Raw genomic sequence first — 57,440 nt, forward strand, 5'->3', positions numbered from 1 at the left:
TTTTTTTTTTTTTGTAACCGTAAAGATATATGAAAATCTTATGTTAATTGGGTTAGGTGGTAATTGAGATAGAAAAATGGAAGTAATGGCGGAGATCCATGGTTGAGATACCGGAACAATAAATCCTATCCGTTAAAAATCAATTTGAAATAAAAAGTATTCCGAGCAAATAAAGAAGGTTAGCATCCAAACTATTAAATTTTAATATTGGGACTATGCTAAATTGTAGGAAGGAACCAATTGAACCCTTACTAAGGACTCAAATTTTAACTGGGGTAAAATTACTCAATCGGGGTAAAATTACCCAATATAATGTATTGACTTCATTCTTCGCAGGTAATGTTATTGATTGTATTTCAGGTGTTTATAATCTAGATTTTTAATGTGCCATTGTCCATGGCACAACCTTTGCGCTGGGCAGATAATTAGGCAATAAGCTTTTCACAATATTCTAAAAAAAACAAACGGATATTAGTGGAATTCCGCCGACCGTATACAAAAACAGAAAAATTGACAAACCCCCTTAAAAACACAGTTATGAAAAAAATAATTTTTGCAGTCTTATTCACGGTGGGAATCTTAAGCATTAACGCGCAAAGTGGCGGGCCCGAAGTTCTTAAAGAGGTAAAGGCAGGAGATATGCTTCAGATTGGGAGCCCGGACGCCCCTAGTTTTAGGCATATTGATTTTCCTAGGGCTAATACTATTATTAAAAATGGAGGTATTGCCAACTATAAAAAAATGGAAGGGGTCAAGGTGGTTGTTACAGCTGTAAAGGAAAAAAAGGACGGTACCTTACAGGTCAAGATCAAAAGGACTGATGGTGGACGATTTTTTGGTATCCATAGTGTTGTATCCGCAGATTTAAAGGATGCACTTGAATCAGGTGAACTTAAAGGAATTTAATTTTTAAATGGTTGGTTTTATCCGTCCAGTTCTGTTGTTTTAGTTGCTAAAGTTGGTTAGTTACGGGCTGGACGGAATTTTCTATTCTATTGTATAAATAGACACGTTTTTAATAATTTGATGTAAACCCTAATAAATCAAAAAAATGTATAAAAAATTGACTCTAAAACAGCGTCTTAATACCGGTTTTATCTTGGCAATAGCATTTTTATTGGTGCTTACATCGAATGAATTGAACAGAAGAAACTTCTCTACCGCAGACCATACCGTGAACTCTGTTTTTGAAGATCGGGTGGTCGCCCTTGAATATATCTATAGACTTAACAACCTTTTTCACCAGAAAGAGTTGGAGTGGTCCTCTTCAAAGGGAATCATGGGCCATGACGCCAAAGGTGAAAGCATTAAAGAACTATTGGAGAATTTCTCAAAAACCAAATTAACACCTAATGAATCGGTCCATTTTACACTGTTGAAAGAGAACTATAGGGAATTACAAACCTTGGAAAATAGTTTTTCTAGAACACCAGCATCTACGGAAATCGGAAATACAAAAGAATTCAGTGCCCTATTTAAAAAAATCGGCGACAATCTGGATAAACTTTCCAAAGTGCAGCTTTCTGAAGGGCGTCAGTTGACCTATTTATCCAATAAGGCATTAAGTATGAACCTATTGCTATCTAAACTACAAGTTGCATTTTTGATTATCATTGGTCTTCTTATGGTACTCATTATTTTTCACGGGGAAAAACCGTTTATAAGGATGATTGGGAAAGATGCTTAAATTATTCCGGCTATAGTAATCATTCTATTTCAGTAGACCCTTTGGTGAGGTTATTTCCCAATACAGGAAGTGACGAACCCATGTTTTATAAGGGTTTACGAGCTTTGAGGTACACATGGGGTACAAAACTACAATTTTTACATATTGTATGACTACCTAATTCGTCTCATTATCAGATAGTTGTAAAAAAAAAAGAGATTTAAGTACTAAAAACCTAGCAAATTATTTAATGAGCCGATTAATATGTTTAATCGGCTCATTAAGTAGTTATTGGCTGTTTGTTAAATTCTAATCCCTCAAAAGTTTTTTAAGCTTTGTTTGATACCCTTGAAGGTAATTTTTTTTTGTCTTTTCATCAAGATATGAAAGTTCAATTAGGGATAGTACTTTAGCTTGGTTTGTCGTTAAACTTTTGAATGCCTTTTCATATTGTCTTTTAGAAATGCCAGCAAGTTCCGCTAGTTGAAAAAACTGCTCTGTAACCTTACCTCTTGATTTGTCTAGAGGTGTAAGTCCATCTTCTAAGGCAAAATCCCTATCTTCAATATGAATTCTACTGTTTAATAGGTCATAAGCAGGACTCAATTTAAAATCTCCCAAAGCAGTTTCCATTAAAGAGAAATTTTTGAAATGGGCATCACCGTTAGATATTAAATAATTGAAAAGAAGTAACTTAAATAGTTTGATGGCCTCGATTGGATAGGCAGGAACATACTTTTTTAAAAGTTCAAAAAGTTGTAAATAATTTCCAGAATATTTAAAATCTGTTCCATGGGTTTGTGGTGTTCTGCCGGCTAGAGTAGCAAAGTCTTCAATTGCCAATTTAGTACCGTCTTCTTGCACATCAAAACGTTTGGTAATATATGCGGGGTCTCCATTTTTAAAGAATACTAGGCCATTCTCTGCAGTTTCGATTCCGAATACTTGACGTGCCAACTGCATGCTCAAATGTTCGTTGGCCGGCATTTGGTCTGTACGGGTTCCCACATTGGGAATAGGTTTTAAAATGTACTGACCTTGTTCTCCTGCATTTATCAAACGTAGTTTGTTCTTCTCCAATAATACCGAGAACTTTTCTTGTACACCAGAAATGGATAAACGTATTTTGTTTTCTTTAAAGAGTTCTTCTGTAACTACATTAGTAACGGGCGATTCGTAGGGTAGGATAGGGCTTACCTTCCTACCATTGAATAAACGGTTTAATGCTGTTGTACTATAGGTATTTAATCCTTTCTTTAAAGTACCTGGACAGTTATTTATGTTTATCGGATTACTCATGCTTTTATTTCCTTGACCTGAATGGCTCCAATGGTATCATATTTCGCTGTGGTTAATAACAGACCAAAATAGTCATTGGGATCTATACGTAACTCAAAACAAATATTTTGTTTGTTCGATCCCTCAGGAAGCATATTATAAAAAAAAGGGAATAGATAATCCGAATGATACTCTTGTTGGTTTTTTGGTAATGTAAGGCTGATAGCAGGGGTATCCTTTGATTCAAACCATTTGTCATGATAACGAAAGGTGAAACTTCCATCATCCGATTGGGTCAATATACCCGCTTCTTCCTTTTTGTACAAAATGACTGCTTGCCTCATTCTTCAGCTGTTGTCGTTTTTACTTGGAAAGTGAGTTCCAAACCTAGTGCATTGCCCAGTTTGTTTAATGTTTCTGCAGTAGGGTTGCCTTTACCACTTTCAAATTGTTTAAGGGTACGAAGTCCTACGCCTGATAGGTCTGCCAATGTTTCTTGGGTAACCTGTAGCATTTCTCTTCGCTCCTTTATACTACGTATTAAACTTTTAAAGTGCATTATATGGCTCTTTTGTAGGCTAAAGTAAATATTTATCATGAATAAACATAGCAAAAGTGCGTTTTATTGCACTAATCGACTTTTTTTTAATACATTTAACTCTATTTGATAAAATAGTGCATTATAGCGCACTATTTAAATTAAATTTTTCTTCGGGTTAAATACATCTATGATTTTCCTTACCCGACTGATGCATTTATAAACCTTGGTTTTTTTAGTTTTTTGCCTCCACCCCCAAATCATACCCAAAAACCTTGCGCATGGTTCCTGTCCGATTTTTGTAATATTCAGGCAGTTAAGCGTCAGGCGAAAGTGATAGATTATGACATTGAAGGATTTAAAGTTGGGATGACAGCAAAAAAAAATATATCCATCACCAAAACTGCCAAGGCTACGGCCACCCGTGATTTACAGGATATGGTAGAAAAACAATGCTTACATGCTGTAGGTACTGGACGGGGTGTACATTATAATTTGAATTTAATATTTTGAACAGGAGATTTACTTACCGATTTATAAGTAAAAAATTGTGATAGTTGGTTATTTTGCCAATCCTTTCATTTCGCCGCCAAAGATAAGAAACATTATCATCTCATATTTCTTTCCCAGTTTTTCTCTAAGAATGTGAAAGTCCTGGTTATTTGATTCCCCGCGGTCTTTACAACTATTACCTACCTAAAAACGATAGGTGTAAACCGCCTTCATCGCTGCTCCCTGTTGTGTTGTAAAAAGTCTTCTATTCAATGTTGGGTCGTTTAGCCAATTGTGGTTATACACAAAAAAAATGTCGGTACCAGGGGTAATTATCCATCTAAAACGGGTGTTGGTCCCCAGAACATCGCTTATATCATCAAATTGAAAGTTAGAAGAAAGTGAAATATCGGGTGTAAAATCAAGGCCAAGATCTATCTGGAATAAATTGGTACTAAATCCACTGTTTTCAGCACTTACTTGGGTATGCGTGTACCCACTGCTTAGATTAATACCAAGTGCTGGGCGAATGGTTAGACCCATAACCAGACTTGTAATATTTCCGGTCCAAAATCCTCCGGCTTCATAACCAATTGATCCAGATACCTTACGAAAGGAGGCAGAAGATGCTTGCAATTCATAACCCCAATTCACATATTTCCCTGGAGCTACAATAACTGTACTGTCCCCAAGTATATCAAATTCTTCATTAAGAAATTCAAAGTTCCTAGAGACTTCAACACCTAAATTATCACCAGATTCAAAACTGATGGTTCCCAAGTTAAACCGAAGATTTTCGGTAAGAAGTTTATTTTCCAATGAAGTGAGATACTCATAGTAAATGCCCCATTCTATTTCTCTTATAATGGAGCTCTTTTCAAATAGAGGAGCATAGTTAATTGCTGGTTGCAACCTTTTAAAACCGTTACGTTGGTTAAACCCGATCGCTGGATCATATTCATCTCCAAATTCCCTGTAGGAAACCCAAGCAGACCATGGTTGATTGGGGAAATTAAAACGAAACCCCCGGACTGATCTATCGGATATGGAGGTAGAATTATCAAAGGGTGAAGCGGGGTTGTGCGCAACAAAAAAAGCTGAGAACTGTAGTGTATTATCTCCTAGAAATTCTGAAGTACTTATGTTTAGATCGGTACCCCATGTTTTTCTATCTTGAATTGGGTTACCAAATAATATATCGTCTTCGGTGCTTCTATGGGTATATATTATGCCGATAGAACTCTCCTTCCAGAAATTTCTTGTATATCTGGCCACTGAAAAATTTTCTGGATTCAGCTCTCCTTCGCTTCCTGTACGCACGTGTAATAGTGCAATGTTGCTCTTACCTATATTTCCTATAAGACGACCTCCATACTTAATAGGGATAGGTATCCCGTTCACCAGTCCGATTCTGCGACTAAAATAAGGATCTACATTACTTGACGGTGCAAATTGCAAAATTGACGACCCCTCTAGGAAAAAATCTCTTTTCTCTGGGAAACGCAAAGGAAAACGAGTAAGATTTATTTGTCGATTGTCCACTTCGGTCTGGGCAAAATCAGTATTGTAGGTAATAGAAGCTTTCAATTGAGATGTAATATTGTAATTAATATCAAATCCAAGGTCGGCAGAAGAAGTACTGCTGTACTCGTCCTTCTCGTCATCATATTCTTTGCTGTACTGGGTAATGCCATAAGGGACAATTTCTAAGCCTAATCCCTGCGAATGTCCAACAAGCCCCGTAAGAATACCGGCATTCTGCGGTCGTAATAATCCCTGATTTCGGCGATGACCTGTCCATAATTGTTCTTCGTTTTTACGGCGTATGGTCCTTTGAAAATTAATTCCCCAAACATCGCTTTTAGGATCAAAGTTTATACTGCGAAAGGGGATTTTGATTTCGGCAGACCAACCAAAATCGCCTATATAGGTCCATGCATTCCAAATACCATCCCAGTCTGTGTTCAACGATTGACCTTGGCCAGAAGAAATGAGACCATCTCCCCGCAATCCCAAGGGATTTATTTCGAAAAAATAGGCACTTCGCTTGTCCATAAATGTATCAAAAATCCATCTAAAACGATCATCTGTCTCTAAGGATGCGTCCCTTTTCTTTTGAAAAGTTTTTATATCTGACGGACTACTATCATAACAAATAACTGCGATATAAATATTTTGGCTATCGAAAGCAATTCGTACTTCAGTTTGCTCTGTTGGTTTTGCCCCTTCTATTGGTTCTTGCATTAAGAAATTGCCATTGCCCGGAATAGTTGTCCAAAATTCTTCATCCACAATCCCGTCCATACGAAGCTCTATACCTTCAAGTGAATACCCCATTATTTCCTTTACATCATTTTCATTATCCATGTCCTGTCCAAATCCTAGAACAGCTATAAGATAAATGGGTATCTGATAACTGGCCTTTATCAAAATTTTTGTAAAGTGATTCTGAAAATTCATGTGTTTTAAATGACATTTATTTTATCTCTAATGTCCGTCCTTATCTTCATTATGAATCTATTTTCCCTTTATGTCCGTAAGAATCATAATGATAGTGCCTTTGTGGGTATATCTCCTAAAAGTACATAGTGCCTTAGTTTGATCATTCCCAATTTGTGTGACTATTGCATAAGTTAGTAAAAAATTCGGTCACGGCCGTTATCAGGAGGAGGAGGTCACTTTAATGAAGTTTTAAAAAACATAAACAGTTCTAATTAGGGGAAGACTACAATCATAGATGATAAACCACTTATCTAGCGAAGTTAGTAATACTTTAATAATTTCTTTTACTGCTAATTCCTACTTTTACAAAAACATTAGGCCATGCTCCATTTAAAATTAGCAACAGACCCTCGTTGGGTTAATATAGTTGAAAAAAACATAGAAGAAATTCTAACGGACCATGCATGGTGTGAACAAAAGGCCGCCACTAATGCCATTACTATTATTACACTTAATTCTGAATACCCAGATTTAGTTACCGATTTACTCCTTTTGGCCCAAGAAGAATTGGAGCATTTTCAAATGGTACATGATATCATTAAAAAGCGCGGTTACACCTTAGGGAGAGAGCGTAAAGACAGCTATGTAAACGAGCTTTATAAGTTTATGAACAAAGGTGGCAGTAGACTTGAATCTATGGTAGATCGACTCTTATTTTCCGCTATGATCGAAGCGCGAAGCTGCGAACGTTTTAAACTACTTTCAAGAGAAATAAAAGACCCGGAACTTTCTAAATTCTACCATGATTTAATGATTGGCGAAGCAGGTCATTACACTACTTTTATTGGTTTTGCTCGTAAATATGGCCAGAATGTAGATGTAGACAAACGCTGGCAAGAGCTTGTGGAATTTGAAGCTGAAGTGATAAAAAACTACGGAAAAGAAGAAACGATACACGGGTAAAAATATGCTGTGCTGCGAAGTTTTCAACTCCATAGCGTGTGGTCTATTGTTGTGGGCCACTCGTCAAAGCCGATAACTAGTTGGAGGGACTATTGTTCCTTTTTTTATTTCCCGATACAAAAATTAGCAAATATATTTCCCAACAACTCATCATTGGTTACTTGTCCAGTAATTTCCCCTAAATGATAGAGTGCTTCACGGACATCTATGGCCAAGAGATCGCTGGGAGTATCCTCCTCCATTCCAAATTGCACTTTTTCTATTTCTTCCAAGGCCTTTAAAAGGGAACTGTAATGCCTCGTATTGGTTACAATGGTCTCGCTATTGCGCAGGGCTCCCGTATTGACAAAATCTAATAAGCGCGACTTCAGTGTTTCCACACCTTGTCCAGATTTGGCGGACAGCAAATGCAGTCCTGAAATTTGGGATTGTAGATCTTTGATTTGTTCCTTATCCAACCTGTCTACCTTGTTGGCAATCACCAACAAAGGCTTTTGTGGGTATTTGGTCCTTATTTTTTCCAGTTCCTTTATGCTGGTCTTTAACTTATCTTCATGCGTTGCCATTTGCCAAGCATCTACCAATAGTACAACCACCTGGGCCTGTTCTATTTTCTCAAAAGTCTTTTTTATCCCTATACTTTCCACCACATCCTTGGTATCCCTAATTCCAGCGGTGTCTATAAACCGAAAACCTATGCCTTCTATTACGATCTCATCCTCTATGGTATCCCTGGTAGTTCCCGCTATGTCGCTTACAATGGCCCGTTCCTCATTCAAAAGGGCATTAAGCAAGGTAGATTTGCCTACATTGGGTTCCCCAACAATGGCAATGGGAATCCCGTTCTTGATCACATTGCCCACGGCAAAGGAATCGATTAGGCGTTTAAGAATCCGCTGTATTTTGGTCAAAAGTTTTTTAAACTGTGTACGGTCCGCAAATTCCACATCCTCCTCTGCAAAGTCGAGCTCCAATTCCATAAGGGAAGCGAAGTTCAGAAGCTGATCCCGCAATTTTTTGATCTCGTTACTAAATCCACCCCGCATTTGCTGTATGGCTATCTGATGGCTGGCCTCATTATCGGATGCTATAAGATCGGCCACGGCTTCGGCCTGACTCAAGTCCATTTTACCATTTAAAAAAGCGCGTAGGGTAAATTCCCCCGCAGTAGCCATTCGGCAGCCGTTTCGCAGGAACAACTGAATTATTTGTTGTTGTATATAAGGCGAACCGTGGCAGGAAATTTCCACAACATCTTCACCAGTATAGGAATGTGGACCTTTAAAAAGAGATAATAAGACTTCATCCAACACCTTATCGTTCTCCGTAATATGTCCCAAATGAATGGTATGGCTCTTCTGTTTATTTAAATCCTTTCCTCTTATCGATGTAAAGAAAGGATTGGCCAGGGCAATGGCATCTTTCCCGGAAATACGGATTACAGCTATGGCACCGGCCCCTGAGGGCGTAGCTAAGGCAATGATGTTGTCGTTGGTAATCATTAGTATTATAATTGACCGTAAAAATACGATATAAAATTTTCAAAACGCTTTCACCATTCAATTGACAAATACAATAATCTAATTATTTGAAACAATGTACGTTAACCTTTAACACTTTGTAAAACGATTGAAAAGCGCTGTTACAATAATGATTTGGAACTTTTATTTGGGAATTGCAAAGTTTAACACAATGATTTTAGTCATAATTAATGCAGGATATATTGTGTAATTTTGATAGTGTTCCAATATAACATAAAAGAGTTCAATTAAGCTTTGGAATCTAGGTGTATCGGAACATTCAATTTAAAATTACTATATGAAAATGATTAGAATTATTACTTTATTGGCAGTGGGTTTATTCTGCCAAATCACTTTGGCTCAGGAAACTCCGGATCCAGTTACTCCTTTGGAAAATACGGAACAGATGGAGCAGGAGAGAATTTTGCAGGAAGAAAAGGAAGCTAAGGCAATTCAAAAAAGGATAGACAAAGCGGAAAGGGATACCAAGAAGGCTGAAAAAGCGCAAAAGAAGGCTGAGAAGGAATTGAAAAAGCGCGAAAAACTTTCGTCCGAAATAGATTCCAAAAGAAGGTCTATAGCCAAAGACACAAGAAAGGTAGAAAAGCTACAGGAGAAAATGATCAAGGATCAAAAAAAGGGAAAATTATCCCCTATGGCAATAGAGAAACTGAACCAGAAAATTGACAAACTGGAGAAGGGTATTGAAAAAGATAAGGACAAATTGGAAAAATTGGAACGTAAACAGTAGTGGGCCCGGCAGAATTTGGAAATAAGGTAAACTAATGCATGTAACAAATGGTGAATTTATTCGTCCTATAATTATTACAACTAATTTATAGGACTTAGATCAAGTGTCGGAGCAATACTTTTTCAGCCTATAACAACTTAATAAAAGCAACCGATGAAGGCAGAAAACAGACAACTATTGGTGTTGACCCATTTGAGTCAATTATTGGATATAGTTACAGGGTTTGGAGGGTTTGTAGTTCCTTTGGTCTTGTGGCTAACCCAAAGGGATACCATAATGAATATGGATGAAAACGGAAAATCGATTATTAACTTCCAGATCAGTATGTTCTTATATATCCTAATTTGCATCCCGTTGATCTTACTTCTTGGTGTTGGAATATTAGGGATTATTGCGATAGCAGTGCTCTGTTTCGTATTTCCTATTGTCAATGCCATAAAGGTGTCCAATGGCGAAAAACCTCATTATCCCCTGAGCATAAAGTTTGTGTAGTTAGTAAACATTTTTGTTTAGGACAAAAAAGCCGTATTTCAAATGAGATACGGCTTTTTTTATAATGAAAGAGTGGGGTGTATTTTGAATTCAACCCTTGGGTTGAATTTGTATTTCTAACTGTTCAACATTACCGGCATTACCAACATGGTGACATTTTCGCCTTCGTCCAAACCGTCAATTGGGGTAAGGATACCGGCCCTATTGGGAAGGCTCATTTCCAATTGCACGTCATCCGAAGTAAGGTTGTTCAACATTTCCACCAGGAACCTTGAGTTAAACCCTATCTGCATATCGTCACCTTGGTAAGAACAGGTCAATCTTTCTTCCGCCTTATTGCTGTAATCTATGTCCTCAGCGGATATATTAAGTTCCGCACCTGCAATTTTTAATCGAATTTGGTGGGTGGTCTTATTGGAAAATATGGAAACCCTTCTTACCGAACTTAAAAGTTGTGTTCTGGCAATGGAAAGTTTATTTGGGTTTTCCTTAGGAATTACCGCTTCGTAATTCGGGTATTTACCATCTATCAATCTACAGATCAGGATAGTGTTTTCAAAACTGAATTTGGCGTTGCTTTCATTGTATTCAATGAGTACTTCCGTTTCGCTGCCCGATAAAATCCCCTTTAATAAATTAAGAGGTTTTTTAGGCATTATAAATTCGGCCACCTTGGAAGCAGTAACATCTGTACGTTGATATTTTACCAATTTATGGGCATCGGTAGCTACGAAGGTTAAACTTTCTGGGGAAAATTGAAAGAAGACACCGCTCATTACAGGTCTCAGATCATCATTTCCGGCAGCAAAAATAGTTTTATTGATGGCTGTTGCCAATATATCCCCAAGTACTGTGGTAGAGGATGGATTTGACAATTCAACCGATTTTGGAAATTCAGCTCCATCTGCATAGGCCAAAGCATATTTACCGTGGTTAGAGCTGATTTCTACCGTATTGTTATCCTCTACAACAAAAGTTAATGGCTGTTCAGGAAAGGTTTTTAAAATTTCCAATAACAGTTTTGCAGGAACGGCAATGGTACCCTCATTGTCAGAATCGACCTCTAATACAGAACTCATTGTGGTTTCCAAATCGGAAGCGGAAACAGTGAGTTCCTTTTGATTTAAATCGAAGAGAAAATTGTCTAGAATAGGTAGGGTATTGCTGTTATTGATTACCCCACCTAAAACTTGGAGTTGTTTTAGTAAATAAGTGCTAGATACTATAAATTTCATTGGTTTATTTTTTTTTAAGGAATCTACATTATTGTACAACCAAAAACAGTGTTTAAATATCTGTTTGAATCCGCAATATTCCTTCAATCACGGCCAAAACAAAGATATTTTAAATGTCCTTTTTAAGGAAACAAACTTATCAACACTTATACCCCATATTTTTTCTTTCGAACGGCGTGAATTAGGAATCCAAAAATAAAGGTCAAACACAGGGGTAGGCCAATATTAATCAACTGCCATTTGGTTTTCTGGTCATTAATTTTTTCAGCATCCAAGAAAGGGATAGTTACTTTCTTGTTCCGAATGTTTATAAGTCCGGTATCGTCCAATAGGTAATTAAGGCAATTTATGAGGAATTCCTTGTTGCCAAAAAAGTTGTTTGTCCATTTATCATAACCTAATTCCAAAGGTCTGCCATTTCGGACCTGGTTTCTTATTAGATCCCCGTCCGAAAGCACTATCATTTTGTTTTCAGGGCCTTGATCCACTATTTTGTCCAGCTTAAGTGGTTTTACCCGGTTTAGGAAGGATGATTTGAAGGCACCTTCGACCAATACCCCTAAAATCTTATTTCCGTCGTTATATAGGTCTTTATCTGGTGGTGTATTAATAATGTCCAGCTGAATTGGCTTGGGCACTCCCTCGGTTTTTGATAAGGGCGAGCTACTGAGTAGGATCTGCTTTTTATAATCACTGCCAAGGGTATCCAAACTACCTGTAAACTGGAACCTGACGGCTTCCAAGTTGTTGTTTATGGGATGGTCGTTCTTGGAAAAGACCATAGGGTTGTAGTACCACGGAACAGGGTTGTATTGGGAACTGTTACCCTCTCCTGTCGCCAAAACTATTTGTGTAAAATAAAGGTCGTTCACCAAATCCGTATTTAAACGAACCCCATATTTAAAGAAAAAATCGTTTAGGTTAAGATTGCGTGGCAGGGCCATGGCGGTACCTTCTTCGTTGAAGAGGCTATCCAGTTCCATAGCCACCTGATCTATGAGCCAGAGCGACTTGCCTCCCCCGGTAATATATTGGTCTAAAATAAATTTCTCTTCATCGGTAAAGGCCTCTGTAGGTTTTGCAATGAGGGCAAGATCAAATCCTTTTAATTGTTCCAGGACCTTTGCTGGATTGGTTGACACCGAGTCCAAGGTAATGGCACCAATGTTGTAATAATCTTTTATGGTGGTCAAATAATCTGCCATATAAATATCGCCCAACTCTCCATTGCCCTTAATGATGGCTATTTTTTTCTTTTCCTTGATGTTCAATTTTGTAAAGGCATCTGCAAAGGCATATTCCAAATGTTGAACGGAATTATTTACCCGCTCTTCCGTGGTGGCACCTAGTTTATTTTTTAATAGGGGTACCTTTACCGTACTGTTGTTATAATTTACCATGGCCCATGGAAAAATAATCTCTTGGGAGACTTTTCCATTCTGTTCAACCGTAACGTTGGTGGGCGTAAGGCCCAAGGCCTGTAGATCTGTGATAACGCCTTCAATTTGAGAAGCTCCCTCAAGTGGATTTACGAAATTGAACTTTATATTACTGTTTTCCGATGCAAATTCCTCTAATAGCTGCCTAGTTTCCACCCTCAATTTTATAAATTCGGGAGGAAGATTTCCATCCAGTAGAATATCGATTATTACCGGTGCACTAAACTCCCCAACAGAATTTAATGCCGCCTTGGAAAGTGTATATCTACCGTCTTCGGTAAGATCTATTCTTGCGTAGAAAAAACTGGCCAGAATATTTACGATCAGCAATAGTAGAACAGCCCTGATTATAGATAATAAACTTTTCTTCATTACCTATTTTGATTTTTTAGTTGATTAATGGTCAGGTAGAGAAAGAATAGGGTAAGACTTGTGAAATAAATAATATCCCTAGTATCCAAGACACCCCTGGCAATACTTTCAAAATGGGCCTTCATTCCTATTTGTTCCACAAAAAGTACCATGGGGCCAGTGGGCAATATTGTGGCCAGACTTTCAAATCCGTACAACATAATAAAGCATAGAACCATACCTATTATAAAGGCCACTATTTGGTTTTCGGATAGGGTGGAAGCAAATATACCAATGGCGGTATAGCTTGCAATTAAAAAGAAAAGCCCAAAATAAGAGCCCAGCACCATACCCATATCCAGATTACCTATGGTTACACCCAATTGGGAAATGGTATATACATAAAGTATTGTAGGCAATATGGCGATCAAGGCCAGACAAAAGGTACCCAAAAACTTTCCCATAACCGTTTCCCATAAGGAGATGGGCTTTATAAAAAGAAGCTCCAAAGTGCCTAGTTTTTTTTCCTCCGAAAAACTTTTCATGGTAATGGCAGGAATCAGAAAAAGAAATACCCAAGGTGCAAGAAGAAAGAAATTGCCCAGATCGGCAAAGCCGTATTCAAAAATATTAAATGGTCCCTTAAATACCCACAGAAACAATCCGTTGAGTACTAAAAATAATCCTATGACCAGATAACCTATAGGTGAGGTAAAAAATGATTGTATTTCTCTTTTAAATATGGCAATCATGTATGTTAGTTAATCGTTTCCTTCTTTGTTAGGCTCCAAGCTTCTGGTTTGTCCTCGAATAATAGTTTGGTCTTCTGCCAGACGCTCTTGAAAAATTCCGAATTTTTATAGTTGTCCAAATCGGTAGCGCTATTCCAATAACTGTAGGTGAAAAATATATTTTTATCTTCCTCGCTCTGTAACAGTTCTAAAAAGGTGCAGCCGTCAGCTTGTCGGATTTTCTTTTTATTGTTTTCAAAGATGGCTTCAAAACTAGCAATATTTTCCTTTTTGAAGGTTAATTTTACAATTCTTACCAACATTTGTTCATTGTCTTTAAGTAAAATTAATAATTACAGTGTCCCTATAATCAAGGCCCAATAGGGTAGAGGCTCCCCCTACGGTATTTAGATCGCTCTTATAAATGGCGATTTCTACATAGCCTGAGGAGTTAAATAGGGCCAGTAATTCTCCAGGGGATTTACGCTGACTTTTGTCCAGGTCGTAATTTATGATGTCGCTGTATTTTTTATGTATCTCCCTTATTTTTTTGTTTCGGGCATGTAGTTCAAAAGGTCTGCCCTTGCCAATGGATTTGAAGGTATTTTGTTGAATGTTGGTTACCACATTACCGTAGTTGTCTATATAAATGACACTTCCGGATATGGTCTTGCCGTCATCGGAAATTCTTGGGTTGAACTCCCGAAGGTCCTTAAGGTCTTTAAAGGGCCTGCCTATTACTTCCAATTTTCCACCTCTAGCAATATGGCTTGCCGCTTTTACAAAAACATCCATTTCAGGAAACGAGCTGTCTATGGTATTGGGCAATTGAATTTCTACCACTTTTTCCGGTACTATTTCAGAAATTATGAGCCCTATTACCCCGTTGTTGGCCATTATAAAATAGTGGTTGTCCACCAAAACGGCTATGTGTTGGTTTTCCGGTGTTAATTCAGAATCCACGCCTACGATATGGATACTGCCATCAGGAAAATTTTTGTATGAATTTTTAAGTATATAAGCGCATTCCTGAATATTAAAAGGTGCTATGGAATGAGAAATATCAACAATTTTTGCATCTGACAATTCCTTGTAAATTGTCCCTTTTATGGCGCCTACAAAATGGTCCTTGTGTCCAAAATCAGTAGTTAAAGTAATTATAGCCATATAGGACTGTTGATATGTTTTTGGTTTGGTAAGTTGTTTTTTTACTTAAGTTTGTTAAACAAAATTACACAAAAAATTAGCGAAGCAAAATATATATTTCATATCTAATCCTTTATAACACCTCTCTTCTTTGAACGAACTTATAATAGAACTTACAGACATTAGCCCAAGGGAATTTTTTGGACAGAATAATGAGAACATAGATTTACTGAAAAAACATTTCCCCAAGCTTAAAATTGTTGCACGAGGCAACAAAATTAAGGTCTATGGTGATGAAGACCTATTGGACGAATTCGACAGAAGGTTCGACCTGCTTACCGCCCACTATGCCAAGTACAATAAGTTGGATGAAAACAGTATTGAGCGACTCTTGGCCAGCAATGGACAGGAAGTATTGGAGTCTTCGGAAATAAGTGGTGAAGTTTTGGTCCATGGTGTAAGTGGTAGGCTTATCAAGGCACAAACGGTAAATCAGCGGAGATTGGTCGATGCCGCTAGGAACAATGATATGGTATTTGCCGTAGGACCGGCGGGAACGGGAAAAACATATACGGGAGTGGCATTGGCTGTAAAAGCCTTAAAGGAGAAACAGGTTAAACGAATTATATTGACAAGACCAGCTGTTGAGGCCGGAGAGAATTTGGGCTTTTTGCCAGGAGATCTTAAGGAAAAGCTGGATCCTTATATGCAACCTTTGTACGATGCCTTACGGGACATGATTGCGCCGGAAAAATTGGCCCATTATATTGAGAATGGTACCATACAGATAGCCCCTATGGCTTTCATGCGCGGTAGGACATTGGACAATGCCTTTGTGATTTTGGACGAGGCCCAGAACACAACCCATGCCCAAATGAAAATGTTCCTGACCAGAATGGGGAAAAATGCCAAATTTTTAATCAACGGGGATCCTGGGCAAATTGATTTGCCAAGACGTTTGATTTCGGGATTAAAAGAAGCCTTATTGGTTCTTCAGAACATTGAGGGGATAGAAGTTATTTACTTGGACGATAAGGATGTGATAAGGCATAAATTGGTTAAAAAGGTTATAGAGGCCTACAAAGGAATAGAGCATAACAATTGATAGTTGCAGTATGGGTAATACGATAATTGATACGAATTTTCATTTTCCAGGGCAAAAGAGCCTTTATAAGGGAAAGGTTAGGGAGGTATATCATCTTGAAAATAATATATTGGTAATGGTTGCCACGGATAGGCTTTCAGCCTTTGATGTGGTTATGCCAAAAGGAATTCCGTACAAAGGACAAATACTGAATCAGATCGCCACTAAGATGATGGCGGATACGGCCGATATAGTTCCCAACTGGTTAATGGCCACTCCGGATCCCAATGTTGCCGTAGGGTTTGCCTGCGAGCCATTTAAGGTGGAAATGGTGATTAGGGGTTATTTATCCGGACATGCCGCAAGGGAATACAAGCTGGGAAAAAGAATGCTGTGCGGTCTCGCCATGCCCCAAGGGATGTCGGAAAACGATAAGTTTCCTACTCCCATTATAACCCCTGCTACCAAGGCCGAAATGGGAGACCATGATGAGGATATTTCAAGGGAAGCCATTTTAGAAAGGGGAATAGTAAGCGAGGAAGATTACCTAGTTCTGGAAAAGTATACCAAGGCACTCTTTCAAAGAGGTACCGAAATTGCCGCAAAAAGGGGATTGATCTTGGTAGATACCAAATACGAATTTGGGAAAACCAAGGATGGAAAGATTGTACTTATTGATGAAATCCATACACCTGATTCTTCCCGGTATTTTTATGCCGAAGGCTACGGGGAACGACAAAACAGGGGAGAGGCCCAGAAGCAATTGTCCAAGGAATTTGTTCGCCAATGGTTGATAAGCAATAACTTTCAGGGTCTAAAAGGACAGGTTGTACCAGAAATGACCGATGACTATATACAAACTGTCTCGGAACGATACATAGAGCTCTACGAAAATATTACCGGAGAAAAGTTTATTAAGGCCGACATTTCGGATATACAGTCCAGAATTGAGAAAAATGTTTTGGGGTATCTGTCATCCTTAAAATAGTTATCCCATTTTCAACAGGTCTTTTAACCGTAGTTGTCCCTTGCCCTTCAATCGACTCCTAATTTTAAGGAATGCTATGGCTGTAATATAGGCATCTCCCAATGCGGTGTGCCTATCTTTCTTGGAAATGTCGAACTTTTCGGCCAATTCGTCCAAGGAATAGTGCTCCTTCTTTTTAAAAACATTGGAGTTTAAAAGTGTCTTTTTGTAAAGATGTGAAGTGTCGAGTACTTTATTTTTTAACCTCGGAAGGCCGTTTCTTTCCAAGGCCCTGTTGATCATTGTAATGTCAAAAATGGCATGGTGTGCTACAATTACAGCATTCTTTAGGAACCCCAATAATTCTTCCATGGCGACACTTTCATTTATGCAGGAGGCCCCTCCATTTTTAAGGATTCCATGAATTTTTGCGGTTTCCGCATTGTAGTGATCCTGTTTTAAAAACAGTTCCAGACTTTGGTTTAAGGCGATGTTCTTGTCGACCAAACTTAAGGCACCAATGCAGAGTATCCTGTCGTTTAAATAGTCGAAACCTGTAGTTTCGGTATCCAATACTACAAACCTTACCTGGCTGAGGTCCTCAATTGGTTTTTTATTGAAACTATTCTCGTATTCCAGCCAATAATCCGGATAGTTGTTTACTTTTTTTTTGAAGAAATCTATCATCGCAACAAGTTTGAAACCTTGAATCTAATACTTACCAACTCCTGTATTTCCTTTATGGTCTTAAATGTTCTTTTTAATTTAATTTTTTCCTCCTTGGTCAATTTGTCTATGGCAATATACCTACCCGAATCATTGTGAAGCAGGCCATGTTTGGTCCTGAACTTTAAAAGGGCCCTGGTAGCAAAGGAACAGGCCATAAAGATTTCCTCGTTGTTGGGTTCCAGCTCCGCCAATTTTTCAAATCGCTCAGCGGTACTGTTGATGGACTTAACCGAATGCGATAAAATTAGTACTCTTGCAGCATCGGTCAGGGGCATTAATGCCCGTCTTTTTAGATCGAAGGAATCTTTATGTTCCCCGTCTTCCTCAACCAACAGCTGTCTGAAAAAGCCTGTTGGGGAAGGGTTTTGTAGTGCCCCACTCGCCAAGTGTAAATAGAATATGGGATATTTTTTAGTGGTTTCAAAAATATGTTCCGATAATTCGTTTACCAAATTTACATCCCCATAGGTAATATTGTAATCGAAAAATATGGAGGAAAGCAATACTTCATCTGTTCCTGGATTTATAATCCAATGGGAAATAGTTTTTTTCCATTCATCCAGGCTTAAGCACCAATTGGGATTGGAGGCCATCATTTCTGCAGGGCAATAATCGTAACCAATATCAAACAATCCTTTGTTTATTAGTTTGGACAATTCCAAAAAATAGGCCGTTGTTTCTATTAGTTTGTCCTCAGGAACATTTTCAAAGACCATGGCGTTGTCCTGATCGGTCTGTAGGAGCTGTTCACTTCGTCCTTGGCTGCCAAGTGCCAGCCATGCAAATTTAACGGGAGGCCTTGTTGGCATTTCCGCCAAGGAAAGTTTAATAATTTGCTTTACACAGGCATCGTTAAGTTCGGATATTATTTTGGTAGTCAATTTAATGGGGATATTTTGATCCAAATAGTCCTGAAGAAGATGCGTAATACTCTTTCTTATTTGTTTTATCGATTTTATTTTCTTGGCCCTATTTATAGCCTTGATCAATACTGCCGGGTTATTCCCCAAAGCCACCATAACATCATGTTTGGATAGTATTCCGATAGCCTTGGAGTTGGGTGTGCCGTCCTTAGTAATACATAAATGGCTGATATTGCTTTTCATCATGGCCATCTGTGCCTGGGTTATCGTGAGGTGTTTGTTATAGGTGATTACCGGGGAAACCATTATTTCCTTAGCCTTGGTGGTAATGGGATATTTACCGGTTACAATATTGTTCCGCAGGTCTTTGTCCGTAATGATGCCGATGGGCATCTTATCCTTGACCACTAGCATAGCTCCAACTTTTTTTTCGGTCATTCTCTTGGCTATAGTTTTGGCCGAGGTGGTCGGGGTACAGGTCACTAATTTTTTGGAATACTGCACAGATTGTAAGTCCAATACATGGGTATCGGGCGCCACAGGATTTGTGTCGGGCACTTCGTCATACAATTTACCGCGATGACTTTTTGAATAAGGATTTCTAGTATTGGAGGCGAAACTTTCTATTAAGAAATTTCCAACCGCTATATTTTTTTGGGCGTAGGGTTTAAAAATGTTGATGGGAATGGCGTATAGAATACTTTCTTCATGTGCTTTTGCACTCATTTTATAATTCTCTTGGGCCATTAAGGGTCTAAGTCCAAAGATATCACCTTCATCACACATGTCCATGATACTCTTGTCCGATCCTTTTTTGAGGGCAACAGCACCCTTGTTCACTACATAGAAATAGGGATGCGGTTCGTCGTTTTCCGCAAAAATAACACTATCCTTTTCCTTGTAGACAATGGTAATTTCTTCGGCAAGGGTTTCAAGGTCGGTCTGGCCTAGGACATTGAAGGGTGGAAAATTTTTCAAAAAATCGGCTACTCTATGTGAAATGGTATTTTTCATTGAATATTATATGTTGTCCTTGGCTTTTAAAAAGTCCATTGTTCTCTTCCCATTTGTGGGTAATACGAACAATAGCTATTTCGTTATCTACTTTACTATAAATTAATATGGGTTAAAGTTAATTTTTAAACTGCATCATTAAAAGAAAAGATGATACGATTTGTTTTGCTTGCCCAGATACTTTAATTACCAATAACGTTCACATAATATCCAATTGAGCTATTGGATTAATTTGGGTTGAATTAATTTTAGATGTAACCATAAATAGTAATGCTATGGAATCACCTTATTTGGATTGTATAGAAGCCTGTCGTAAATGTATAGCCGATTGTCAATATTGTCTACTTCAGATGTCAGGAATGGAAAGTAAAAATGACTGCCCCCTGTGTTGTATCCTATGTATTGAATCTTGTTCGGCAGCACTGCAATTTTTAATGGCAGCTAGCCCATATGCCAAGGATTACTGTAACCTCTGCGCTAAAGTATGTCAATGGTGTGCAGAACAGTGCGCGCAACATGATCATAAACACTGTGAGGATTGTGCAAATTCTTGTGTTAAATGTATGGAGGAATGTCAAAAAGTAGTTATGACCTTATCCAATGAAATTTAAATTTCATCAATCTTACACCATCTTGGGAATATCTTTTTTGTAAGAGAACAGAGCTGTTATTTTAGGTATGTATTTATTGTTAAATGTTGTTTACAGTAAGGTTATGGGCATCTGCCAAAAAGAGATGGCAGAATATTTTGAAGTTATTTGCCATTAGATTTTAAGGGGTTCGAAATATAATAGTTGTAGGATGACATTGGAAATGGGATTGGTGTTTTTGGTTTTGTTCATTACAATAATTTTGTTTGCACTGGAGGTTTTTCCGGTAGATAAAATTGCCTTTTTTATAATTGTTTCATTAACCTTGTTGGGGCTTGTGAAACCGGAAGAGGCCGTTAGCGGTTTTTCCAATAGTGCCACTATAGCGGTTTTGGCTTTGATGATTCTGGCCATAGCTATGGAGGAAAATGGGGTTATTACATGGTTGACCTCCGGATTGGGTAAAATTAAAGTCCTCCCGTTGTTTGCAATAGCTCCTATTTTTATGATTGTAACCGCAAGTATTTCTGCTTTCATTAGTACTACGGCTGTAGTCATTGTTTTTATTAAAATTATCAACCAACTCTCAGATCGATTCAATATTTCCAAATCTAAATTATTGTTGCCTATTTCATTTGCAGGCATATTGGGGGGGTCTTGTACATTAATGGGTACCTCCACGAACCTTATTGTAAACTCTGTGGCACAAAATCTGGGGGCACCTGCCCTGAGTTTTTTCGAATTTACTACTATAGGATTAATTTTTCTAGCCGTGGCCATTGTCTACCTCACCATAATGTTAAAATGGCTGCCTTGGGGCGGGAAAAAGGAATTGGGGAACGATTATAGCGTTACGGATTATATTACAAGTGTCCGGATAAAATCCGGCTCGCAATTGGTAAATAAAAGATTGGAGGAAACATTTTTGTACAACAACCCGGAAATATCAATACTGAAATTGATAAGGGACAATAGGATTCACAATTCACCTGGAAAATATATCACCCTAAAGGAAAATGATCAGTTACTATTAATGTGTAACATATTAAACCTCACTAAATTGAACGATTCTCAAAATTTGGGGCTTAACGAACAAATTTATTGGATGGGGGCCGATCATCAATCCACTGGGGAAGACAAGGTTCCTAAATTGGAAGAACGGGTGTTTGTAGAACTATTGATGCTTCCCGGCGCAGCACTCTTGGGCAAGACTTTGGGGAATCTAAGAGGTTATATGCAACAGGATATTGTACCTGTTGCTATTAAGAAGCGCAAGACCTTGACAAATATTAAGGAACGATTGGTGAGGAGCAGTTCGGATAAATTAGTGCTGAAAGCAGGTGATCGTCTACTAGTAGATGTAAGTAGGCAAAACATAAGATCTTTGGAGGCTATTGAAAATATAGTGCTTTTACAGGAGTTTGATTCGCTTAAGACCCATTCGCGATTCGGAAGAATTTTATCCCTGGCTGTTCTTGGTTTAGTGGTCGTTCTAGCTGCTACAGGTGTTCTATCCATCATGGTTAGTGCTCTGGCCGGGGTTTCTGTATTATTACTCACCAATAACTTAAATTTGGACAGTGTATATAAAAAGGTAAATTGGCAAATTTTCTTTTTGTTGGCAGGGATGATACCTTTGGGTATAGCCATGCACAATACGGGAGCAGATATGTGGATTTCGGAAAAATTATTGGGTCTGTTGGTAGGCCAGTCAAAAATAATAATTATTGGGAGTCTATTTTTCGTCACCATGGTTATGAGCGGGGTGGTAAGTAATAATGCCACGGCAATTATTATGACCCCAATAGCAATGGCATTGGCAAGCGGACTAAATATGGATTTTAAGCCATTTGTCCTAGCTGTAATGTTTGCGGCCAATTTTAGCTTTTTTACTCCGGTAGGCTATCAGACCAATACCTTGATTTATGGAATAGGCAACTACAAATTCAAACATTTTTTCATTATAGGGGGCATTTTAAGCCTTGTCCTATGGATTTTGGCAACCTTTCTTTTGGTGCGGATGGCGTAGTTATTATTATTGTACAATGAGTTTCCTTTTTTTAAAGATGCTCTTTTAGTAATCATTGTAAATCGGTTATTTATGGCATACTTGAAAATTCGGCAGTATCTTCGTAGATTAGGCCCTATCAGAAGGAAATTTTTTATCGAATTCCTTTATTTATATAATATTGCATGAAGAATTTTTTTTCGCTGACCCTCCTTTTAGGATTGCTATTCTCCTGTTCCGGAAACAAAAAGGAATTGCAAGAGTCGGAATTCAAGGAAATACCCGCCACTAATCTCTCGGGAAACCAATTGGCAGAAATTCATTGTGCCAGTTGCCATCTCTTTGTTAAACCGGATCTGTTGCCGAAGTCCAGTTGGCAAAACGACGTACTTCCTGCAATGGGGCATCGATTGGGAATTTATAAAGGAAATGTACGACCAGATAGTCTCTTTGACAATGGAAGGAGCGGAGAAGTGGTTAAAAAAGCAAATATATTTCCGGAAAGACCTCTTATCGCCCAAGCGGACTGGAATAAAATAGTGGATTATTACCTTAACAATGCACCGGATACCATTTTGGCCCCCAAACGGGCCAATAAAATTAAAATGGGCCTTAAGCATTTTAAATACAGGGAGTCTGCTTTTTCCCATACTCCGGCCCTAACTTCCATGGTTAAAATTCTTCCCGAAAATAGGGGAGTGGTATTTGCGGATAGTAAACGAAATATAAATAGCTTAACGTTCCTCACCAAAGATCTTGAAAAGGATTTTGTACTTGGTCTAAAAATGGCACCTGTCCATTATTACGAAAGGTACGATACTATTTATTTGACAACTGCAGGGAAAAATATTTTTCCCAATGACGTGTCGGATGGGGCTTTACAAAAAATATTTACCAAGGGAACAACGGATTCATACACTTCCAATGAGGTGATCCCCAATTTGCAAAGGCCGGTTAATATGGCTTATGGGGATTTAAATAACGATGGATTGGAAGATGTAGTTGCCTGTGAATATGGTAATGAAACCGGAAAATTGGTTTGGTATGAGAATAATGGGGGTGATAAATACACGATGAGGATGTTGGACAACAGGTCGGGTGCCATTACCGCGGTGATAAAGGATGCCAATGGGGATGGTCTCCAAGATATTTTTGTGCTTATGGCTCAAGGGGATGAAGGAGTTGTGTACTATCAAAACCAGGGAGATGGCACGTTTTCCTCCAAAAGATTGCTTTCTTTTCTTCCTCTTAATGGTTCCCAATATATAGAGTTGGTAGATTTTAATGGAGATGGCTTCGATGATATTTTATATGTCTGTGGGGATAACGCAGATAAAACCCCCATATTAAAGGACTATCACGGTATTTATGTATTTCTGAACGATGGGAATTTAAATTTTGAGCAATCTTTTTTCTACCATTTAAACGGGGCTTATAAAGCTATGCCAAGAGATTATGATTTGGATGGAGATCTGGATATTGCAGCAATTTCATTTTTTCCTGATTATATGGGTTCTCCGGAGGAGAGTTTTGTCTACCTGGAAAATAAAGGTGATATGAAGTTTGAGGATTACTCCTTTCCGGAGTCGTTCAGAGGACGTTGGATCGTAATGGATGCGGAGGATATGGATGCAGATGGGGATATTGACTTGGCTCTAGGATCTTTTGTGTATTTTCTTCCATTAGGGGATACGACCGGTCTGGGCCAAAAATGGCTATCCAACGGACCGTCAATAATAGTATTGGAAAATACCACGAAATAAATCAATTACCTCAGAACAGAATTGGAATATCCAATTCCATTTATTTTTTTGACTACTGACTACTGACTACTGACTACTGACTACTGACTACTGACTACTGACTACTGACTACTGACTACTGACTACTGACTACTGACTACCCTTTCCTATATTTATCGTGCAGCCCCAAACCTTTTTCCAAAAGGGAAATACATTTCTCTAGGCGGGACTCCTTGGTCTTTTCCTGTTTGGCTTCAGAAATATACTCGCAATATTCCCTTTGTTTATATGGGGTTAGACTTTCATAATTAAGTTTTAAGGCCTGATTATTGTTAAGTGCTTTTTTTAACAAGGGAGGCATCAAAATTGGCTTGTTTTTTTCAGACGCAAGGGTAAGTCCCTTCTTTTGGTTGCTGATGGCTTCATGAAAATAGGATAAAACCGCGGCTTCATCAATATCCTCCTTAGTGCTGAATTTCCAGTGCCTCATGGCCTTTGTTTTGCCCTCTTGTGCATTTTCCAGCACTTTTTTTGGGTCTTTTAAAAAGACACCATTATAGAACCATATTCCGAAATGATGTTTAAAGGCCAAAATACCAAGAACATTCTTATTGTCTATAGTGTATACTGGGATACCCCATTTGTAAGTTTCAATAAATTCAGTTTTAAGGGCCAATTCCCGCAAAAGTCCAATACCATCCTTAAAGGGCTGTTCCTTTGCATAATAGGCTTCGATCTTTTCTTGTGGATCCATTTTTTCCTGCCAAATGAAATGTATATCGTTGCCCTTGAATGGGCTTATAACTTTTAGGGCTATCTTTTAGCTGTAAGTTCGCAAATTTTTACGATAACATCAACCGCTTTCTGCATGCTTTCTACAGGGACATACTCATATTTTCCATGAAAATTATGTCCGCCTGCAAAAATATTGGGACATGGTAAGCCCATATAACTTAATTGCGAACCGTCGGTGCCGCCGCGTATGGGTTTAATTAATGGTTTAATATTTAAGCTCTCCATGGCCTCTTTGGCGATATCAACAATATGCATTACAGGTTCAATTTTTTCGCGCATATTAAAATATTGGTCTTTGATATCAAGCTTTACGAAATCCCCGTATTCCGCATTCAAATTCTCCGTGATATATTGTAAAAGCTCTTTGCGCTGTTCGAATTTTTTCAGGTCATGATCCCTTATGATCAGTTCAATTTCGGCAAGCTCAATTTCCCCTTTAATATGGTGCACGTGAAAGAAACCTTCCCGGCCCGTAGTTTTTTGCGGGACTTCATGTCCTGGTAATTGGGAAATAAAATCGTTGGCAATCAAAATGGCATTTACCATTTTACCTTTGGCATAACCGGGATGTACACTTTTTCCTTTTATCGTTATTTTGGCACCTGCCGCATTAAAGTTTTCATACTCCAATTCCCCAATTTGGCTGCCGTCCATAGTGTAGGCCCAATCAGCACCAAATGCAGCAACATCAAAATGGTGTGCCCCGCGGCCAATTTCTTCATCTGGGGTAAAACCTACCCTAATTTTACCATGTTTAATTTCCGGATGTTGTATTAAATACTCCATGGCCGTAATAATCTCTGTTATTCCGGCCTTATCATCTGCACCTAACAAAGTGGTGCCATCTGTAGTGATAAGGGTATTGCCCTTGTATTGCAATAGGTCATCAAAATAACTGGGAGAGAGAATAATATTTTCCGCTTTGTTCAGGACAATATCCCCACCATCATAATTTTTGATTATTTGGGGCTTTACCTCGGTGGCGGTAAAATCTGGAGAAGTATCAAAATGGGAAATAAATCCAATAGTAGGCACTTCCTTTTCCAAATTACTGGGCAAAGTCGCCATAATGTAAGCTTTGTCATCGATAACTACATCCTGCATTCCTATTTGCTTAAGTTCCTCCACTAATTTATGGGCAAGTGTCCATTGCTTTTCAGTACTGGGGGTAGTGGCGGAGTTAGGGTCGCTTTGGGTATCTACGGTAATATAACTTATAAACCGGTCTATTATGTGTTGCATAAAACTAAATTTTAATCAAAAATACAGTTTATTATTTTTTATTTGGGCCTGTTGTGTCAACTGTATTGTATAGTATTGGCAGCCGTGGCTCTGGAGGTAATGTGAAGTAGCCCGAGAACCTAGTGTATAATGTGAATTTTAATATACTATTGATGGATTAATATGGAAAGATAACTTTTGGTGAGAAGCAAGTGGTTATATTATTACTTTATATTTGTATTTTAAATTAGCACAAAAACCTATGTGTAAAAAAGTTTTTTCCACCTTGATCTTTATTGTCGGATTTGTGATATCCGTACAGGCACAACAAGAATGTAGTTTGGCCATTGGCGCAACGGAATCGGATACTATTATACAAATATTTCAGCTAAAAGAAGAGCAGATAACCAATTTGGAGGAGTTTAAGGCGGCACTGGAAATAGAAACCCGCTTGTTGGATGAAGAGCGGAAAAATCTATTTGAAAATCACCCGCAAAGTACCCCTGAGGATTTAACGGCATTGGGAGCGAAGTATAAGGTTCTGGAGGAGCGAATGAAGCAGGTTTTTAAAAAATACGACCTTAAACTTTTAGCACTTTTTAATGAAAAGCAATACCAAAGGTATGTTACACTTTGTCAGGAAGTATCGCGGCAACCTTTGGTGGTGGTACCGGAATAAGTTGTAGTAAATGTTAATAAAAAGAGCGTGTTTAGGATAGTTTAGCACGGGTAGTTTGTATTTTTGCGGAAAATAGTTTAAATGTATAAGCAGCTAATCCGCCCCATCCTTTTTCAATTCGATCCAGAAAGAGTTCACCATTTTACTTTTAGAACAATTCGTTTTTTATCCAGTATAGGATTTGCTGGGATATTTAGGGCCATGTATTCGGTCAACGACCCTCGTTTGGAACGTGAATTGTTTGGGTTGAAATTTAAAAATCCGGTGGGATTGGCGGCAGGCTTTGACAAGGATGCCAAGTTGTACAATGAATTATCCGATTTTGGATTTGGATTTATTGAAATAGGAACCTTGACTCCCAAATCTCAGGATGGAAATCCGAAAAAGCGCTTGTTTCGCTTAAAGAAAGATCAGGCCATCGTCAATAGAATGGGGTTTAATAATAAGGGGGTGTTCGATGCTGTTGAAAATCTTAAAAAAAGTCATAGGGTATTGGTCGGGGGCAATATAGGGAAGAACAAGGTGACGCCCAACGAACTTGCAGCAAAGGATTATTTAATATGTTTTGATGCGCTTTTCGATCATGTGGATTATTTTGTTGTAAATGTTAGCTCACCAAATACTCCCGGCCTAAGGGAACTTCAGGATAGGCAACCTTTGACGGCCTTGCTGAAGGAATTGAAAAAGGAAAATAGCAAATTGGCAAAAGAAAAGGCTGGGAAGGAAAAACCCATTCTTTTGAAAATTGCCCCAGATCTAACGGATGACCAGTTGCTGGACATTATAGGCATTGTCAAGGATACGAACATAGATGGGGTAATTGCGACCAACACGACTATTGCCCGTGATAATTTGAAATCCGATGTTTTGTTAAAAGAAGAAACAGGTGGTTTAAGCGGTAGACCTCTTACCAAAAGAAGTACGGAAGTAATCCGGTTTTTGGCACAAAAAAGCAATAAGGCGTTTCCTATTATCGGTGTCGGTGGAATCCATTCTGCCGAAGATGCCCTTGAAAAATTGGACGCCGGGGCCGATTTGGTCCAATTATATACCGGGTTTATTTATGAAGGCCCGTCACTTATAAAGAGAATCAACAAGGCTATTGTTAGTAGAATTAAGAACTGAAAGGGATAAACAGTTTTATTTTGCAAAAAAAAAGCAGGCTTGTCCCAATGCTGGGTAAGCCTGCTTTTTCTTAGGCAAGGTTGATAATTCTTATCCCTTAAAACCTTTAATTATTTAGTCCAATAATCCACTACGGTAACATCTTCCAAATGTGGGGTCAATACCGCTCCAAAAGCCTTATGATCCGGATGTGGAAGATATATGGCCCTATCCTCTTCGCTATTGAAAGTGAGGAAAAAACAATGTGTTAATCCTTTGTTCAATCCTTCAGGACTGTTGTTAATTCCCCATTCGTAACCCACTATTTGTGGTATTTTGGAAGGTAAGGCGCTAAAAGCGGCCTCTACTTTTGCAATGTCCTCTTTGGAGGTATTGGCTTTAAACTTAAAAAGTACTACATGGCGCAATACGCTGTCCTGTTTTTTGGAATTTTCCATTGTTAAATCCTTGTTCAAATTATTAGTGTTTGGGATGTTGTAACTCATCAATAGTATTGCGGCCAAAAGGCTTACGGTATAAAAAACTGGTTTCATATATAAATTTTTGTGGAAGATATAAAAAAGATGGATAAGGGTTGTTCGTTGATATAATATTTATCAAGCTTTATTCGTCAAACCTATTTCAGAAGCCTTTGGCCAAATGCAATACAATAGCCCTACGAATGTGCCCTTGGTATCGGTGCCTAGAAGGGAGCTAAGACCTGCACTTTTGTTTAATGCCATTATTTATAGAAAAAGCGACAATTAATTGCTAATTTCCGACCTTTGTTCACCATACAAATTACCGGGATTTGAATTACGATATATTATTGACATTCGTATTGGCCACGGCCGCATTGGCCATTTCTCCAGGGCCGGACAATATTTTTGTGCTTATCCAGAGTATTACCAATGGAAAGAAATACGGCATAGCAACCGTTGCGGGATTAATGACCGGTTGTTTGGTACATGCAACCTTATTGGCATTTGGCGTTTCCGCTATAATTAAGCAAAACCCAAATTTGTTTTTTGTAATAAAATTGTTTGGAGCCATTTATCTTGTCTATTTGGCCTATAAGGTTTTCAGGAGTAGCGATTATCTGGAAATATCGAATAGTGGGGTAAATAAGAAATCATTGGGTGCCCTATATAAGCAAGGATTTATAATGAATGTTCTTAATCCTAAGGTTACTATTTTTTTCTTGGCCTTCTTTCCCGGGTTTTTGTTTAGTAATTATATAAATATTGTTGTTCAATTCTACGTACTTGCAGGGATATTTATATTGGTCTCTTTTACTATTTTTAGTGCTATAGCCGTCCTTTCTGGAACCATTTCGAAATATATAAATGAGCACGGGCAATTGGGAAAAGTCTTGAAATGGCTTCAGATTATTGTTTTTGTTGGTATTGCTGTTTATCTGTTAATATCTGATAAATAATATTAATTTTGATAAAGCTTAAGCAGGGGAATGTCCAATACCATTAAAATAATAGAATGTCCAAGAGATGCCATGCAAGGTATCAAAACCTTTATTCCCACAGAAAATAAGGTAAGGTACATTCAATCCCTTTTGAATTGTGGTTTCGACACCATAGATTTTGGGAGTTTTGTTTCGCCCAGGGCTATTCCACAAATGGTGGATACGGCTGAGGTTCTTTCCCAATTGGACCTGTCCAAGACTACTAGTAAGTTATTGGCTATTGTTGCCAATGTCAGAGGGGCAATGGATGCCTCCCAACATGGTTCCATTGATTATTTGGGATATCCTTTTTCCATATCGGAGAATTTTCAAATGCGGAATACCCATAAAACAATTGCTGAATCAGTAGCTACTTTGGAAGAGATTTTGAGAATAGCGAATGACTCAGGCAAGGAAGTAGTGACCTATATCTCTATGGGGTTCGGTAACCCATATGGGGATCCTTGGAATGTTGAGATAGTAAGTGAATGGACAACAAGACTGGCAGGGATGGGAGTAAAAATATTGTCGCTTTCCGATACCGTGGGTTCTTCCACCCCGGAAGTAATCGACTACTTATTTTCTAACCTGATTCCAAAATTCCCTGAAATTGAATTTGGTGCCCATCTTCATACCACTCCATCTAAATGGCACGAAAAAGTTGATGCTGCCTATAAGGCTGGCTGTCGTAGGTTTGATGGTGCGGTGCAAGGTTTCGGAGGGTGTCCTATGGCAAAGGATGAGCTAACTGGAAATATGCCCACAGAAAAGATGCTATCCTATTTTACCGCTGTAAAGGCCGACACCAATGTTAATTGGATGGCTTTTGAAGCTGCATTCAATAAGGCATCGGATCTGTTTTCTTCATATCATTGAAATAATTAGGCTGGCAGATTTCAAGATTACTTCGCGTTTTGTTAAATTTTTAAGTTTATTTAGATTTAGTTTAAATTAAGTTTGCCGGTTTGGTTCTTGATATTATATTTGCACCCGAAAATTATATTTATCCAATCTAAATAAGAACAATAAAATAATGAAAAGAATTTCGTTACTATTCGGTTTACTCATTGTAACAGGAGCATTCGCGCAGACTGCCAATGATTCCATTACCCTGGATCCACAAAAACAATTGAATGCGGCCCAGCGTTTGCTTTCAGGTAATTATGCGTCCGCCGTTACTGTTGGTGCCTATGGGGAAATGCTTTACAATCAGCCAGAAGGTGACAATGGAGAGATAGACGTTCAAAGGTTGGTATTGCTTTTGGGATATAGATTCAATGATAGGGCCCAGTTTGTTACTGAAATTGAATTTGAGCATGTTGAGGAGGTATACATTGAGCAGGCTTTTGTTAACTACAACCTTGGAAATAGTGTTAATCTAAGAGGTGGATTAATGTTGGTGCCGATGGGAATCGTTAATGAATACCATGAACCCACAACTTTTAATGGAGCAGAGCGTCCGGCCATGGACAATGTTATAGTGCCCACTACCTGGAGGGAACTAGGAGTTGGTGTCTTTGGTAGGGTGAATGATCTATCCTTAGGCTATCAAGCGTATTTATTCAACGGATTTAAATCTACTGAGGCCGATGGCGAAGGTGGAATCAATGGATTTTTGCAAGGTTCCAGTGGATTAAGGGGTGGAAGACAAAAAGGTATCAAATCTACTATTGATAGCCCAACCCTTTCAGCTAAATTGGATTATTACGGAGTCCCTGGTCTGCGTTTGGGACTTTCTGGGTATTTCGGAAAAACACAGGCAGCCGATGATGTAGAGGAGCTTACCGGAGCAAACATTGGAATTTCAATGGTTGGTTTGGATGCAAGATATGCTTATGGGAATTTTACCGCAAGAGGGCAATTTATATATGCTTCCCTTTCCGATACTGAGGATTACAACGCCTTAACCGGTAGTAATTTGGGTAGCGCGCTACAAGGATGGTATGTGGAAGGTGCCTATAATCTTTTGCCAGCTGGTAATGAGCAAAAATTGTTTGCCTTTGCCAGATACGAAAAATATGATACCCATGCCGATACAGCGGGTGCCTTGGTAAGGAACAATGCATACAACAAAACCGATGTAACAACAGGTCTTACCTATCATTTAGCTCCTGGGGTGGTATTGAAAGGAGATTATCAATTTAAGTCGGACGCAGTAGATAATAGTGATCTGCAAAATGTATTGAATTTTGGAATAGGGGTTTGGTTCTAATCCAGAAAAATGGAAATTACTAATTCATGGCCCTAAATATCTTAATTATTATTAAAAATGATTCTAAATTAGTATATTTGGGGCATGAATTTTAGAAAACGGATAACGGTTGTTTTAGTTATATTTTCTATGGTATTTTTTGGGTTTGGAATCCCGAAAAATGTTCAAAAGAAAATGGATAAGGAAGTAGAAAAGGTATTTGATACCACGAATTATTCCTTTGTGCCAATTACTGTTTCAAAAGCAGTAAACGAAAAGCTTCCAACCAAGATTACCACTGATAATTTCTTTCAAATAAAAGAGGGCAATAACCTGTTAGGGTACGCCTTTGTAGATCAGGCAGCCAGTAAAACGGCTCAGTTCGACTATTTGGTCATCTTTAATCCCAATCTGGAAATCATCCACTCCAAGGTCTTGATATATCGTGAGGAATATGGTGGAGAAATTGGAAGTAAAAGGTGGTTGGAACAGTTTATTGGAAAAACGGGAAAAGATAGGGTTAGCCATGAAACCAACATAGATGGTATTTCTGGGGCAACGATTTCGGTAAGATCCATGACTACCTCCATGGACAACCTATTGCAAACGGTTGGAATTCTTCAAGAAAAAAAGATGCTTTAATGGGGTATGATGGTCTATTATTGGCACTACCCAAGGGAATAAAATGGTTTGTTGCCACCTTTGTTCTTGTATTGAGTATTGGCTTTTATACAGGTCTCTTGTTTGTTTCGGAAACCAGTACTTCCTCGCCCGAAGGAATTGTGGAAAATTATATGGGAAATGAGGACGATGAAGAGGCCGAGGTAATGAAGTTTAAAAAAGGGGAACGGGAGATGCTTACCATAATACACACCCATATTCTTTCCATGTCGCTCATTTTTTTTCTACTTGGTGGTCTGGTATGGCTTGCGAAACTTCCTCACAAGCTTAAAATGTTCCTCACTATTGAACCTTTTTTATCCGTGATTTTAACTTTTGGGGGCATTTATTTAATGTGGTCGGGGCTACTTTGGATGAAATATGTGGTTATCCTTTCCGGAATTTTAATGACCTTGACCTATAGTATTGCTGCGCTCTTGGTGATTTATCAATTGTGTAAGAAAACGGTAACGGTCAATTAACACAATAACTATTCATCAGTTCCTTTAAATGTAGTATATTTGCACGCAATTAATCTTTAATTGCTATGCAAGCTCACCTAAATAAAATTGTTGGAGAAGGTCTTACGTACGATGACGTACTTTTGGTTCCAGCCTTTTCAGAAGTACTTCCTAGGGAAGTCAATATTCAAACAAAATTTACTAGAAACATTACGATCAATGTTCCCATCGTTTCTGCAGCTATGGATACCGTAACGGAATCCCGTATGGCCATTGCCATTGCCCAGGAAGGTGGAATAGGAGTTTTGCATAAGAACATGACCATAGAACAGCAAGCGCTGAAGGTACGCAAGGTAAAACGAGCGGAAAGTGGTATGATTATAGACCCTGTTACCCTGCCTTTAAATTCTAAGGTAAGGGATGCAAAAGCGAACATGAAGGAATTTAGCATTGGTGGAATACCCATTGTAGATGATGAAGGTAAATTGATAGGAATCGTGACCAATAGGGATCTTCGTTTTGAAAAAAATAATGATCGTCCCATTTCCGAGGTTATGACCTCCAAAAATCTAGTTACTGTAAGCGAGGGGACTTCCTTGGAGCAGGCGGAGGATATTTTGCAGGAGAATAAAATTGAAAAATTACCAGTTGTCGACAAGGACTACAAGCTTGTTGGGTTGATTACCTTTAGGGATATTACAAAACTAACCCAAAAGCCTATAGCCAATAAGGATCAGTACGGAAGATTACGGGTTGCCGCAGCTTTAGGGGTTACCGGTGATGCTGTGGATAGGGCAGAAGCTTTGGTCAATGCAGGGGTAGATGCTGTGGTAATCGATACTGCACATGGGCATACCAAAGGTGTAGTGACTGTTTTAAAGGAAGTTAAAAAGAGATTCCCAGATTTGGAAGTTATTGTAGGTAATATAGCTACTGCAGAAGCTGCGAAGTATTTGGTAGATGCGGGAGCCGATGCTGTGAAAGTCGGAATAGGTCCCGGTTCAATCTGTACCACCCGTGTGGTTGCAGGGGTTGGTTTTCCTCAATTTTCAGCGGTATTGGAAGTGGCTGCTGCTATTAAGGGCAGTGGGGTACCAGTTATCGCCGATGGTGGAATCCGTTATACGGGGGATATTCCCAAGGCCATTGCCGCAGGGGCCGATACGGTAATGTTGGGCTCTTTGTTAGCTGGAACAAAAGAATCACCAGGCGAAACGATTATCTACGAAGGACGTAAATTTAAATCCTATAGAGGGATGGGTTCTGTAGAGGCCATGAAACAAGGTAGTAAGGATAGATATTTCCAGGATGTTGAAGATGATATCAAAAAATTGGTACCGGAAGGAATCGTAGGTCGTGTACCCTATAAAGGCGATCTTTATGAGAGTATCCATCAGTTTATTGGTGGTCTTCGTGCCGGGATGGGATATTGCGGTGCCAAGGATATAGAAACGCTAAAAGAGACTGGGAAATTTGTTAAGATTACTGCAAGTGGAATCAATGAGAGCCATCCACATGACGTAACCATTACCAAGGAATCACCTAACTATAGTAGATAAGCAGGTATTGTATGATACATTTAGATAAATAAAAAAGCCGGTTTACCGGCTTTTTTTATTCTTCATTATGTCTTAAATATAATGTCAATTCTACTATTTGCTTTCGCTATCGTAGGTATTCCAATCTTTCTCCTTGTGAATGTTGTCACCAAAATATTTGGCTATTTTCAGGAAAGGTTCCGGTTTTTGATACCCCGGAACGGGAGAAAGCATATTCATCTTTTCATCCAAGAATATTGTCGTGGGATAACTCATTTTACCCTGCATCAGTGCTGCCGCAAATTCGTGATAGCCATTTCTGCCTGAAGGAACAAATTTGAAGGTTTTGCCTTTGAAAACAATGGGTTCCTTGCCTTCTCCATCCAACTTCACCATATAATAGTTTTTGGACATGTATTCGGCAACTTCTTCATTCTGAAAGGTATCCTTGTCCATTTTTTTGCACCATCCACACCAATCGGTATAGACATCAATAAAAATTTTCTTTGGATTTTTCTCCGTTTCAGCCAATTTGGCCGCTTCATCCCAACTTAGCCATTTAACTTCCTGTGCCATGCTACCAAAGGGTAAAATGGCTAGACAAAAAAGAACAGCTATTTTGTAAAATGATTTGGAAACTAATTTCACGACCATATTTTAAGGGATTAGTCCTACAACAACATCAAAACTAACGAAAATTCAGCAATTTTATTTTGCTATTGCCTTTTCTTTAACAGTCGTGAATAAGTCCTGGACATCGATCTGGTTTTTGATAAGATCGTCAAAAGTTTCCCTTTCCCTTATTAGAATTGCTTTTCCTTTATGCCATAAAACCTCTGGAGGTCTAAATCTTGAGTTATAATTGCTGGCCATTGTGAAACAGTAGGCACCTGCATTTTTAAAGCATAGAATGTCGCCTTCCGAAATCTCGCTGATGCGCTTGTTGCTTGCAAAAGTATCGGTCTCACAAATATAACCTACCACGGAATAATAGCGTTCACGTCCTTCCGGATTGGAGATATTCTCAATGCTGTGGATGGCGCCATAAAACATGGGGCGTATAAGATGGTTGAATCCAGAATCGACACTGGCAAAAACGGTTGAAGTGGTTTGTTTTACCACATTAACTTTTGCTAGGAAGAAACCGGCTTCACTTACCAAAAATTTGCCTGGCTCAAAAGCCAAGGTCAATTCCCTGCCATATTCTTTGCAAAAAGAGTTGAAACGTTGTCCTAATTTTTTGCCCAATTCCTCAATATTGGTTTCAATGTCCCCTTCTTTGTAAGGAACTTTAAATCCACTTCCGAAGTCTATAAACTCAAGATCTTGGAAATTCTTGGCAGTTTCAAAAAGAATTTCGGAAGCGTAAAGGAATACATCTATATCCAAAATATCACTTCCCGTATGCATGTGTATCCCATTTACCTTCATGTTCGTAAGATTAACGATGCGCAGTAAATGAGGTATTTGGTGTATGCTGATGCCAAACTTTGAATCAATATGACCTACAGAGATTTTAGAATTTCCTCCGGCCATTACGTGTGGATTTATTCTAATACAAACAGGAATATCCGGATGCTTGCTGCCAAACTGTTCCAAAATGGATAGGTTGTCAATGTTGATTCGTACTCCTAATTTCGCTGCCTCTTCAATCTCTTCCAAGGACACCCCATTTGGAGTAAATATAATGGAGCTAGGTTCAAAACCAGCCATGAGCCCCAATTGAACTTCTTGTATGGAAACCGTATCCAGGCCGCTTCCCAAACTGTTCATCAATTTTAATATTGCAATATTCGAAAGTGCCTTTGTGGCGTAATTTAATTGTAATTTCTTTACGTCTTTAAATGCATTGGTCAATCTATGAAACTGGGATATTATTTTTTCAGAATCATATACATAGACTGGGTCACCATAAGTTTTTGCTATCTTTAATAAGTCAGTGTTTCGCATTGTTCAAAATTTTATGCAAATTTAGACTACTTATTGATTTTGAGCAAAAATATATAGCAATAGTTGAAAAATGTAACATATTGTTATTTATGTAACAATAGTAGGATTGTCCGGGTTTGAGTTTTAATGAGTCCGTTGTAATTTTAAACAAGAAATTTATGTTGCTACCCCTGTTTCCTTTACCGTCCGTTTTTTTTCCTGGCGAAATGGTTGCCCTTCATATTTTTGAAGAACGCTACAAACAATTGATAATGGATGTCAGGGAATCAGCTATTAATTTTGGGGTTCCTGCTTATGTTGATGGGGAAATAGCTTATGGAGCAGAATTGGAATTGAAGGAAATAATAAAAACTTATGACTCTGGAGAAATGGATATTGTTTGTGTTGGCCAGCGTACCTTTAAAATAAATACTTTTCAAAAAGTCATGGACGGCAAATTGTACGCGGCGGGCGAGGTGGAGTTTTTGCCCCATTACGATGACAGTGTTACAACCTTAAAAGAAAATGTCCTTAGCCTTATCGTTGAGCTTTATGGTCTAATGGATGTATCCATTCTGGGGCTTACGGCAGAGAATTTTGATATTTATCAACTGATACATAAAATAGGTCTTTCTCTTTCACAGGAATACAAACTCCTGAAAATGACCTATAAAAGTGAGCGCTTATTGTTTGTTAAAGCTCATTTAACAAATACTATCCAAGTATTAAAACAGGTAAACCAATCTAAGGAAATGATAGGGATGAACGGACATTTTAAAAATTTCGACCCTATAGATTTTAAGGATTTCAAAATTTAGAATGAAACCGCAAGGTTTGGCTTACTATATGGTGCTATCTTCCAAAAAACCTAGTTTTGATAGTTTGTTGATTTTGATCTAAAAGCTTATCCAATTTCTTTGTCCATGGCACTAAGTATTTTTCTGTTTTATTTAATTAGGGTAAATCCGCTGTGTTTCCTATTTTTGCAACTGAACAAATAGAACCTTCAATTTATGAACCTTCACGAATATCAAGGAAAAGAGATTTTAGCGAGCTTTGGAGTACGCATTCAACGCGGTTTAGTGGCTTATAATGCCAAGGAAGCAGTAGATGCTGCCAAACAATTGACTCAGGAAACCGGGACCGGTTGGCATGTAATTAAAGCCCAGGTTCACGCAGGTGGACGAGGAAAAGGAGGAGGAGTTAAATTGGCTAAGAATTTGCGCGAGGTAGAAGATATTGCTGGATCTATCATTGGTATGAATTTAGTTACTCCGCAAACTTCAGCGGAAGGTAAAAAAGTACATAAAGTTTTGGTTGCCGAGGATGTTTATTATCCTGGAGACAGTGAAACCAGCGAATTCTATATGTCCGTTTTATTGAACAGGGCAGCTGGAAGAAATATGATCATGTATTCTACCGAAGGTGGAATGGATATAGAGGAGGTTGCGGAGAAAACGCCTCACCTTATTTTTACCGAGGAAATAAACCCGGCCACTGGGCTATTGCCTTTTCAGGCAAGGAAAATAGCTTTTAACCTAGGGTTGTCGGGAACGGCTTTTAAGGAAATGACCAAGTTTGTCATTAGTTTATACAAGGCTTATGTGGAGAGCGATGCAAGTCTATTCGAAATAAATCCAGTTCTTAAGACTTCTGACGATAAGATTATGGCAGTGGATGCCAAGGTGTCCATTGATGACAATGCACTTTATAGAAGAAAGCAATATGCTGAAATGCGAGATTTGCTAGAGGAGAATCCAATAGAGGTAGAAGCAAGGGCAGTAGGTCTTAACTACGTTGATCTGGATGGAAATGTTGGTTGTATGGTGAACGGTGCTGGATTGGCAATGGCTACAATGGATCTTATTAAAATGGCCGGTGGTGAGCCAGCCAACTTTTTGGATGTAGGGGGAACTGCTGATGCCAAAAGGGTAGAAGAAGCCTTCAGGATTATTTTGAAGGATCCTGCTGTTAAATGTATCCTTATAAATATTTTTGGTGGTATTGTTCGTTGCGATCGTGTAGCGCAAGGAGTAGTGGATGCCTATAAAAATATGGGAGATGCCATAAAGGTGCCTATTATTGTAAGATTACAGGGTACCAATGCTGAATTGGCCAAGGAAATTATTGATAATTCTGGTTTGGCCGTACATTCCGCAGTTCAGTTTCAAGAAGCTGCAGATAAGGTGAAGGAAGTATTGGCATAGTGCCAATTAAGTATAAAAAAGGAAAAGGCAGTGCTGTAATAGTACTGCCTTTTTTTGTTGTTGAAGGTGTTTTATATTGTAGGAAATTGAAACAAACCCGAAAGTTATCTTGAAAAGTTCTAAAGGATCAGGACTTTTTTTTGTTTTTGTATTTTACAGGACTAATGTCGTGGTCCATTTTCTTTTTTTGTTGCTCCTTGAATCCTGGTTTTTGATGTCCTTTGAAAATGGGTTCCTTTTTTGGTTTGGGCAACGATAGTTTTGGGTCTTTTGGATTCTCCCTTGTGCCACGATAATGGATTACCAAGCCATTTAAAAAATTACGTAAAATTTGGTCGCCACATTCCACATAGTTGGGGTGATCTTCCTTTCTGAAAAAAGCGCCCAACTCGCTTTTGGTAATTTTAAAATCGACTAATTTTAAAATCTCTACAATTTCATCATCCCGCAATTTTAAGGCAACCCTTAATTTTTTAAGAACATCATTATTGGTCATATAATAAATTTTTTCACAAGATATTACAAAAAATAGGATGTGGTGCTAGTTTGGGATTACTTTCCTGCATCCGAAGACAAGAAATCAATGCTATTTAATGTAACTTAGTGTTAAACTGTAATTTATGAGTACGTATTTGGAGAAGTTGGGTATTCTTGCCCAAATGATTTCATTCGCAAAAGTAGATAATGAAATTAAGGATTCGGAGTATGATTTTTTGCTAGGTGTGGCAAAACAATTGGAGGTCGATAAAGAAACCTTCGATTCTCTTTTTCATAAGAAAGTTGAGAAGGTATTGCTTAAATCCGAGGCGGAGCGCATCCTTCAATTTCATCGCCTGGTACTGCTTATGAATGTGGACCAGGAACAGCGCCTGGTCGAAATTGAACAGCTTCATAATATAGGGCTCGGATTTGGACTTCCCCAGGCGGCTATAGAGCAAGTTCTTACCATTATGCACAATTATCCTGACAAGGTAGTCCCTCCTGCCGTGCTGATAAATATATTTAAAGCTTATAATAATTAATTAAAAATGACATAATGGCTTGCTTTTAATCCAAATAAGCGACATAATGACATAGAAATGCATTCGGTATAACATTTGCCTTTTAGCTCATGAGAATTTAAAGTATAACTTAAAATATAAAAGTCATGAGTCTAGTAAAAAGAAATAATGTTATGTTTCCATCATTAATGAATGAAATTTTAAGACCAGATTGGTTTGGTGGTGTAGATAACTTCAAGCAGAGTGTTCCGGCCGCCAATGTAAAGGAAACTGAAAGTGAATATGTATTGGAATTGGCAATACCTGGTAGGAAAAAAGAAGATTTCAATGTTGAAATCGATAATGATATCCTAACAATTTCCTCAGAAGTAAAAAATGAGGAAAACAAAGAGGATGAAGGATATACCAGAAGGGAATTTACTTTTTCTTCCTTTAAAAGAGTGTTTAGTCTGCCGGAAACAATTTCCTTGGATAAAATTAACGCTACCTACGAAGATGGAATCCTAAAGTTTGTTCTTCCCAAAAAAGAAGAGGCATTACCAAAGCCTAAAAGATTAATTGAAATAGCGTAAGCTTAAAAGTAGTTGTGTATCCTTTAGGATACATTATAGATTGGTTGGTTGATTGGAAAAGCGCTTCGGGAAATCGAAGCGCTTTTTTGTTTTGCTAAATCTCCCTGAAACCATTCTTAATAAAATGTAGTGGGTTTGTATTTTATTCCTGTTCCTGAAGCGATTTAATTTCGTCCCTTAACTTAGCGGCTTGCATAAAATCCAAGTCCTTGGCCGCTTTTTCCATAGCCTTTCTTTTATCCCTTATCATTTTTTCCTTTTGTTCGTTGGTGAGATACAATAGGTCGGGCTCTGCAGCTTTCATTTCTTCTTTCTCAAAATGATAGGTGGAGACAGAATTTTTGGCTAAAACACTGTCCAAACTTTTGTTAAGCGCGGTGGGGGTAATATTATTTTCAAGATTATAAGTGCTTTGTTTTTCGCGTCTATAGTTGGTCTCATCTATTGTTTTTTGCATGCTGTTGGTTATTTTATCCGCATACATAATGGCTTTTCCATTTAGATTCCTGGCTGCACGGCCCACTGTCTGGGTGAGTGACCTTGCACTTCTAAGAAAGCCCTCCTTGTCAGCATCCAGTATGGCCACAAGGGAAACTTCTGGTAGATCCAGACCTTCCCTTAATAAATTCACCCCTATAAGTACGTCAAAAACACCTTTGCGCAGATCCTGCATAATTTCAACGCGTTCCAAGGTATCCACATCACTATGTATATAGCGACAGCGAACATTTATTCTGGTCAAATATTTGGCCAATTCTTCCGCCATTCGTTTGGTTAAAGTAGTGACCAATGTCCGTTCATCCTTTTCCACCCTCACTTGGATTTCCTCGATGAGATCATCAATTTGGTTCAAGCTGGGACGGACTTCAATTATAGGGTCCAATAGCCCTGTTGGCCTGATTACCTGCTCTACATAAACGCCTTGGCTCAATTCCAATTCGTAGTCTGCAGGAGTGGCGCTTACATAAATAACTTGATTTTGAAGCGCTTCAAATTCCTCAAATTTTAACGGTCTGTTGTCCATCGCTGCAGGCAGCCTAAAGCCATATTCCACTAAATTTTCCTTTCTCGATCTATCGCCGCCATACATCGCGTGTACCTGTGGAATGGTAACATGGCTCTCATCAACAACCATTAAATAATCTTTTGGGAAATAGTCCAACAAACAGAATGGACGGGTTCCAGGTTCCCTACCGTCCAAATACCTGGAATAATTTTCTATTCCTGAGCAATATCCAAGTTCCCGTATCATCTCCAAATCAAAATTAGTACGTTCTTCCAGGCGTTTTGCTTCCAGGTGTTTCCCTATTTCCTTGAAATAATTTACCTGCAGCACCATATCCTCCTGAATAAGGTGAATGGCATTCTGCAGTACATCCGGTGAGGTCACGAACATATTGGCAGGGTAAATATTGAGCTGTTGGTACTTTTCCAATATTTTATTCTTGTAGGGGTCAAAGGCCTCTATTTCCTCAATTTCGTCCCCAAAAAAATGAATTCTGAAGGCATGGTCGGCATAACTCGGAAAAACGTCCACTACATCGCCCTTTACCCTAAAATTTCCGTTTCTAAAATCGGCTGTCGTTCTCGAGTACAGGCTTTGTACCAATTGATGAAGGAATTTGGTCCTCGGAATAACTTGGTCTTTCTCTATCCCAATAACATTTTTCTGAAATTCCACTGGATTTCCAATACCGTATAAACAGGAAACCGATGCCACTACCAAAATGTCCCGTCTACCCGATAATAGGGAAGAAGTGGCGCTCAACCGCAGTTTTTCAATATCCTCATTAATGGAAAGGTCCTTTTCTATATAGGTGCCACTTGAAGGTATATAAGCTTCGGGTTGATAGTAATCGTAATAGGATACAAAATATTCTACCGCGTTCTCAGGAAAAAACTGCTTAAACTCCGAGTATAATTGTGCAGCAAGGGTTTTATTATGTGCCAATACCAAAGTTGGTCGCTGAACCTGCTCTATGACATTGGCAACGGTAAAGGTTTTTCCGGACCCTGTTACCCCTAAAAGGGTCTGGTAGCGTTCATCGGCCTCAAGGCCCTCTTTTAATTGTTTAATAGCTTGGGGCTGATCACCAGTAGGTTTAAATTCGGAAACAACTTTAAATTTCATGTGCAATGCATTGAGGAACTCCTATAATTTCGTCTAATCTTTTACTTTAGGACCTATGATAAAAAAAATCATATTCGTTTTATGACCTAAAATTAACAAATAGCGGGCAATACTGCGGTGCTTCGGCCACTATTTATGACCATTTTGGCACTCTACAGTGTATCGTATATGTTGCAGGTGCCAAGGGGTATAAGCTTTTGGAAATTAGCTTTACAAATCCCGTTTTTTCAAAAGGGCGTATGAAAGGTAAATGAAAATTGCAGTCCAACATCCCACTATCAAAATTTCATAAAAATGTACGGTATAGTCCTTATTGAATTGTTCCCCCACTTGTTCTACCATGCTTTGTACTGCTTTAAATCTGGAAGCCGGCTCTTTGATAAGGTTGCTCATAGACTCTAAGGGGAGGAATTTCATAACGTTGGCCGAAGCTTCCTTGCCGGCAAGCCACCATACCAAAAAGCGGATACCCAAATTTTCAATGGCAAACCATATAATTAAAAAGCCCAGGGCAAAGGCCGATCGCTTAACCAATATTCCAAGGAAAAGACAAAAGGAGAAGAAACCCAACAACTTAATGAAATATGCCAATAAATATTCCAAATCCGAAAATATGATAGATGCCTCCGTGAAATCGGAATAGAAGAGCCCTAAGACTAATGAAACAACAAAAACAAAAAGGGTAGAAATGACCGAAAAAGCGAAAACCGTCAAGAATTTTGAGGCGATAAATTCCTTCTTGCTCAGCCCATCTATTAAATTTTGTTTTAGGGTCTTATTACTGTATTCGTTCGCCATCATGGATACAATGACTATAGCAAAAAAGAGCTTCAGGCCACTTGCAATCCAGGTATTCAAGTGCCATATGTAGGGAAAATTGAAAATACCCTGTTCGGCCACATGGAACTGAATGGGGCCAATATCAAATTTTATTGCGGCCAACAATGCCATGCAGAGGATAAGGACGAAATAGGAAATGATAAGGACCTTACTCGCATTGTTGTTCCATAATTTAATAAATTCTATCTGTAATAAACGTAACATATTTTTATGCGTTTAAGGGTAGTATTGCGGTTAATCCTTATGGTTGGTCAAGCTAAGGAATTGTTCCTCAAGACTTTCTTTGCGTTTTACCAAATGCGATAGCACTATGCCATTGTTAAATAAGTCCTGATTTAGGGTGCTCGCCTCCATTTCTTCTTTTAAAATTGCGGTTATTAAACCATTTTCCTGCTTAATAGGGCCAAAACTGGCATGTTTGTTCAGGAACGTTAGCAGGGCCGCATCATCGATTGCCCTAAGTTCAAAGAAACCATAACTGGTCAACATTTCGTCAACTGGGCCCGAATAGAGCATTTCGCCTTTTCTTAGGATAATCACATGGCTACAGACTTTTTCTACCTCGTCCAATAAATGTGAGGCCAGTAGAATGGTGGTACCCTGTGAGGCAATTTTTTTTATGATCTCCCTTATTTGATGAATTCCCTGAGGATCCAAACCATTGGTAGGTTCGTCCAAAATTAATATTTCTGGATCGTTGAGAAGTGCCGAGGCAATGGCCAATCGCTGTTTCATGCCCAAGGAGTAGGTGCTGAACTTACTGTTTTTTCGTTCCAGAAGTCCGACCATTTCCAATTTTTCTTCAATTTTATCTTGGGAAACTTCTTTGATTTTGCAGACCAATTTCAGATTTTGAATGGCCGTCATATAGGGGTAGAAATTGGGGCGTTCAATAATGGCGCCTACTTTTTTAAGGGCGGCGTGGGTGGAAATGGTTCCCCCGAACCATGAAAAATCACCAGCTGTTCTATTCACTACGTTCAATACAATTCCCAGGGTGGTCGATTTTCCGCTACCATTTGGCCCTAAGATGCCATAAACATTGCCTTTTTCAATACTAAAGGAAAGGTCTTTTACCGCAGTTAGATATCCAAATTTCTTGGTAAGGTGGTTTACGGTCAGTATAGTTTCCAAAATGGGATAGATTTTTTGATTCTTTGTACTTACTTGACGAAGAAATCGTTATTTTGTTACAAATTAAAGTTTTTTCCATGTCCGAAAGATTAATGTCCAAGAAAAAGCCTGCATTTCCAGTCAATAGTAAATTGGATGCTTATTTGGAGCACTATAGCAGAAAAATTGAAATTCCAATTTTTTATGAGGATCTGTTGCGTTTTTCTGGGTCTATTGTTGTCTATGACTCCAATGAGGAGGACACTCTTTGGGTGCGTGTGTATTACAGTGAGTTCGATAGGGTCGAAATCGATATTAGTTTAAAGAAAGTATATTCCATTTTGCATTCCGATGGTAGTGATAGCATATTTCCATTTTTAAATGTAGATGCGGTGGACTATTGTACTTTTGGCAACTCCAAGCCCTTTAGGATAAAGGTAAGGAATATACTGAATGACAATTTCACTTATTTCTATGTAAAAAGAACCGATGCCTCCAGAATTTACGGACTGGAACTTGAGCATATGTTATCGCCCTATAACCTTAACTTCTTAGTCTATGGGGATACTTTGATTGAGGAGCATATTGCCGGTATTCCGGGAGATGTGTTTATCAAGGATTTTTTGCCGAAATGTACGGAATCGGAAAAATCGCAGTTGGCCAAAGAATTTGTCAAGTTTAATGAACGTTGTATGATCCGCCTTTTGGGGGATATGCGATCCTATAACTACGTTATTGTTCCTACCCACGATTTTGATCACGTGGTATATAAAATAAGGGCAATAGATTTTGATCAACAGTGTTATGAGGGAAAATTAAAAGTGTACAGGCCCCAGTTTTTTAAGGAAAATTATAAAATGGTCATGTTGGTTAAGGAGAAGTTGCAGCGTAATTCTGTTGATCAATATAAAATAGAGGAACGCTCCATTGTGGCAAAAAGAATTCTGAGTTCTGGGAACCGTATTAAGCGACTCATTTCCATAGTCAAGACAGATGATATATCCAATGACGATAATATTGCGGCCCTTTCACAGCATATTTATGATCTTACAGGTGATATCGACTTTAAAAAATGTAAGACCATGGGGGAAGTGTTGGCGCTTGCGTTGGATTTTGTGAAAAGAAATTATGAGGATGTTAGTATGAAACAGATTATAGAGAACAGGATCAATTTATAAGGTTGTCATATTCGATATTCTGGCGTAAACCCTATAACAATATTAAAATAAACAAGGCCGAAGCATATAACTTCGGCCTTGTTTGTTTTATAACCCTAGGTACTTTTTTAATCTATGTTTCAGGGTAGCTTGTATATATTTCTAACTTTTCTGTTCCTTGTTAAAGTAGACCAGGTAGTAGTACATTTGGCGCTCTTCGTCCCAGCCTTTTTCTACAAATTTTTGGGCTGATTCCGGATTTATAAAATCGAGCTTTATCTGGATATTGGTGTCCAGGTTAATGACGTTTTTTATTTTTTTTCTGGCGTCGGAAACCGCCTTGTTGGCAATGTCGAAAGTAGAGACATCCTCGATACTGTATTTAGGACCTTTTTCTACTTTGTAGTGCTTAAATTCAGGTATCAATTCCGGATTTTCCATAACCTCGTTCAAGAAATTGGTCTCTTCAAAAGCGTCATTTTTGGCAAAATGATTCACCGCCCTGTTCATGAACAACACCTCTTGCTGTTTGTCCTCAGCAGGTAAAACCACATCTTTGGCGAAGTTCTGGCAGAATTTCAAGTAGTTTTTTGTCTTAAAATTGTCATCGGACAAGGCATCCACCCCTAGAAAATTTTCCAACCAGTATTTGGTATCGTAGCGATTGCTGTCAACTGAAAGTACTTTATAGCCTTCTTCCTTATCGGTATTGAAAATAAGGCAGCCCTTGTCCAATTTATTAATGTTGATCCCCTGTTGCACCAAAATATCCAAGCTATTTCCTTTTTCCTGAAATTGCAGGAAATCGTGTTTGAGCTCGCTTTTGAATATACCCACGGCATTCACTTTTACATTATCCAACATTAGATCTGTAAGATAGGCAACATAAACTTCACCGCTTTTGATATGAGGATGGTTCGACTGGTCGAATAATTGGGTCGCTATTCTTTTTGAATTGGCATGGAGGCTACTGGGCTCCTCAAAAATATCGGAAACAATTTTGTAGACTTCATTAAATTCAACGTCGGATTCATGGGAAAAATAATAGTAATTTTCCTCCTTTTCCCTAAAAGGTTTAAAGAAATATTCCTTTAACAGTCCGGTAGTTTCGTCGTTAAGTGAAAATGGTTCCTCAGAGAGAAAGATACCTTCACTCTTATTTTTGTTTCCCACACGGTGTATGGAAATAGTTTCAATTTGGGTAGGGTATAAGTTGATCATGGATAATGGAAAATATTTAAGGGTTATTTTGTGCTTAAAGCCCTTTTGAGGCTTTTTTTTTGGATCACTTTTTGTAATTAGTCGATCCTAATGTGCTACAGCATTAATCTACAGCTACAGGAATTATCAGTTCCAGTTTTCATCAAAATCCAAATCTTCGTAATTGTCAAGGGTATTGTCAAAATCGAATTCACTTTCATCCGCTTCAAACTTTTTTTCAGGTGGTGAGTCGGGCAATTCACCAAAACTGAAAAGAGTATTTGGATAGGTCTTTGCGTCTTCTTTTTCCACAATGTCGGCCAATTCAACGAAGAAGGTCCACATACTTAAAAAGTCATATACGTAGATTAGCTTTGGAGAATGTTCCGTAAGAATGTCCTCTAACAGAATCTCATTCATTAAACGAACATCGGAGCCATTTTCACTCATGTCAAATAAGGCAATTTCCTCATCTTGTCTCCACTCTTCGTCACAGGTATAAAAAGAGGCCATTTCATTTCCCAAAAAGCCAAAAGCCTGGGTAATGGCATTGTGAAGGTCTTCCATAGAATTGCTTTCCTCTATTTCAATATCCCTAAAAATATCTTCCTCTGCATCTAGAATAATCCTTATTTTGTAAATCATCAGGTCCTTTTTTTGTGGTGGCAAAGTTACAAAGTTTTCATGGTTTTAAAAGCATTTATAGCTTCCAATACCAAATAGAATTGAAAACCGAATAAAACTGATGCAAGCACAAGATGTAATGGCTGGGAAGCAAAAGGAAAATCCAGATAGTACATGGCCATTCCGGAAATAACCTCTAGAAGTAAAAGCGCCAATACCCAGTTTATTTTAGAATAACCTAGGTTTAATTTATAGATTCTAATGGCTAGGGCCAAGTTCAAAAGGACTACGATTATGGAAAAGGAACGGTGGATGTAAAATGATAAGGTTGCACTATTCAGCCATAAGTTAGGGGCGTCTTCACCATAAAGGTCGGTTTGCACATCTACAAACTGTCTTACTTGGGTCCCCAATACTACTTGTACCAAGGTGGTGAAAAGAACAAAGATTATTAAGTTTCTTGTTATTTTATCTGGTTGTAAAGACTTAATCTTATTGTTGGTGGCATGAATCAAGTATAGGATAAGAGAAACTATGAACAGGGCCATGACCATATGGATGGTTATTTTGGCCGGAGCTAAAACGGAATACACTACCGTGGCACCAAGCCATGCTTGGAAACCCATGGCGAATACTACGACCCAAGAAAGTATAGTGATGGATTTCTGTTTTTTCCAGTAAGTAAAAGAAGCTATGGCCATTATTAAGGTTCCCAGCCCGGCGAGGGCACCGAATAGCCTGTTAATAAACTCGGTCCATGTATGGAAGGGATTAAAAATAGCGTAGTCATGCTTTGTGTAAGGTGCCCAATTATTGGCATTATATGTAGAGGAGGTACTAAAACTTTCCTTGGCTACCCATAGGGCTTCGTCTACAATAATGACCTGGCCTTTTTTGAATTCCCTTTCCGGTTGCCATTGTAATTCCGCAATATCCGTAGGGGGAATATAATAACCGAAACATTTGGGCCAATCCGGGCATCCCATGCCGCTACCCGTCATTCTTACCACTGCACCGGCCACAATTACCAAGTAGACCAAAACTAGACTGATCTTGGCGATTTTTGTAAAATTTTTTTGCATTTGGATGTTTGAAAGAGTCCTGCAAAATTACCATTCTTTTCTTAAAAAAAGGGCTAAGGTTAAGGGGAATTTATTGGTAGGACCCGTATTCCAAAAGCTGCAGGGGCATTAATTTACAATGCTAGAACGAACCCCTCATTATTTTAGGGATCTCTAGTGGAATACCCCGACCCTTGGTTGGGGAATCTAGGACTTGTCCTGACGTTTATATCCGTATACTTAGGGGAATAGGATTCTTGTTATCGTACCAAAAGCAGATTAGGTTTATTCCAATTTGAGCCCCATTTCCTTTCCTTTTTGTAACATTAGGGTGTAGGCGGCATTGTATTCGTTGGGAATATCACCTTCCAGAATAGCTTCCTTAATGGCTTCTTTGATCATGCCTATTTCCTTGGATGGTTTTAGGTTGAAAGTTTTCATGATTTCTTCCCCACTAATTGGCGGTTGAAAATTTCTTATATGGTCCCTTTCTTCGACCTCTTCAATTTTTTGACGGACAATTTTAAAATTGTTCCTATACCTTTTTTGTTTTTTAGGATTCTTGGTAGTAATATCCGCCTCACATAGGGTCATTAAATCTTCTACATGTTCACCCGCATCAAAAATGAGCCTTCGAACGGCCGAGTCGGTTACAAAATCCTCGGAAAGGACAATGGGCCTAGAGCTCATAAGTACCATTTTTTGTACGAATTTCATTTTTTCGTTCAAAGGAAGCCTAAGTCGCTTAAATAGTTTGTAGACCATTTTGGATCCTACAAATTCGTGTGCATGGAACGTCCACCCAATTTTTTTATCGAATTTTTTGGTAGGGGCCTTGCCAATATCATGCAATAGGGCGGCCCAACGCAGCCATACATTATCCGTATTTTTGGAAATGTTGTCAACTACTTCCAGAGTATGCCAAAAATTGTCCTTGTGCCTTTGTCCTTCTATTTCTTCAATGCCCTCCAGGGCAACCAGTTCCGGCATTATAAAGGGTAAAAGTCCTGTTTCGTGCAGCAAGGAGAATCCGATCGAGGGTTTGCTACTGGCCAAAATTTTATGTAATTCGTCCACGATGCGCTCATTGGAAATAATTTTAATTCTTTCCTTGTTGTCCACAATGGCCTGTAATGATTCAGGATGAATAATAAAGTTCAACTGTGTTGCAAACCTTATGGCTCGCATCATTCGCAAAGGATCATCGGAATAAGTAATATCAGGGTCTAAAGGGGTTCTGATCAATTGTCTGTTTAAATCCCCAATGCCGTCAAAGGGGTCTAGAAGTTGTCCGTAGTCCTTAGGATTAAGTGAAATGGCCAAGGCATTTATGGTGAAATCCCGCCTTTTTTGGTCATCTTCCAAACTCCCATTTTCAACAACAGGTTTTCTACTGTCCCTATGGTAACTTTCTTTTCTTGCTCCTACAAATTCAATTTCAATGTCTTGAAATTTGATCATTGCGGTTCCAAAATTTTTAAAGATACTAACCTCTGAACTCCCCGGTAATTTCTTGGCGACCAATTTGGCCAATTCTATTCCGCTGCCAATAGCAACAATGTCTATGTCTTTTGGGGTCCCCCTTTGTAACAGATAGTCCCTTACAAAGCCTCCAATTACGTAAGAATCTAATGAAAGTTCTTTGGCTGCATCGGAAATGGTAGAAAATACTGGATTGTTTAGGGCCTCTTCGTGCTGTCTATTCGTCATTCTTACTCTCGGATCACTTTTACGGTACCATCATTACCGAGCATAATAATGGAAGATGGGGTACTGTTAATTTTATCGCGGTCCAAATTTACTATATAGTCCACACCTTTTAAAATCTCATCGGATATTTCTTTGAAAGAATTGGGGGTCGGTTGTCCTGCTATATTTGCAGAGGTGGATACGATTGGTTTTTTAAATTTCTTTATCAGGTATTGGCAAAATTGATCAGTAGCTACCCTAATAGCCAAAGTGTTGTCATTGGCGATTAAATTTGCGGCCACCCCTTTTGGGGATTCATATACAATGGTGGTTGGTTTGGTAGCAAGATCTATAATATCATAGGCCAGCTCCGGTACTTTTTCAACATGCTGTTCCAGCATAAAATCGTTGGCCACCAAACAGATCATAGTCTTGGAATTGGATCTTTGCTTTAGGGTGTAGATTTTTTCTACGGCAGCCGCATTTGTGGCATCACAGCCAATACCCCAAACGGTATCCGTAGGGTACAATATTAGACCTCCTTTAGTAAGGATATCATAGCATTGGTTTACCTCGGAAAGCAAATCTTTCATAATTGTTTATGATCTTAAATTTCTTAATCTTTTTAATTCCTTGTATCGGGAATATACTCCCAATGCGTTGAGATAGCATATGATTGCCCCCTTTTTTCCGTCCAGTATTCCAAATCTTAGAATATAATGATTGAAAAATTTGTAAAATGGGCGGAATACAAAGTGGTAATAGTTGGGGTCGTAATCCTTTTTAAGTTCCTCTACCGCCTTCATTTGTCCATACTTTATCATTTTACCCTTGTAGTCTTCATAATTCTTGTAAGAGTAATGAACAAGCCTGTTTTTGAGCACTTCAGACTGTCCGTCCACTACCAATGTTTCGTGTACTATCCTATCCTGAGTAAAGTGTACTTTACTTTTTTTGAAGAGACGGTAATTTTTATCCCTTTGCCAGCCACTAAAGCGTAAAACCTTATTTTTGAACATAAAGGTTCGGTAAAAGTAATAGGCATCTGCAGTTGGTTTGGAGGAATTAACGGTTTCCAAGATTTCATTTCTAAGTCGATCCGGAACCCGTTCATCTGCATCCAGGAAAAGTACCCAATCATTGGTTGCCTGCTCCAAGGCATAGGATTTTTGGTCTGTATAGTTTACAAATGGCCGCTGGATCAATTTTACCTCAGGATGCTCCTTTATTTTTTCAATGGTGCCATCCGTACTAAAGGAATCCACAACGATAATCTCGTCGGCGAACTTTATATTTTCCAAAACAGCATTGATATGGATATCCTCGTTATAGGTAATGAGAATGGCAGAAATTTTATTTGCTTTTTTACCAACAAAGGGGTTCTTTATTGGTTTTCCAAACATGGAATTAATTTTAAACCTTCTTGCTAAGGATAGTTTCCTTTCTACAGGTACTCCATGGATTTCTATATATTCTTTGACCGCCTCTACCATTCGAAGTGCCGACTTTCCATCCTGATAAGGGTGAAATTGCATGTTTATGTATGCTCTTTCAGCAGCGTGGGGGTCCAAGTGAAAATTATCCAAAACTTTCTCTGTTAGACCAGTGTAAGATTTTGAATTGTCCCACAACACCTTCTCGGCAATATTCTTGTAGGATATTACCGGTTTGTTCAAGAGAATGAATTCATAAATTACAGATGAGGTGTCGCTAACCAATATATCTGCCTGTATTAGTGATTTTATAATGTTTTTGTCCTCTTTGAAAAGTACATTGTGTATTTCATTGGACATTCTTTTGTATTCCTTGATCCATTTTTGGTCCATAAGGTCATGGAACTTTATGAGGATTACGTATCCAGTGGTCTCGGCAAGGTTTCTTATTTCCTTCAATAGATATGGGGCAGAGGTAAGGCTAGGGGAGAAGGTAGGGGCATAGAGCACAATTTTATCCGTGTTAAATTGTTGCAATATGGCCTTCTTTTCAAAATCGTATTTGTTTTTTTCCGTGCTGTAAACATCCAATTTTGGCCAGCCTGTCTCAATGACGTCGAAATTTTTGTGTCGTTTTTTTAACTCATTGAATTTATCCGTGAAATACGGGCCTTGGGTAAGATAAAGATCAAAGTAGTGCCGTATCCTGAAATGTCCTTTTTTTTCACCAGCAAGTCCATGAAAAACTTGGACTTTTAGACCCCTGATATAATAAGGTACTTCATTACCGGGCACGAAAATGGCATCACTTTTATAGAGTTGTAAATCTAAAGTGCTAACCGTATAATTTTCATTTTTATACGGAAAATTGTCCAGAAGTTTCCCAGAAATATACCAAAGAAAGTCGTGTCCCTGTTCCTGAAGTACATCACGAATGGGGGCAAGGATGCCAAAGGCATATGCGTTTTGGCAAAATAAAATTACTTTCATTTTCGAAATAGGGTATTGGCATTTTCCAAATCTTCCTTAAAATCAACTTCCATACAATTGTAATCGGAAATGTCCACGGCACTAATTTTAAGGTCGTCTTTTTCTATGGCCAGCTCCAGACCTCTTTCAAAATAATCATTGTCATCACATTCCTCAAGTCTGGTAATAAAACTTTTTATGTCCTTGGCAGCAATGAAATTAATGCCTACAGCTTCACCAAGTCCATTTTTCACCGTCTTGGACAATTTATCAATAAAATTATCCTTTAATGTGTACTTAACCTCTTCATCTGCTACTTTGCTGGTGTTTACGGCTACAAATGATTGATTTTTATTAATATAGGGTATTAGGACGGATAGGAGCATTACGTCAAAAACTACATCGCCATTAAGCCAAAGCACGGATTTGTCCCTGTTTTTTCTTAGGGCTTTTAAAAGGCTTTTGGAGGTATTGGTCTGATCAAAAAATGGGTTGTATATATAGGTGAGTTCCGGAAAGCGTTCCATTATTAGATCTTTTTTAAAACCAACCACAACGTTAATGTCGTCTATGTCGAAGGTTTCTTCCAAATTGTTGACCTGCATCTCCATGATACATTTTCCATTTTTTAAAGGTGTTAGAGGTTTAGGAAATGGGTTTCCAAGTCTTGATCCAATACCCGCTGCTAAAATGACAATTTTCATGTGTTTTGTAATTTATTTAGTGACCAGCCCAGAACTGGACAGGTCCTATATTTTTTTTCCTAACCTAATGCAAAGTTAAGGGAGCGGGCAAAGATATGTAAATAATGGTTTATAATTTTTTAGGAGGAAGAGCAGGAAGTCTTCATTAGCTTTAATACTTGGTACCTATTCTTTGCAAGAATGATAGATTTAGGTACTATCATGATTTCGATAATCCAAACATTTAATATGGAACTAAGGCCTTAACAGGTAATGTATACTAGTGAGTAATGTGAATGTGGACCTAGGGAAAGATTAAAAGGAGGAAAATCAAATACAATTATGATTTGACCAAATAATAAGCCATTTTTTCTTTCTTACCCAAACGCTGTAGTTCCTTGTACCTTTCAAAATCGCCCAAGGCATTCAAATAGCAAATGGTAATCCCTTTTTTGCCATCAAGTATTCCCAATCTAATTATATAGTGGTTAAAAAATTTCCAAAATGGCTTGAATATTAAAAGAAGGTAATTGAACTTCTTTTCTTTTTTATGGGCTTCCTTGGCCTTTAGTCGCCCGTATTTTAGCATTTTGAATTTATAATCCTCATAGTTCTTATAGCAAAAGTGCACTAATTTTTGCTGTAAAATCCCAGAGGTGCCATCGACTATAAGGGTTTCATGAACTATTTTCTCTTTGGCAAATTGAGCTTTACTTTTTCTGAAAAGCCGGTAGTTTTTATCGGTTTGCCATCCACTAAAGCGTAGAGGTCTATTTTGGAACATGAATTTTCTGTAAAACCAGTAAGCACAATGTTCAGACTCTTTCTTTGCCTTACAAATGATCTCTTTCCTTAATTTGTCGGTAACCACTTCATCCGCATCCAAGAATAGGACCCAATCATGTGAAGCCTGTTTTAGGGCAAAGGATTTTTGGGCCGTATAATTTTCAAACTCGTGCTGGATAACCTTAACCTTAGGGTGATTGTTTAGATACTCGAATGTGCCATCCGTGCTATACGAATCCACCACTATAATTTCATCTGTAAACGCTATGGAATCGATACATTTCTCAATATATCCCATTTCATTATAAGTGATTATTAGGGCCGATATTTTTTCTTTTTGATCTAGCATGCAATCGAGATTTTTACCGCTTATTAGATAGTATTAATAGAAATAGTTGCGTCGAAATCACTAAAATCTATATTGATGTTACTTAATACATAACAATTAAAAAACAATAATAGTATATCAAATTACAAGTAGTTTATGCAAGAAGGTACCACAAAAGGTTGATTAAGATTGTATATTTCTTGAGGTTATATGGCTTTTCAAGAAGGGTTTGGGAAAATAAATGGCTGAATGGGTCTAGTGGGGTCAATAATTTATTAAGGCTATTTTTAAGATAACCTCATAAATAAGGGGGCTGGTTAAGGCGATATGTAATAATTGGGTTATAATAAATTTTGTCTGTTACCGTTTACTACCTTTACACATTATATACTCACAATAGGATTATTTACATATGACTGAGGCTTATCTGTATCTTTTATCTTCAAAATATCCAAATTGGAATTTTAACAGCTATCCGGATGAAAACGTAAAATTGTCTATAAGCTGCAAGTCTGAATTTGAGGGTGCTTTGATAGAGATGTTGGAGATCGTTAAAAACATCAGTGTTTTTTACGATAATAAAGATCATGTCATTAAACTAAAAAAAGGAAGTACTCTTGGTATAAAAGTGAAACGTAGTAAAAGTGCCAAAAAGTATAAAAAAATGTATACTTCGGGTTGTTTTGATATATTTCATTACGGGCATCTCAACATTCTGAAAAAGTCTAAAGGCATGTGCGACCATTTGATCGTGGGTGTTTCCACAGATGAACTAATATTAAAGGAAAAAGGCAGGCTACCTGTAATACCATTCGAAGAAAGAATAAAATTGGTAAAGGCTATTAGTTATGTTGATGAGGTTATTCCTCAGGTAGATAAAAATAAGCAGCGTATTGTGGACGAATATAATATAGATGCCATTTCCGTTGGAGACGATTGGAAAGGTAGATTCCCAAAAACGACTTGCCCTGTAGAGTATGTTGCCTATACTGCCAATGTTAGCCGTACTATTTTAAAAGAAACATTGCAATTGCAGGCTGTAGAGTCTTAGGCTATCGCATTATCGTCCTTGGAGGTGTTCCAATCTTTCACCGGGGTTTGCCAATCTCCATACCTATAGGTAAGATACTCATCAGTTAGTGCAGGAATTTTGTACACAAAACCTTTAAATTCAATATTTCCAAAAGTTTGGTAGAACTTGCTGGGTACAAATTTAGTTTTGTTGTCAATTTCCCAATAACTGTTCTCCCCATGTTGATATTTTATAAAAACATCCAGGCAAACGGCCCCTTTGATCAATCCAAAAAATCGTTTTTCCCTTATTTTTATCATTCTAATGGCATCCTTCGCGAAAAACTCATTGGTGCTATCAAAGTGTCTCGTTCTTACTCTATATCCCGCTTTCTTCAATTCGGAATAAAAATCGTCCAACTTTTCCAATTGGTCGTGATTCATAGAAACATCAATGTCGTTATCCCAAGGCAACAGTCGGTTCTCCCTTCTAATACCCAGTAAAGTGCCTCCTTCTATCCAATAATCAATATTACAATGGTCAAATATGGTCGCCACATTTTTGAGCATTCTTTCGGCTATAACTTTATTTTTTCCTTCGAGGGTTATGTTATACGCCATGATGCACGAATGTTTAATCCAAATTATTTTTCAGGAAAATACCGAGTCCATCCAGACCGTCTTCCATTTTGTAAGGAAAGGTTTTTATACCAACGGAGGAGGCAGAATTTACGGCTTCTGCATTATGTTCAAAATAAACAACCTCAGTAGGTTTTAAATTAAAACGGCTCAACATTTTTAGGTAATATGCCTTATTGGTCTTGTTGGGATTATGTTCCAAACTAAAGACCTCATAAGGCATATTTACAATTCCATAGGTAATACATTCTTGTTTACTGGCATTTGTTAGGATGATTTTGGGATTGGGAAAAGTGTCCAATAATTTTTTTAGATCGTAATCCGTTCCCTTTTCAGTAACAAAGGTGTTCCAAGCATCTACAAGAATAGTTTTCATTTTTTAGCTTTTAAACCGCTACGTCGTATTCCCTTAGGGCATCATTTAGGGAAGTTTTTTTGTTGGTACTCTCCTTTCGGGTACCAATGATCAAGGCACAGGGAACCTGATAATCGCCAGCTGGGAATTTTTTGGTATAACTTCCTGGTATAACTACCGATCTTGCAGGTACCAATCCTTTACGCTCTATAGGTTTGTCGCCAGTAACATCTATAATTTTAGTTGAGCCGGTAAGCACCACATTTGCTCCCAAAACAGCCTCTTTTTCAACGCGTACGCCTTCAACAACAATACATCTAGATCCAATAAAGGCATTGTCCTCTATTATAACCGGAGCGGCTTGTAATGGTTCCAACACCCCACCGATTCCAACACCACCACTAAGATGGACATTTTTGCCAATTTGGGCACAACTACCAACGGTGGCCCAGGTATCTACCATTGTCCCTTCGTCAACGTAGGCACCAATATTTACATAACTTGGCATTAAAATAGTACCTGCGGAAATATAAGCTCCATGTCTGGCAACCGCATTGGGAACAACGCGTATTCCTTTTTCGGCATAGCCTCTTTTTAGGGGCATTTTATCGTGATATTCAAAGATACCGGCTTCCAAGGTTTCCATTTTTTGTATCGGAAAATATAGTACCACAGCCTTTTTAACCCATTCATTTATTTGCCATCCATCTGTGGTAGGTTCTGCACAGCGCAATTTACCGTTATCCAAAAGATCAATGACTTCCCTTATTGCGGTTTGAGTAGGAATTTCTTTAAGTAGGTCTCTATTTTCCCAGGCTGTTTCTATTGTTTTTCTTAGTTCTTTCATCTTTAATAGTTCAAATTTTAGCAAATATAAGGGCTAGTAGGTAATTAACCTTTTGTTTTTGCACATATAACAATTTATCCCTTATTTTTGCAAAAAATTTGTGTGGGAAGGATTGTAGCATTGGATTATGGAAAGGTTCGAACGGGAATTGCCGTTACGGACGAGTTGCAAATAATAGCTTCTGGCCTAACTACCGTTGATACAAAAGAACTTTTGAATTTTCTAAGGAAGTATGTTCAGGAGGAGAAGGTAGAAAAATTTGTGATCGGTGAACCAAAGCAAATGAACAACCTTCCATCCGAATCCGAGGAATTGATCAAACCTTTTTTGAGAACTTTGGAAGGTGTTTTTCCAAAGATACCTGTAGAGCGCCAAGATGAGCGTTTTACTTCTAAAATGGCATTTCAGACCATGATAGATAGTGGCCTTAATAAAAAACAAAGAAGGGATAAGGCCTTAGTCGATGAAATTAGCGCCACTATAATCCTTCAGGCGTATTTAAATAGAAAACAGTAGTATGATATTACCTATAGTTGCTTATGGAGACCCGGTACTTAGAAAAGTAGCGGATGATATAGACAAGGATTTTCCAAGATTTGAAGAATTGGTGGCCAATATGTGGGACACTATGTATAATGCCAGTGGAGTTGGTTTGGCCGCACCCCAAATTGGGCTGCCCATTAGGCTGTTCCTTGTGGATACCACGCCATTTGCGG

The 57,440-nt window shown here is 38.3% G+C and carries 58 protein-coding genes (1 of these 58 running past the window's edge); 26 read left to right on the plus strand and 32 right to left on the minus strand.

Annotated elements, in window-relative coordinates; genetic code table 11:
• The first annotated feature begins 537 nt into the window (after positions 1–537).
• Both MWU82_RS17795 and MWU82_RS17800 read left to right on the plus strand, forming a co-directional pair.
• Positions 538–906, plus strand: coding sequence for a hypothetical protein (locus MWU82_RS17795; RefSeq protein WP_247097451.1), 369 nt, complete (start codon positions 538–540; stop codon positions 904–906).
• Between the two features lie 145 nt (positions 907–1,051).
• On the plus strand, positions 1,052–1,687 hold the full coding sequence (locus MWU82_RS17800; protein WP_247097452.1) for a hypothetical protein: 636 nt from the start codon (positions 1,052–1,054) through the stop codon (positions 1,685–1,687).
• A 288-nt stretch (positions 1,688–1,975) separates the two neighbouring features.
• On the opposite strand, the gene MWU82_RS17805 is transcribed toward MWU82_RS17800, so the two are convergent.
• The 3 genes from MWU82_RS17805 to MWU82_RS17815 are packed head-to-tail and all read right to left on the minus strand — an operon-like array spanning position 1,976 to position 3,503.
• Positions 1,976–2,965 carry a HipA domain-containing protein gene (locus tag MWU82_RS17805; RefSeq protein ID WP_247097453.1) on the minus strand — a complete coding sequence of 330 codons (990 nt, stop codon included), beginning with the start codon at positions 2,963–2,965 and terminating at the stop codon, positions 1,976–1,978.
• Positions 2,962–3,288, minus strand: a complete 327-nt coding sequence (locus MWU82_RS17810) for a HipA N-terminal domain-containing protein (RefSeq protein ID WP_215946987.1) — start codon at positions 3,286–3,288, stop codon at positions 2,962–2,964. Before MWU82_RS17810 ends, MWU82_RS17805 begins: the two co-directional genes overlap by 4 nt.
• Positions 3,285–3,503: a helix-turn-helix domain-containing protein gene (locus tag MWU82_RS17815; protein ID WP_215946988.1), complete on the minus strand. Its 219-nt coding sequence runs from the start codon at positions 3,501–3,503 to the stop codon at positions 3,285–3,287. The genes MWU82_RS17810 and MWU82_RS17815 overlap by 4 nt, the downstream gene beginning before the upstream one ends.
• Positions 3,504–3,851: 348 nt before the next feature.
• Between MWU82_RS17815 and MWU82_RS17820 the strand changes: the two genes are divergently transcribed.
• On the plus strand, positions 3,852–3,995 hold the full coding sequence (locus MWU82_RS17820; RefSeq protein WP_247097454.1) for a hypothetical protein: 144 nt from the start codon (positions 3,852–3,854) through the stop codon (positions 3,993–3,995).
• A gap of 183 nt (positions 3,996–4,178) precedes the next feature.
• Here MWU82_RS17820 and MWU82_RS17825 read toward each other — a convergent pair whose 3' ends face one another.
• Positions 4,179–6,434, minus strand: a complete 2,256-nt coding sequence (locus MWU82_RS17825; RefSeq protein ID WP_247097455.1) for a DUF5916 domain-containing protein — start codon at positions 6,432–6,434, stop codon at positions 4,179–4,181.
• A 363-nt stretch (positions 6,435–6,797) separates the two neighbouring features.
• Here MWU82_RS17825 and MWU82_RS17830 point away from each other — a divergent pair, with 363 nt between their 5' ends.
• Entirely contained in the window at positions 6,798–7,379 is a 582-nt protein-coding gene (locus tag MWU82_RS17830) for a tRNA-(ms[2]io[6]A)-hydroxylase (protein WP_247097456.1), read from the plus strand.
• A gap of 104 nt (positions 7,380–7,483) precedes the next feature.
• Here MWU82_RS17830 and mnmE read toward each other — a convergent pair whose 3' ends face one another.
• Positions 7,484–8,881: a tRNA uridine-5-carboxymethylaminomethyl(34) synthesis GTPase MnmE gene (gene mnmE, locus MWU82_RS17835; RefSeq protein WP_247097457.1), complete on the minus strand. Its 1,398-nt coding sequence runs from the start codon at positions 8,879–8,881 to the stop codon at positions 7,484–7,486.
• Between the two features lie 316 nt (positions 8,882–9,197).
• Between mnmE and MWU82_RS17840 the strand changes: the two genes are divergently transcribed.
• Both MWU82_RS17840 and MWU82_RS17845 read left to right on the plus strand, forming a co-directional pair.
• A complete protein-coding gene (locus MWU82_RS17840) occupies positions 9,198–9,650 on the plus strand; it encodes a hypothetical protein (protein WP_247097458.1) in 453 nt (150 codons plus the stop codon).
• 153 nt (positions 9,651–9,803) lie between these two features.
• Positions 9,804–10,142, plus strand: coding sequence for a DUF4870 domain-containing protein (locus tag MWU82_RS17845; protein WP_247097459.1), 339 nt, complete (start codon positions 9,804–9,806; stop codon positions 10,140–10,142).
• A 116-nt stretch (positions 10,143–10,258) separates the two neighbouring features.
• Here the strand turns inward: MWU82_RS17845 and dnaN are convergent, their stop codons facing one another.
• The 5 genes from dnaN to MWU82_RS17870 all read right to left on the minus strand — a co-directional run bounded on the left by dnaN (position 10,259) and on the right by MWU82_RS17870 (position 15,065).
• Positions 10,259–11,377: a DNA polymerase III subunit beta gene (dnaN, locus tag MWU82_RS17850; RefSeq protein ID WP_215947000.1), complete on the minus strand. Its 1,119-nt coding sequence runs from the start codon at positions 11,375–11,377 to the stop codon at positions 10,259–10,261.
• 146 nt (positions 11,378–11,523) lie between these two features.
• On the minus strand, positions 11,524–13,188 hold the full coding sequence (gene gldG / locus MWU82_RS17855; RefSeq protein ID WP_247097460.1) for a gliding motility-associated ABC transporter substrate-binding protein GldG: 1,665 nt from the start codon (positions 13,186–13,188) through the stop codon (positions 11,524–11,526).
• A complete protein-coding gene (gene gldF / locus MWU82_RS17860; protein WP_247097461.1) occupies positions 13,188–13,919 on the minus strand; it encodes a gliding motility-associated ABC transporter permease subunit GldF in 732 nt (243 codons plus the stop codon). The genes gldG and gldF overlap by 1 nt, the downstream gene beginning before the upstream one ends.
• A 5-nt stretch (positions 13,920–13,924) precedes the next feature.
• Positions 13,925–14,221 (minus strand): antibiotic biosynthesis monooxygenase family protein, encoded by a 297-nt coding sequence (locus MWU82_RS17865; RefSeq protein WP_215947003.1) that lies wholly within the window; start codon positions 14,219–14,221, stop codon positions 13,925–13,927.
• 13 nt (positions 14,222–14,234) lie between these two features.
• Positions 14,235–15,065 (minus strand): SAM-dependent chlorinase/fluorinase, encoded by an 831-nt coding sequence (locus tag MWU82_RS17870; protein ID WP_215947004.1) that lies wholly within the window; start codon positions 15,063–15,065, stop codon positions 14,235–14,237.
• Positions 15,066–15,195: 130 nt separating this feature from the next.
• Between MWU82_RS17870 and MWU82_RS17875 the strand changes: the two genes are divergently transcribed.
• Together MWU82_RS17875 and MWU82_RS17880 are read left to right on the plus strand one after the other, a co-directional pair.
• Positions 15,196–16,149 carry a PhoH family protein gene (locus MWU82_RS17875; protein WP_111624797.1) on the plus strand — a complete coding sequence of 318 codons (954 nt, stop codon included), beginning with the start codon at positions 15,196–15,198 and terminating at the stop codon, positions 16,147–16,149.
• A gap of 10 nt (positions 16,150–16,159) precedes the next feature.
• Entirely contained in the window at positions 16,160–17,116 is a 957-nt protein-coding gene (locus tag MWU82_RS17880; protein WP_247097462.1) for a phosphoribosylaminoimidazolesuccinocarboxamide synthase, read from the plus strand.
• Here the strand turns inward: MWU82_RS17880 and MWU82_RS17885 are convergent, their stop codons facing one another.
• Positions 17,117–17,782 carry a 3'-5' exonuclease gene (locus tag MWU82_RS17885; protein ID WP_215947006.1) on the minus strand — a complete coding sequence of 222 codons (666 nt, stop codon included), beginning with the start codon at positions 17,780–17,782 and terminating at the stop codon, positions 17,117–17,119.
• Entirely contained in the window at positions 17,779–19,701 is a 1,923-nt protein-coding gene (locus MWU82_RS17890) for a DUF294 nucleotidyltransferase-like domain-containing protein (protein WP_215947007.1), read from the minus strand. The genes MWU82_RS17885 and MWU82_RS17890 overlap by 4 nt, the downstream gene beginning before the upstream one ends.
• 801 nt (positions 19,702–20,502) lie before the next feature.
• On the opposite strand from MWU82_RS17890, the gene MWU82_RS17895 reads away from it, so the two are divergent.
• Positions 20,503–22,320: an SLC13 family permease gene (locus tag MWU82_RS17895; protein ID WP_247097463.1), complete on the plus strand. Its 1,818-nt coding sequence runs from the start codon at positions 20,503–20,505 to the stop codon at positions 22,318–22,320.
• A 164-nt stretch (positions 22,321–22,484) separates the two neighbouring features.
• Positions 22,485–24,062 carry a VCBS repeat-containing protein gene (locus MWU82_RS17900; RefSeq protein WP_247097464.1) on the plus strand — a complete coding sequence of 526 codons (1,578 nt, stop codon included), beginning with the start codon at positions 22,485–22,487 and terminating at the stop codon, positions 24,060–24,062.
• Positions 24,063–24,198: 136 nt separating this feature from the next.
• Here the strand turns inward: MWU82_RS17900 and MWU82_RS17905 are convergent, their stop codons facing one another.
• Positions 24,199–24,795 carry a YdeI/OmpD-associated family protein gene (locus MWU82_RS17905; protein WP_247097465.1) on the minus strand — a complete coding sequence of 199 codons (597 nt, stop codon included), beginning with the start codon at positions 24,793–24,795 and terminating at the stop codon, positions 24,199–24,201.
• Positions 24,796–24,854: 59 nt separating this feature from the next.
• On the minus strand, positions 24,855–26,078 hold the full coding sequence (gene pepT, locus MWU82_RS17910) for a peptidase T (protein ID WP_247097466.1): 1,224 nt from the start codon (positions 26,076–26,078) through the stop codon (positions 24,855–24,857).
• A 241-nt stretch (positions 26,079–26,319) separates the two neighbouring features.
• On the opposite strand from pepT, the gene MWU82_RS17915 reads away from it, so the two are divergent.
• Both MWU82_RS17915 and MWU82_RS17920 read left to right on the plus strand, forming a co-directional pair.
• On the plus strand, positions 26,320–26,736 hold the full coding sequence (locus MWU82_RS17915; RefSeq protein WP_247097467.1) for a hypothetical protein: 417 nt from the start codon (positions 26,320–26,322) through the stop codon (positions 26,734–26,736).
• An 81-nt stretch (positions 26,737–26,817) separates the two neighbouring features.
• Positions 26,818–27,861, plus strand: coding sequence for a quinone-dependent dihydroorotate dehydrogenase (locus MWU82_RS17920; protein ID WP_247097468.1), 1,044 nt, complete (start codon positions 26,818–26,820; stop codon positions 27,859–27,861).
• 110 nt (positions 27,862–27,971) lie between these two features.
• On the opposite strand, the gene MWU82_RS17925 is transcribed toward MWU82_RS17920, so the two are convergent.
• Positions 27,972–28,298, minus strand: coding sequence for a Dabb family protein (locus tag MWU82_RS17925; RefSeq protein WP_247097507.1), 327 nt, complete (start codon positions 28,296–28,298; stop codon positions 27,972–27,974).
• Positions 28,299–28,651: 353 nt separating this feature from the next.
• Here MWU82_RS17925 and MWU82_RS17930 point away from each other — a divergent pair, with 353 nt between their 5' ends.
• The 6 genes from MWU82_RS17930 to guaB all read left to right on the plus strand — a co-directional run bounded on the left by MWU82_RS17930 (position 28,652) and on the right by guaB (position 34,170).
• Complete coding sequence (locus MWU82_RS17930) at positions 28,652–29,278, plus strand: LysE family translocator (RefSeq protein WP_247097469.1); 627 nt, start codon at positions 28,652–28,654, stop codon at positions 29,276–29,278.
• A 30-nt stretch (positions 29,279–29,308) separates the two neighbouring features.
• On the plus strand, positions 29,309–30,175 hold the full coding sequence (locus MWU82_RS17935) for a hydroxymethylglutaryl-CoA lyase (RefSeq protein WP_247097470.1): 867 nt from the start codon (positions 29,309–29,311) through the stop codon (positions 30,173–30,175).
• Positions 30,176–30,332: 157 nt separating this feature from the next.
• Positions 30,333–31,511 (plus strand): hypothetical protein, encoded by a 1,179-nt coding sequence (locus MWU82_RS17940; RefSeq protein WP_247097471.1) that lies wholly within the window; start codon positions 30,333–30,335, stop codon positions 31,509–31,511.
• A gap of 174 nt (positions 31,512–31,685) precedes the next feature.
• On the plus strand, positions 31,686–32,132 hold the full coding sequence (locus MWU82_RS17945) for an FMN-binding protein (protein ID WP_247097472.1): 447 nt from the start codon (positions 31,686–31,688) through the stop codon (positions 32,130–32,132).
• The gene (locus tag MWU82_RS17950; protein ID WP_215947018.1) at positions 32,132–32,632 is read left to right on the plus strand and encodes a hypothetical protein; all 501 of its coding nucleotides are present in this window, start codon (positions 32,132–32,134) and stop codon (positions 32,630–32,632) included. The genes MWU82_RS17945 and MWU82_RS17950 overlap by 1 nt, the downstream gene beginning before the upstream one ends.
• 65 nt (positions 32,633–32,697) lie before the next feature.
• Positions 32,698–34,170, plus strand: a complete 1,473-nt coding sequence (gene guaB, locus MWU82_RS17955; RefSeq protein WP_215947019.1) for an IMP dehydrogenase — start codon at positions 32,698–32,700, stop codon at positions 34,168–34,170.
• A 93-nt stretch (positions 34,171–34,263) separates the two neighbouring features.
• On the opposite strand, the gene MWU82_RS17960 is transcribed toward guaB, so the two are convergent.
• Together MWU82_RS17960 and lysA are read right to left on the minus strand one after the other, a co-directional pair.
• Positions 34,264–34,797 (minus strand): DUF255 domain-containing protein, encoded by a 534-nt coding sequence (locus MWU82_RS17960; protein WP_247097473.1) that lies wholly within the window; start codon positions 34,795–34,797, stop codon positions 34,264–34,266.
• A gap of 60 nt (positions 34,798–34,857) precedes the next feature.
• Positions 34,858–36,099, minus strand: a complete 1,242-nt coding sequence (lysA, locus tag MWU82_RS17965; RefSeq protein WP_215947021.1) for a diaminopimelate decarboxylase — start codon at positions 36,097–36,099, stop codon at positions 34,858–34,860.
• A 158-nt stretch (positions 36,100–36,257) separates the two neighbouring features.
• On the opposite strand from lysA, the gene MWU82_RS17970 reads away from it, so the two are divergent.
• Both MWU82_RS17970 and sucC read left to right on the plus strand, forming a co-directional pair.
• Positions 36,258–36,896, plus strand: a complete 639-nt coding sequence (locus tag MWU82_RS17970) for an LON peptidase substrate-binding domain-containing protein (RefSeq protein WP_247097474.1) — start codon at positions 36,258–36,260, stop codon at positions 36,894–36,896.
• Positions 36,897–37,091: 195 nt separating this feature from the next.
• Positions 37,092–38,285 (plus strand): ADP-forming succinate--CoA ligase subunit beta, encoded by a 1,194-nt coding sequence (gene sucC / locus MWU82_RS17975; protein WP_247097475.1) that lies wholly within the window; start codon positions 37,092–37,094, stop codon positions 38,283–38,285.
• 127 nt (positions 38,286–38,412) lie between these two features.
• Here the strand turns inward: sucC and MWU82_RS17980 are convergent, their stop codons facing one another.
• Positions 38,413–38,781 (minus strand): DUF1456 family protein, encoded by a 369-nt coding sequence (locus MWU82_RS17980; protein ID WP_247097476.1) that lies wholly within the window; start codon positions 38,779–38,781, stop codon positions 38,413–38,415.
• 124 nt (positions 38,782–38,905) lie between these two features.
• On the opposite strand from MWU82_RS17980, the gene MWU82_RS17985 reads away from it, so the two are divergent.
• Together MWU82_RS17985 and MWU82_RS17990 are read left to right on the plus strand one after the other, a co-directional pair.
• The gene (locus tag MWU82_RS17985; protein ID WP_247097477.1) at positions 38,906–39,307 is read left to right on the plus strand and encodes a TerB family tellurite resistance protein; all 402 of its coding nucleotides are present in this window, start codon (positions 38,906–38,908) and stop codon (positions 39,305–39,307) included.
• Positions 39,308–39,432: 125 nt separating this feature from the next.
• Positions 39,433–39,858 carry an Hsp20/alpha crystallin family protein gene (locus tag MWU82_RS17990; protein ID WP_215947025.1) on the plus strand — a complete coding sequence of 142 codons (426 nt, stop codon included), beginning with the start codon at positions 39,433–39,435 and terminating at the stop codon, positions 39,856–39,858.
• A gap of 142 nt (positions 39,859–40,000) precedes the next feature.
• On the opposite strand, the gene uvrB is transcribed toward MWU82_RS17990, so the two are convergent.
• The 3 genes from uvrB to MWU82_RS18005 all read right to left on the minus strand — a co-directional run bounded on the left by uvrB (position 40,001) and on the right by MWU82_RS18005 (position 43,963).
• Positions 40,001–41,989, minus strand: coding sequence for an excinuclease ABC subunit UvrB (uvrB, locus tag MWU82_RS17995; protein ID WP_215947026.1), 1,989 nt, complete (start codon positions 41,987–41,989; stop codon positions 40,001–40,003).
• Positions 41,990–42,199: 210 nt separating this feature from the next.
• A complete protein-coding gene (locus MWU82_RS18000) occupies positions 42,200–43,033 on the minus strand; it encodes an ABC transporter permease subunit (RefSeq protein WP_247097478.1) in 834 nt (277 codons plus the stop codon).
• A 30-nt stretch (positions 43,034–43,063) separates the two neighbouring features.
• Positions 43,064–43,963: an ABC transporter ATP-binding protein gene (locus MWU82_RS18005; RefSeq protein ID WP_215947028.1), complete on the minus strand. Its 900-nt coding sequence runs from the start codon at positions 43,961–43,963 to the stop codon at positions 43,064–43,066.
• Positions 43,964–44,040: 77 nt separating this feature from the next.
• Between MWU82_RS18005 and MWU82_RS18010 the strand changes: the two genes are divergently transcribed.
• The gene (locus MWU82_RS18010; RefSeq protein ID WP_215947029.1) at positions 44,041–45,120 is read left to right on the plus strand and encodes a hypothetical protein; all 1,080 of its coding nucleotides are present in this window, start codon (positions 44,041–44,043) and stop codon (positions 45,118–45,120) included.
• A gap of 141 nt (positions 45,121–45,261) precedes the next feature.
• On the opposite strand, the gene MWU82_RS18015 is transcribed toward MWU82_RS18010, so the two are convergent.
• The 8 genes from MWU82_RS18015 to MWU82_RS18055 form a co-directional block, all read right to left on the minus strand.
• Positions 45,262–46,320: a nucleoid-associated protein gene (locus MWU82_RS18015; protein ID WP_215947030.1), complete on the minus strand. Its 1,059-nt coding sequence runs from the start codon at positions 46,318–46,320 to the stop codon at positions 45,262–45,264.
• A gap of 126 nt (positions 46,321–46,446) precedes the next feature.
• Entirely contained in the window at positions 46,447–46,944 is a 498-nt protein-coding gene (locus MWU82_RS18020) for a plasmid pRiA4b ORF-3 family protein (protein WP_215947031.1), read from the minus strand.
• Positions 46,945–46,970: 26 nt separating this feature from the next.
• Positions 46,971–48,005, minus strand: a complete 1,035-nt coding sequence (locus tag MWU82_RS18025; protein WP_247097479.1) for a COX15/CtaA family protein — start codon at positions 48,003–48,005, stop codon at positions 46,971–46,973.
• 264 nt (positions 48,006–48,269) lie between these two features.
• Positions 48,270–49,694, minus strand: a complete 1,425-nt coding sequence (locus tag MWU82_RS18030) for an HD domain-containing protein (RefSeq protein WP_247097480.1) — start codon at positions 49,692–49,694, stop codon at positions 48,270–48,272.
• Between the two features lie 2 nt (positions 49,695–49,696).
• A complete protein-coding gene (locus MWU82_RS18035; RefSeq protein ID WP_215947034.1) occupies positions 49,697–50,266 on the minus strand; it encodes an L-threonylcarbamoyladenylate synthase in 570 nt (189 codons plus the stop codon).
• Positions 50,267–50,272: 6 nt separating this feature from the next.
• Positions 50,273–52,096: a CDP-glycerol glycerophosphotransferase family protein gene (locus MWU82_RS24395; RefSeq protein ID WP_348647000.1), complete on the minus strand. Its 1,824-nt coding sequence runs from the start codon at positions 52,094–52,096 to the stop codon at positions 50,273–50,275.
• The gene (locus tag MWU82_RS18050) at positions 52,093–52,779 is read right to left on the minus strand and encodes a phosphocholine cytidylyltransferase family protein (RefSeq protein WP_247097481.1); all 687 of its coding nucleotides are present in this window, start codon (positions 52,777–52,779) and stop codon (positions 52,093–52,095) included. Before MWU82_RS18050 ends, MWU82_RS24395 begins: the two co-directional genes overlap by 4 nt.
• Before the next feature lie 319 nt (positions 52,780–53,098).
• Positions 53,099–53,893 carry a glycosyltransferase family 2 protein gene (locus MWU82_RS18055; RefSeq protein WP_215947037.1) on the minus strand — a complete coding sequence of 265 codons (795 nt, stop codon included), beginning with the start codon at positions 53,891–53,893 and terminating at the stop codon, positions 53,099–53,101.
• A 391-nt stretch (positions 53,894–54,284) separates the two neighbouring features.
• Here MWU82_RS18055 and MWU82_RS18060 point away from each other — a divergent pair, with 391 nt between their 5' ends.
• Complete coding sequence (locus MWU82_RS18060; protein WP_247097482.1) at positions 54,285–54,923, plus strand: adenylyltransferase/cytidyltransferase family protein; 639 nt, start codon at positions 54,285–54,287, stop codon at positions 54,921–54,923.
• Here the strand turns inward: MWU82_RS18060 and MWU82_RS18065 are convergent.
• The 3 genes from MWU82_RS18065 to MWU82_RS18075 are packed head-to-tail and all read right to left on the minus strand — an operon-like array spanning position 54,920 to position 56,724.
• Positions 54,920–55,504 (minus strand): LicD family protein, encoded by a 585-nt coding sequence (locus tag MWU82_RS18065; protein WP_215947039.1) that lies wholly within the window; start codon positions 55,502–55,504, stop codon positions 54,920–54,922. The genes MWU82_RS18060 and MWU82_RS18065 overlap by 4 nt on opposite strands.
• 13 nt (positions 55,505–55,517) lie before the next feature.
• Positions 55,518–55,898: a hypothetical protein gene (locus tag MWU82_RS18070; RefSeq protein ID WP_215947040.1), complete on the minus strand. Its 381-nt coding sequence runs from the start codon at positions 55,896–55,898 to the stop codon at positions 55,518–55,520.
• A 10-nt stretch (positions 55,899–55,908) separates the two neighbouring features.
• On the minus strand, positions 55,909–56,724 hold the full coding sequence (locus MWU82_RS18075) for a 2,3,4,5-tetrahydropyridine-2,6-dicarboxylate N-succinyltransferase (protein WP_215947041.1): 816 nt from the start codon (positions 56,722–56,724) through the stop codon (positions 55,909–55,911).
• Between the two features lie 102 nt (positions 56,725–56,826).
• Here MWU82_RS18075 and ruvX point away from each other — a divergent pair, with 102 nt between their 5' ends.
• Together ruvX and def are read left to right on the plus strand one after the other, a co-directional pair.
• Positions 56,827–57,240, plus strand: a complete 414-nt coding sequence (gene ruvX / locus MWU82_RS18080) for a Holliday junction resolvase RuvX (RefSeq protein ID WP_215947042.1) — start codon at positions 56,827–56,829, stop codon at positions 57,238–57,240.
• A 1-nt stretch (position 57,241) separates the two neighbouring features.
• On the plus strand, positions 57,242–57,440 hold the start of the coding sequence (gene def / locus MWU82_RS18085; RefSeq protein ID WP_247097483.1) for a peptide deformylase. It continues 392 nt past the right edge of the window; the window shows 199 of its 591 coding nt (coding positions 1–199); it begins with the start codon at positions 57,242–57,244; the stop codon falls past the right edge of the window.

Source organism: Arenibacter sp. S6351L, from assembly GCF_023016025.1.
GTDB classification, from domain to species: domain Bacteria; phylum Bacteroidota; class Bacteroidia; order Flavobacteriales; family Flavobacteriaceae; genus Arenibacter; species Arenibacter algicola_B.

Excerpts from the sequence above, each read along its gene's own strand:
- MWU82_RS17795 (WP_247097451.1), top strand. The coding sequence starts at position 538 with ATGAAAAAAATAATTTTTGCAGTCTTATTCACGGTGGGAATCTTAAGC.
- MWU82_RS17800 (WP_247097452.1), top strand. The coding sequence starts at position 1,052 with ATGTATAAAAAATTGACTCTAAAACAGCGTCTTAATACCGGTTTTATC.
- MWU82_RS17805 (WP_247097453.1), bottom strand. The coding sequence starts at position 2,965 with ATGAGTAATCCGATAAACATAAATAACTGTCCAGGTACTTTAAAGAAA.
- MWU82_RS17810 (WP_215946987.1), bottom strand. The coding sequence starts at position 3,288 with ATGAGGCAAGCAGTCATTTTGTACAAAAAGGAAGAAGCGGGTATATTG.
- MWU82_RS17815 (WP_215946988.1), bottom strand. The coding sequence starts at position 3,503 with ATGCACTTTAAAAGTTTAATACGTAGTATAAAGGAGCGAAGAGAAATG.
- MWU82_RS17820 (WP_247097454.1), top strand. The coding sequence starts at position 3,852 with ATGACAGCAAAAAAAAATATATCCATCACCAAAACTGCCAAGGCTACG.
- MWU82_RS17825 (WP_247097455.1), bottom strand. The coding sequence starts at position 6,434 with ATGAATTTTCAGAATCACTTTACAAAAATTTTGATAAAGGCCAGTTAT.
- MWU82_RS17830 (WP_247097456.1), top strand. The coding sequence starts at position 6,798 with ATGCTCCATTTAAAATTAGCAACAGACCCTCGTTGGGTTAATATAGTT.
- mnmE (WP_247097457.1), bottom strand. The coding sequence starts at position 8,881 with ATGATTACCAACGACAACATCATTGCCTTAGCTACGCCCTCAGGGGCC.
- MWU82_RS17840 (WP_247097458.1), top strand. The coding sequence starts at position 9,198 with ATGAAAATGATTAGAATTATTACTTTATTGGCAGTGGGTTTATTCTGC.
- MWU82_RS17845 (WP_247097459.1), top strand. The coding sequence starts at position 9,804 with ATGAAGGCAGAAAACAGACAACTATTGGTGTTGACCCATTTGAGTCAA.
- dnaN (WP_215947000.1), bottom strand. The coding sequence starts at position 11,377 with ATGAAATTTATAGTATCTAGCACTTATTTACTAAAACAACTCCAAGTT.
- gldG (WP_247097460.1), bottom strand. The coding sequence starts at position 13,188 with ATGAAGAAAAGTTTATTATCTATAATCAGGGCTGTTCTACTATTGCTG.
- gldF (WP_247097461.1), bottom strand. The coding sequence starts at position 13,919 with ATGATTGCCATATTTAAAAGAGAAATACAATCATTTTTTACCTCACCT.
- MWU82_RS17865 (WP_215947003.1), bottom strand. The coding sequence starts at position 14,221 with ATGTTGGTAAGAATTGTAAAATTAACCTTCAAAAAGGAAAATATTGCT.
- MWU82_RS17870 (WP_215947004.1), bottom strand. The coding sequence starts at position 15,065 with ATGGCTATAATTACTTTAACTACTGATTTTGGACACAAGGACCATTTT.
- MWU82_RS17880 (WP_247097462.1), top strand. The coding sequence starts at position 16,160 with ATGGGTAATACGATAATTGATACGAATTTTCATTTTCCAGGGCAAAAG.
- MWU82_RS17885 (WP_215947006.1), bottom strand. The coding sequence starts at position 17,782 with ATGATAGATTTCTTCAAAAAAAAAGTAAACAACTATCCGGATTATTGG.
- MWU82_RS17890 (WP_215947007.1), bottom strand. The coding sequence starts at position 19,701 with ATGAAAAATACCATTTCACATAGAGTAGCCGATTTTTTGAAAAATTTT.
- MWU82_RS17895 (WP_247097463.1), top strand. The coding sequence starts at position 20,503 with ATGACATTGGAAATGGGATTGGTGTTTTTGGTTTTGTTCATTACAATA.
- MWU82_RS17900 (WP_247097464.1), top strand. The coding sequence starts at position 22,485 with ATGAAGAATTTTTTTTCGCTGACCCTCCTTTTAGGATTGCTATTCTCC.
- MWU82_RS17905 (WP_247097465.1), bottom strand. The coding sequence starts at position 24,795 with ATGGATCCACAAGAAAAGATCGAAGCCTATTATGCAAAGGAACAGCCC.
- pepT (WP_247097466.1), bottom strand. The coding sequence starts at position 26,078 with ATGCAACACATAATAGACCGGTTTATAAGTTATATTACCGTAGATACC.
- MWU82_RS17915 (WP_247097467.1), top strand. The coding sequence starts at position 26,320 with ATGTGTAAAAAAGTTTTTTCCACCTTGATCTTTATTGTCGGATTTGTG.
- MWU82_RS17920 (WP_247097468.1), top strand. The coding sequence starts at position 26,818 with ATGTATAAGCAGCTAATCCGCCCCATCCTTTTTCAATTCGATCCAGAA.
- MWU82_RS17925 (WP_247097507.1), bottom strand. The coding sequence starts at position 28,298 with ATGGAAAATTCCAAAAAACAGGACAGCGTATTGCGCCATGTAGTACTT.
- MWU82_RS17935 (WP_247097470.1), top strand. The coding sequence starts at position 29,309 with ATGTCCAATACCATTAAAATAATAGAATGTCCAAGAGATGCCATGCAA.
- MWU82_RS17940 (WP_247097471.1), top strand. The coding sequence starts at position 30,333 with ATGAAAAGAATTTCGTTACTATTCGGTTTACTCATTGTAACAGGAGCA.
- MWU82_RS17945 (WP_247097472.1), top strand. The coding sequence starts at position 31,686 with ATGGATAAGGAAGTAGAAAAGGTATTTGATACCACGAATTATTCCTTT.
- MWU82_RS17950 (WP_215947018.1), top strand. The coding sequence starts at position 32,132 with ATGGGGTATGATGGTCTATTATTGGCACTACCCAAGGGAATAAAATGG.
- guaB (WP_215947019.1), top strand. The coding sequence starts at position 32,698 with ATGCAAGCTCACCTAAATAAAATTGTTGGAGAAGGTCTTACGTACGAT.
- lysA (WP_215947021.1), bottom strand. The coding sequence starts at position 36,099 with ATGCGAAACACTGACTTATTAAAGATAGCAAAAACTTATGGTGACCCA.
- MWU82_RS17970 (WP_247097474.1), top strand. The coding sequence starts at position 36,258 with ATGTTGCTACCCCTGTTTCCTTTACCGTCCGTTTTTTTTCCTGGCGAA.
- sucC (WP_247097475.1), top strand. The coding sequence starts at position 37,092 with ATGAACCTTCACGAATATCAAGGAAAAGAGATTTTAGCGAGCTTTGGA.
- MWU82_RS17980 (WP_247097476.1), bottom strand. The coding sequence starts at position 38,781 with ATGACCAATAATGATGTTCTTAAAAAATTAAGGGTTGCCTTAAAATTG.
- MWU82_RS17985 (WP_247097477.1), top strand. The coding sequence starts at position 38,906 with ATGAGTACGTATTTGGAGAAGTTGGGTATTCTTGCCCAAATGATTTCA.
- MWU82_RS17990 (WP_215947025.1), top strand. The coding sequence starts at position 39,433 with ATGAGTCTAGTAAAAAGAAATAATGTTATGTTTCCATCATTAATGAAT.
- uvrB (WP_215947026.1), bottom strand. The coding sequence starts at position 41,989 with ATGAAATTTAAAGTTGTTTCCGAATTTAAACCTACTGGTGATCAGCCC.
- MWU82_RS18000 (WP_247097478.1), bottom strand. The coding sequence starts at position 43,033 with ATGTTACGTTTATTACAGATAGAATTTATTAAATTATGGAACAACAAT.
- MWU82_RS18010 (WP_215947029.1), top strand. The coding sequence starts at position 44,041 with ATGTCCGAAAGATTAATGTCCAAGAAAAAGCCTGCATTTCCAGTCAAT.
- MWU82_RS18015 (WP_215947030.1), bottom strand. The coding sequence starts at position 46,320 with ATGATCAACTTATACCCTACCCAAATTGAAACTATTTCCATACACCGT.
- MWU82_RS18020 (WP_215947031.1), bottom strand. The coding sequence starts at position 46,944 with ATGATTTACAAAATAAGGATTATTCTAGATGCAGAGGAAGATATTTTT.
- MWU82_RS18025 (WP_247097479.1), bottom strand. The coding sequence starts at position 48,005 with ATGCAAAAAAATTTTACAAAAATCGCCAAGATCAGTCTAGTTTTGGTC.
- MWU82_RS18030 (WP_247097480.1), bottom strand. The coding sequence starts at position 49,694 with ATGACGAATAGACAGCACGAAGAGGCCCTAAACAATCCAGTATTTTCT.
- MWU82_RS18035 (WP_215947034.1), bottom strand. The coding sequence starts at position 50,266 with ATGAAAGATTTGCTTTCCGAGGTAAACCAATGCTATGATATCCTTACT.
- MWU82_RS24395 (WP_348647000.1), bottom strand. The coding sequence starts at position 52,096 with ATGAAAGTAATTTTATTTTGCCAAAACGCATATGCCTTTGGCATCCTT.
- MWU82_RS18050 (WP_247097481.1), bottom strand. The coding sequence starts at position 52,779 with ATGAAAATTGTCATTTTAGCAGCGGGTATTGGATCAAGACTTGGAAAC.
- MWU82_RS18055 (WP_215947037.1), bottom strand. The coding sequence starts at position 53,893 with ATGCTAGATCAAAAAGAAAAAATATCGGCCCTAATAATCACTTATAAT.
- MWU82_RS18060 (WP_247097482.1), top strand. The coding sequence starts at position 54,285 with ATGACTGAGGCTTATCTGTATCTTTTATCTTCAAAATATCCAAATTGG.
- MWU82_RS18065 (WP_215947039.1), bottom strand. The coding sequence starts at position 55,504 with ATGGCGTATAACATAACCCTCGAAGGAAAAAATAAAGTTATAGCCGAA.
- MWU82_RS18070 (WP_215947040.1), bottom strand. The coding sequence starts at position 55,898 with ATGAAAACTATTCTTGTAGATGCTTGGAACACCTTTGTTACTGAAAAG.
- MWU82_RS18075 (WP_215947041.1), bottom strand. The coding sequence starts at position 56,724 with ATGAAAGAACTAAGAAAAACAATAGAAACAGCCTGGGAAAATAGAGAC.